The organism is Paraburkholderia sp. CNPSo 3281 (genome assembly GCF_024206515.1).
GTDB lineage: Bacteria > Pseudomonadota > Gammaproteobacteria > Burkholderiales > Burkholderiaceae > Paraburkholderia > Paraburkholderia nodosa.
In genome coordinates, this window is the sequence record NZ_JAMBPS010000049.1 from 1 (window position 1) to 56,702 (window position 56,702).

51 protein-coding genes, 1 rRNA gene and 3 pseudogenes (1 of these 55 running past the window's edge) are annotated in these 56,702 nt (G+C 64.7%); 27 read left to right on the forward strand and 28 right to left on the reverse strand.

Annotated elements, in window-relative coordinates:
- From M3I56_RS31715 to M3I56_RS31725, 3 genes are all read right to left on the reverse strand, one after another.
- Window positions 1-250, reverse strand: a 16S ribosomal RNA gene (locus tag M3I56_RS31715); the annotation flags it as partial.
- Between the two features lie 441 nt (window positions 251-691).
- On the reverse strand, window positions 692-2,971 hold the full coding sequence (locus M3I56_RS31720) for an EAL domain-containing protein (protein ID WP_254357298.1): 2,280 nt from the start codon (window positions 2,969-2,971) through the stop codon (window positions 692-694).
- Window positions 2,972-3,323: 352 nt separating this feature from the next.
- Entirely contained in the window at window positions 3,324-5,537 is a 2,214-nt protein-coding gene (locus M3I56_RS31725; RefSeq protein ID WP_254357299.1) for a glycoside hydrolase family 3 C-terminal domain-containing protein, read from the reverse strand.
- Window positions 5,538-6,047: 510 nt separating this feature from the next.
- Between M3I56_RS31725 and M3I56_RS31730 the strand changes: the two genes are divergently transcribed.
- On the forward strand, window positions 6,048-6,485 hold the full coding sequence (locus M3I56_RS31730) for a carboxypeptidase regulatory-like domain-containing protein (RefSeq protein WP_254357300.1): 438 nt from the start codon (window positions 6,048-6,050) through the stop codon (window positions 6,483-6,485).
- Between the two features lie 33 nt (window positions 6,486-6,518).
- Here the strand turns inward: M3I56_RS31730 and M3I56_RS31735 are convergent, their stop codons facing one another.
- The gene (locus M3I56_RS31735; RefSeq protein WP_254357301.1) at window positions 6,519-7,223 is read right to left on the reverse strand and encodes an SDR family NAD(P)-dependent oxidoreductase; all 705 of its coding nucleotides are present in this window, start codon (window positions 7,221-7,223) and stop codon (window positions 6,519-6,521) included.
- A gap of 127 nt (window positions 7,224-7,350) precedes the next feature.
- Here M3I56_RS31735 and M3I56_RS31740 point away from each other — a divergent pair, with 127 nt between their 5' ends.
- Entirely contained in the window at window positions 7,351-8,304 is a 954-nt protein-coding gene (locus M3I56_RS31740; protein ID WP_254357302.1) for a LysR family transcriptional regulator, read from the forward strand.
- An 11-nt stretch (window positions 8,305-8,315) separates the two neighbouring features.
- On the opposite strand, the gene M3I56_RS31745 is transcribed toward M3I56_RS31740, so the two are convergent.
- The gene (locus tag M3I56_RS31745) at window positions 8,316-9,233 is read right to left on the reverse strand and encodes a LysR family transcriptional regulator (RefSeq protein ID WP_254357303.1); all 918 of its coding nucleotides are present in this window, start codon (window positions 9,231-9,233) and stop codon (window positions 8,316-8,318) included.
- Between the two features lie 230 nt (window positions 9,234-9,463).
- On the opposite strand from M3I56_RS31745, the gene M3I56_RS31750 reads away from it, so the two are divergent.
- Entirely contained in the window at window positions 9,464-10,327 is an 864-nt protein-coding gene (locus M3I56_RS31750) for an NmrA family NAD(P)-binding protein (RefSeq protein ID WP_254357304.1), read from the forward strand.
- A gap of 116 nt (window positions 10,328-10,443) precedes the next feature.
- Window positions 10,444-11,157, forward strand: coding sequence for a GNAT family N-acetyltransferase (locus tag M3I56_RS31755; RefSeq protein WP_254357306.1), 714 nt, complete (start codon window positions 10,444-10,446; stop codon window positions 11,155-11,157).
- 13 nt (window positions 11,158-11,170) lie between these two features.
- On the opposite strand, the gene M3I56_RS31760 is transcribed toward M3I56_RS31755, so the two are convergent.
- Complete coding sequence (locus M3I56_RS31760) at window positions 11,171-12,136, reverse strand: GlxA family transcriptional regulator (RefSeq protein ID WP_254357308.1); 966 nt, start codon at window positions 12,134-12,136, stop codon at window positions 11,171-11,173.
- Between the two features lie 109 nt (window positions 12,137-12,245).
- Between M3I56_RS31760 and M3I56_RS31765 the strand changes: the two genes are divergently transcribed.
- The 8 genes from M3I56_RS31765 (at window position 12,246) to M3I56_RS31800 (ending at window position 19,811) form a co-directional block, all read left to right on the forward strand.
- Window positions 12,246-12,539, forward strand: a complete 294-nt coding sequence (locus M3I56_RS31765; protein WP_254357309.1) for a hypothetical protein — start codon at window positions 12,246-12,248, stop codon at window positions 12,537-12,539.
- 118 nt (window positions 12,540-12,657) lie between these two features.
- Window positions 12,658-13,095, forward strand: coding sequence for a BON domain-containing protein (locus M3I56_RS31770; protein ID WP_254357381.1), 438 nt, complete (start codon window positions 12,658-12,660; stop codon window positions 13,093-13,095).
- Window positions 13,096-13,218: 123 nt separating this feature from the next.
- Window positions 13,219-14,094, forward strand: coding sequence for a GNAT family N-acetyltransferase (locus M3I56_RS31775; protein WP_254357311.1), 876 nt, complete (start codon window positions 13,219-13,221; stop codon window positions 14,092-14,094).
- A 17-nt stretch (window positions 14,095-14,111) separates the two neighbouring features.
- Entirely contained in the window at window positions 14,112-15,038 is a 927-nt protein-coding gene (locus M3I56_RS31780; protein ID WP_254357313.1) for a glyoxylate/hydroxypyruvate reductase A, read from the forward strand.
- A 202-nt stretch (window positions 15,039-15,240) separates the two neighbouring features.
- Window positions 15,241-16,659, forward strand: coding sequence for an aspartate aminotransferase family protein (locus M3I56_RS31785; protein WP_254357315.1), 1,419 nt, complete (start codon window positions 15,241-15,243; stop codon window positions 16,657-16,659).
- 44 nt (window positions 16,660-16,703) lie between these two features.
- Window positions 16,704-17,204: an Lrp/AsnC family transcriptional regulator gene (locus M3I56_RS31790; RefSeq protein WP_028207995.1), complete on the forward strand. Its 501-nt coding sequence runs from the start codon at window positions 16,704-16,706 to the stop codon at window positions 17,202-17,204.
- Between the two features lie 166 nt (window positions 17,205-17,370).
- Window positions 17,371-18,843 carry an NAD-dependent succinate-semialdehyde dehydrogenase gene (locus M3I56_RS31795; RefSeq protein WP_254357317.1) on the forward strand — a complete coding sequence of 491 codons (1,473 nt, stop codon included), beginning with the start codon at window positions 17,371-17,373 and terminating at the stop codon, window positions 18,841-18,843.
- A complete protein-coding gene (locus M3I56_RS31800; RefSeq protein ID WP_254357319.1) occupies window positions 18,840-19,811 on the forward strand; it encodes a succinylglutamate desuccinylase/aspartoacylase family protein in 972 nt (323 codons plus the stop codon). The genes M3I56_RS31795 and M3I56_RS31800 overlap by 4 nt, the downstream gene beginning before the upstream one ends.
- A 50-nt stretch (window positions 19,812-19,861) precedes the next feature.
- Here the strand turns inward: M3I56_RS31800 and M3I56_RS31805 are convergent, their stop codons facing one another.
- From M3I56_RS31805 to M3I56_RS31855, 11 genes are all read right to left on the reverse strand, one after another.
- Window positions 19,862-20,224 carry a helix-turn-helix domain-containing protein gene (locus tag M3I56_RS31805; protein ID WP_254357320.1) on the reverse strand — a complete coding sequence of 121 codons (363 nt, stop codon included), beginning with the start codon at window positions 20,222-20,224 and terminating at the stop codon, window positions 19,862-19,864.
- A gap of 2 nt (window positions 20,225-20,226) precedes the next feature.
- Window positions 20,227-21,396, reverse strand: coding sequence for an FAD-binding oxidoreductase (locus M3I56_RS31810; protein WP_254357322.1), 1,170 nt, complete (start codon window positions 21,394-21,396; stop codon window positions 20,227-20,229).
- Complete coding sequence (locus M3I56_RS31815; protein WP_254357324.1) at window positions 21,393-22,868, reverse strand: NAD(P)/FAD-dependent oxidoreductase; 1,476 nt, start codon at window positions 22,866-22,868, stop codon at window positions 21,393-21,395. Before M3I56_RS31815 ends, M3I56_RS31810 begins: the two co-directional genes overlap by 4 nt.
- Window positions 22,847-23,167: a (2Fe-2S)-binding protein gene (locus M3I56_RS31820; protein WP_110388118.1), complete on the reverse strand. Its 321-nt coding sequence runs from the start codon at window positions 23,165-23,167 to the stop codon at window positions 22,847-22,849. Before M3I56_RS31820 ends, M3I56_RS31815 begins: the two co-directional genes overlap by 22 nt.
- Window positions 23,164-25,074, reverse strand: coding sequence for an ABC transporter ATP-binding protein (locus tag M3I56_RS31825; protein ID WP_254357326.1), 1,911 nt, complete (start codon window positions 25,072-25,074; stop codon window positions 23,164-23,166). Before M3I56_RS31825 ends, M3I56_RS31820 begins: the two co-directional genes overlap by 4 nt.
- The gene (locus tag M3I56_RS31830) at window positions 25,071-26,027 is read right to left on the reverse strand and encodes an ABC transporter permease (RefSeq protein WP_254357327.1); all 957 of its coding nucleotides are present in this window, start codon (window positions 26,025-26,027) and stop codon (window positions 25,071-25,073) included. Before M3I56_RS31830 ends, M3I56_RS31825 begins: the two co-directional genes overlap by 4 nt.
- Entirely contained in the window at window positions 26,024-26,980 is a 957-nt protein-coding gene (locus tag M3I56_RS31835; protein WP_254357329.1) for an ABC transporter permease, read from the reverse strand. The genes M3I56_RS31830 and M3I56_RS31835 overlap by 4 nt, the downstream gene beginning before the upstream one ends.
- Window positions 26,981-27,071: 91 nt before the next feature.
- The gene (locus tag M3I56_RS31840) at window positions 27,072-28,688 is read right to left on the reverse strand and encodes an ABC transporter substrate-binding protein (RefSeq protein ID WP_254357331.1); all 1,617 of its coding nucleotides are present in this window, start codon (window positions 28,686-28,688) and stop codon (window positions 27,072-27,074) included.
- Window positions 28,689-28,760: 72 nt separating this feature from the next.
- On the reverse strand, window positions 28,761-30,035 hold the full coding sequence (locus M3I56_RS31845; RefSeq protein ID WP_254357332.1) for an FAD-binding oxidoreductase: 1,275 nt from the start codon (window positions 30,033-30,035) through the stop codon (window positions 28,761-28,763).
- 25 nt (window positions 30,036-30,060) lie between these two features.
- The gene (locus tag M3I56_RS31850; RefSeq protein ID WP_254357334.1) at window positions 30,061-30,729 is read right to left on the reverse strand and encodes a haloacid dehalogenase type II; all 669 of its coding nucleotides are present in this window, start codon (window positions 30,727-30,729) and stop codon (window positions 30,061-30,063) included.
- Window positions 30,730-30,979: 250 nt separating this feature from the next.
- A complete protein-coding gene (locus M3I56_RS31855; RefSeq protein WP_254357336.1) occupies window positions 30,980-32,470 on the reverse strand; it encodes an aldehyde dehydrogenase in 1,491 nt (496 codons plus the stop codon).
- Window positions 32,471-32,709: 239 nt separating this feature from the next.
- Here M3I56_RS31855 and M3I56_RS31860 point away from each other — a divergent pair, with 239 nt between their 5' ends.
- Both M3I56_RS31860 and M3I56_RS31865 read left to right on the forward strand, forming a co-directional pair.
- A complete protein-coding gene (locus M3I56_RS31860; RefSeq protein WP_254357338.1) occupies window positions 32,710-33,582 on the forward strand; it encodes a GNAT family N-acetyltransferase in 873 nt (290 codons plus the stop codon).
- 87 nt (window positions 33,583-33,669) lie between these two features.
- On the forward strand, window positions 33,670-33,978 hold the full coding sequence (locus M3I56_RS31865; protein WP_028207982.1) for a hypothetical protein: 309 nt from the start codon (window positions 33,670-33,672) through the stop codon (window positions 33,976-33,978).
- A 501-nt stretch (window positions 33,979-34,479) separates the two neighbouring features.
- Here the strand turns inward: M3I56_RS31865 and M3I56_RS31870 are convergent.
- Window positions 34,480-34,755 (reverse strand): hypothetical protein, encoded by a 276-nt coding sequence (locus tag M3I56_RS31870; protein ID WP_028207981.1) that lies wholly within the window; start codon window positions 34,753-34,755, stop codon window positions 34,480-34,482.
- Between the two features lie 266 nt (window positions 34,756-35,021).
- Here M3I56_RS31870 and M3I56_RS31875 point away from each other — a divergent pair, with 266 nt between their 5' ends.
- Window positions 35,022-35,909: a substrate-binding domain-containing protein gene (locus tag M3I56_RS31875; protein ID WP_254357341.1), complete on the forward strand. Its 888-nt coding sequence runs from the start codon at window positions 35,022-35,024 to the stop codon at window positions 35,907-35,909.
- 66 nt (window positions 35,910-35,975) lie between these two features.
- On the opposite strand, the gene M3I56_RS31880 is transcribed toward M3I56_RS31875, so the two are convergent.
- Complete coding sequence (locus tag M3I56_RS31880) at window positions 35,976-36,434, reverse strand: VOC family protein (RefSeq protein ID WP_254357343.1); 459 nt, start codon at window positions 36,432-36,434, stop codon at window positions 35,976-35,978.
- 222 nt (window positions 36,435-36,656) lie between these two features.
- On the opposite strand from M3I56_RS31880, the gene M3I56_RS31885 reads away from it, so the two are divergent.
- A complete protein-coding gene (locus tag M3I56_RS31885) occupies window positions 36,657-37,823 on the forward strand; it encodes a radical SAM protein (protein WP_254357344.1) in 1,167 nt (388 codons plus the stop codon).
- 7 nt (window positions 37,824-37,830) lie between these two features.
- Here M3I56_RS31885 and M3I56_RS31890 read toward each other — a convergent pair whose 3' ends face one another.
- On the reverse strand, window positions 37,831-38,910 hold the full coding sequence (locus M3I56_RS31890; protein ID WP_254357346.1) for a zinc-binding dehydrogenase: 1,080 nt from the start codon (window positions 38,908-38,910) through the stop codon (window positions 37,831-37,833).
- A gap of 108 nt (window positions 38,911-39,018) precedes the next feature.
- On the opposite strand from M3I56_RS31890, the gene M3I56_RS31895 reads away from it, so the two are divergent.
- The gene (locus M3I56_RS31895; RefSeq protein ID WP_254357348.1) at window positions 39,019-39,804 is read left to right on the forward strand and encodes a helix-turn-helix transcriptional regulator; all 786 of its coding nucleotides are present in this window, start codon (window positions 39,019-39,021) and stop codon (window positions 39,802-39,804) included.
- A 29-nt stretch (window positions 39,805-39,833) separates the two neighbouring features.
- Here the strand turns inward: M3I56_RS31895 and M3I56_RS31900 are convergent, their stop codons facing one another.
- The 4 genes and pseudogenes from M3I56_RS31900 to M3I56_RS31915 form a co-directional block, all read right to left on the reverse strand.
- Window positions 39,834-41,342, reverse strand: coding sequence for a leucine-rich repeat-containing protein kinase family protein (locus M3I56_RS31900; RefSeq protein ID WP_254357350.1), 1,509 nt, complete (start codon window positions 41,340-41,342; stop codon window positions 39,834-39,836).
- Window positions 41,305-42,252 (reverse strand): annotated as a pseudogene (locus tag M3I56_RS31905) (efflux transporter outer membrane subunit); the annotation flags it as partial. The gene M3I56_RS31900 and the pseudogene M3I56_RS31905, both read right to left, overlap by 38 nt.
- A 1-nt stretch (window position 42,253) precedes the next feature.
- Window positions 42,254-43,498: pseudogene (locus M3I56_RS31910) on the reverse strand (efflux RND transporter permease subunit); the annotation flags it as partial.
- Between the two features lie 9 nt (window positions 43,499-43,507).
- Window positions 43,508-44,449: pseudogene (locus M3I56_RS31915) on the reverse strand (efflux RND transporter periplasmic adaptor subunit); the annotation flags it as partial.
- Window positions 44,450-44,575: 126 nt separating this feature from the next.
- Between M3I56_RS31915 and M3I56_RS41185 the strand changes: the two are divergent.
- Complete coding sequence (locus tag M3I56_RS41185) at window positions 44,576-44,899, forward strand: TetR/AcrR family transcriptional regulator C-terminal domain-containing protein (RefSeq protein ID WP_309249199.1); 324 nt, start codon at window positions 44,576-44,578, stop codon at window positions 44,897-44,899.
- Window positions 44,900-44,926: 27 nt separating this feature from the next.
- On the opposite strand, the gene M3I56_RS31925 is transcribed toward M3I56_RS41185, so the two are convergent.
- Entirely contained in the window at window positions 44,927-45,382 is a 456-nt protein-coding gene (locus tag M3I56_RS31925) for an MEKHLA domain-containing protein (RefSeq protein WP_254357356.1), read from the reverse strand.
- 528 nt (window positions 45,383-45,910) lie between these two features.
- Here M3I56_RS31925 and M3I56_RS31930 point away from each other — a divergent pair.
- The 4 genes from M3I56_RS31930 to M3I56_RS31945 all read left to right on the forward strand — a co-directional run bounded on the left by M3I56_RS31930 (window position 45,911) and on the right by M3I56_RS31945 (window position 48,985).
- Window positions 45,911-47,452 (forward strand): methyl-accepting chemotaxis protein, encoded by a 1,542-nt coding sequence (locus tag M3I56_RS31930; RefSeq protein ID WP_254357358.1) that lies wholly within the window; start codon window positions 45,911-45,913, stop codon window positions 47,450-47,452.
- Between the two features lie 133 nt (window positions 47,453-47,585).
- The gene (locus tag M3I56_RS31935; RefSeq protein WP_254357360.1) at window positions 47,586-48,080 is read left to right on the forward strand and encodes a molybdopterin-dependent oxidoreductase; all 495 of its coding nucleotides are present in this window, start codon (window positions 47,586-47,588) and stop codon (window positions 48,078-48,080) included.
- Window positions 48,081-48,371: 291 nt separating this feature from the next.
- A complete protein-coding gene (locus tag M3I56_RS31940; protein ID WP_254357362.1) occupies window positions 48,372-48,578 on the forward strand; it encodes a hypothetical protein in 207 nt (68 codons plus the stop codon).
- Between the two features lie 65 nt (window positions 48,579-48,643).
- Entirely contained in the window at window positions 48,644-48,985 is a 342-nt protein-coding gene (locus M3I56_RS31945; protein ID WP_254357364.1) for an RcnB family protein, read from the forward strand.
- A gap of 105 nt (window positions 48,986-49,090) precedes the next feature.
- Here the strand turns inward: M3I56_RS31945 and M3I56_RS31950 are convergent, their stop codons facing one another.
- A complete protein-coding gene (locus M3I56_RS31950; RefSeq protein ID WP_254357366.1) occupies window positions 49,091-49,459 on the reverse strand; it encodes an antibiotic biosynthesis monooxygenase in 369 nt (122 codons plus the stop codon).
- Between the two features lie 95 nt (window positions 49,460-49,554).
- Between M3I56_RS31950 and M3I56_RS31955 the strand changes: the two genes are divergently transcribed.
- The 4 genes from M3I56_RS31955 (at window position 49,555) to M3I56_RS31970 (ending at window position 53,811) form a co-directional block, all read left to right on the forward strand.
- Window positions 49,555-50,031 (forward strand): MarR family winged helix-turn-helix transcriptional regulator, encoded by a 477-nt coding sequence (locus M3I56_RS31955; RefSeq protein ID WP_254357367.1) that lies wholly within the window; start codon window positions 49,555-49,557, stop codon window positions 50,029-50,031.
- 73 nt (window positions 50,032-50,104) lie between these two features.
- Window positions 50,105-51,376, forward strand: a complete 1,272-nt coding sequence (gene cls, locus M3I56_RS31960; RefSeq protein ID WP_254357369.1) for a cardiolipin synthase — start codon at window positions 50,105-50,107, stop codon at window positions 51,374-51,376.
- A gap of 111 nt (window positions 51,377-51,487) precedes the next feature.
- Complete coding sequence (locus M3I56_RS31965; RefSeq protein ID WP_254357371.1) at window positions 51,488-52,474, forward strand: GNAT family N-acetyltransferase; 987 nt, start codon at window positions 51,488-51,490, stop codon at window positions 52,472-52,474.
- Between the two features lie 95 nt (window positions 52,475-52,569).
- A complete protein-coding gene (locus tag M3I56_RS31970) occupies window positions 52,570-53,811 on the forward strand; it encodes a cystathionine gamma-synthase family protein (RefSeq protein WP_254357373.1) in 1,242 nt (413 codons plus the stop codon).
- A gap of 62 nt (window positions 53,812-53,873) precedes the next feature.
- Here M3I56_RS31970 and M3I56_RS31975 read toward each other — a convergent pair whose 3' ends face one another.
- Both M3I56_RS31975 and M3I56_RS31980 read right to left on the reverse strand, forming a co-directional pair.
- On the reverse strand, window positions 53,874-54,776 hold the full coding sequence (locus M3I56_RS31975; RefSeq protein ID WP_110388101.1) for an NAD(P)-dependent oxidoreductase: 903 nt from the start codon (window positions 54,774-54,776) through the stop codon (window positions 53,874-53,876).
- Between the two features lie 138 nt (window positions 54,777-54,914).
- Window positions 54,915-55,844 carry a LysR substrate-binding domain-containing protein gene (locus M3I56_RS31980; protein ID WP_254357375.1) on the reverse strand — a complete coding sequence of 310 codons (930 nt, stop codon included), beginning with the start codon at window positions 55,842-55,844 and terminating at the stop codon, window positions 54,915-54,917.
- A gap of 138 nt (window positions 55,845-55,982) precedes the next feature.
- Between M3I56_RS31980 and M3I56_RS31985 the strand changes: the two genes are divergently transcribed.
- Window positions 55,983-56,702 carry the 5' portion of a mandelate racemase/muconate lactonizing enzyme family protein gene (locus M3I56_RS31985; RefSeq protein WP_028207962.1) on the forward strand. Its footprint extends 447 nt past the window's final position, so 720 of the gene's 1,167 nt are visible here — the first part of the coding sequence; it begins with the start codon at window positions 55,983-55,985; its stop codon lies beyond the right edge, outside the window.

Sequence of the window (56,702 nt, forward strand, 5' to 3'; positions counted from 1 at the left end):
ACCAACTAGCTAATCCGCCATCGGCCACCCCAATAGCGCGAGGTCTTGCGATCCCCCGCTTTCATCCATGGATCGTATGCGGTATTAATCCGGCTTTCGCCGGGCTATCCCCCACTACTGGACATGTTCCGATGTATTACTCACCCGTTCGCCACTCGCCGCCAGGATTGCTCCCGCGCTGCCGTTCGACTTGCATGTGTAAGGCATGCCGCCAGCGTTCAATCTGAGCCAGGATCAAACTCTTCAGTTTAAACCTGTTACTGTTTTCGGTTTCTCTCGAAACCGGTCGCTCACTCAAAGCTGACAGGTATCTGAATAAATTCAAAAACCTGACTTACTTTAGTGTGAGACTCTTGATACTTTTGCTGCTCCCGATATCGCTCCGAAGAACCACATCAGGCCGCCACCGCATCAAGCGCCCACACTTATCGGCTGTAAATTTTTAAAGAGCAATTCGTCTTAATCGCTTCGTTTTCGTTCGCAGCGATCAGCGAAGGAGGCGAATTATGCGGGTCATTCCAGATATCGTCAAGCGACTTTCGAATATTTATTTTGGGGGCTGCTACGCCGATTTTCGGCAGCCAGCGGTACCCACGCGTAACAGGTCGCCCCTTCTGTCACCAAATCGGGTACGGCAGCTGCGCCCGACCCAGAGCACAATCGAATTTGAGCGCAGTGATGTCGTTGCCGATCAAGCGCCGACAGTCTCGACGACGCCTTCGGGAAGGGGCTGGGGCAACCCGACACAAAACCCTTGTGCGTAGTCGATGCCAATGCCGCTGAGACGCCCGATGATCGCCTCGCTTTCCACAAATTCGGCGATGGTTGCCTTGCCCGCGGCGTGGGCCACCTGGTGAATGGACTGGACGATCGTGCGATCGAGGTCGCTGCTGGCAATCCCGCGCACAAAGCTGCCGTCGATCTTCAGATAGTCCACCGGCAGGCGCTTGAGGTAAGTGAACGAGGACATGCCGGAGCCGAAATCGTCGAGCGCGAATCGGCAGCCGAGCGCTCGCAGGCTCTCCATGAGGGCAATCGCTTTCGAGAGGTTGGTGATCACGGCCGTTTCCGTGATCTCGAAGCAGACGCTTTCGAAGCTGATTGCGCAGCGTTGCTGCTGCTGCACGATGTACGCGAGCAAGTCTTCGTCGCCGAGCGACGCGCCGGAGAGGTTGATCGACCAGACGTTTGCCGCAAGATGGCCCGCCGCGATGGCTTCGAAAGCACGGCCGATCACCCATCGGTCGACGAGCGGCATCAAGTTGAAGCGCTCGGCGGCGCCAATGAAGTACGCGGGAGGAATCACACCACCCGATTCGTCGACCATGCGCAGCAGCAACTCGACGTGCACTTCCTCGCCGGGACCGCCCTCCTTGAGCGACTTGATCTGTTGCGCGTAGAGGCAGAAACGGTCGTGCTCGAGCGCCGCCTTCACGCGGGCCACCCACTCCATCTGGGTATGCGTAGTCGACTGGAGCTGATCTTCGAGGCAGTACTGATGCACGCGGTTGCGGCCTTTTTCCTTGGCCATATAACAGGCGACGTCGGCCGCCTTCATGATGTCCCACGTCGAGATTTGCGTGGCGTCCACCTCCACCACGCCAATGCTCACACCAGTCGTCAGCAAACGCTGGTCCCATGGTAGCCGGATGACCGTCACGGCCTCCCGCAGATCCTCCGCGACCCGCATGGCGTCGCCGATGCAGCACTCCGGCAGCACGACGCCGAATTCGTCACCGCCCAGGCGTGCGAGGATATGGGCGGCGCGCAGTTGTTGTTTCAACGCAGTGCCCACGCTGCGGATCAATTCGTCGCCGGCAGCGTGGCCGCACGTATCGTTGACGACCTTGAACTGATCGAGGTCGAGGAACATCACCGCATGCGGGCGTGTCCCGGCCTTCTCGAGCAAGCCCGATAGCCGGCGCTCGAATTCGCGGCGGTTCAGCAAACCCGTCAGATGATCGTGCGTAGCCTGATATTCGAGTTCGGCGGCATGCTTGCGCTCCGTGCTCGCGTCTCGAAGCACCATCACCGTGCCCATCATTTCCTCTTCGTCGTCGCGGATCGTCGCCACAGAACAGGCCACGGGCAGGAGCGTGCCATCCGGGCGCGTCACCGAGAGTCTGCGCTGCGCGTCGTCGTCGGCCGCTGCTGCACGGTTGTGCAGACATTGCGCGGTGACGATATTGCCAGAGCGCTCGTCGTAGAGATCACACACGTCGAACAACGGCTTCTGGCAAATATCGCGCGAGGGACGCCCGAGCATGCGCTCGGCGGCGGCGTTGCAATAGGTCACGCTCGCCTGGTTGTCCATGCGGATCACGCCGTCGTCGATCGAAGCGAGCGTGGCCTCGGTGAGGCTCTTTTCCTTCGCGGCGGCCGCTTCTGCCCGCTTCAGCCCGGAGATATCGAAGAGGCAACCGACGATGCGCGTGGCCCGGCCGCTTTCATCGCGTATGGCCTTGCCGCGTCCCCGGCACCACAGGTATCGACCATCGGCCATTCGCAGCCGGTACTCGACGTCGTAGAGGCTGTCATGCTTCAGATGGTTGATGATGGTCTCGCGCAAACGGAGCAGATCCGCAGGATGCACGAGCGCGTTGAAAGCGCGGGTGTCCATGGGGAGGTCGCCGTCGCCATAGCCGAGTTGCTGGTACAGATAGCGGGAATAGTAGGCACGGTCGCTGACCAGGTCCCAGTCCCATAGTCCGGCATTGATGCCCTCGAATCCGAGGCTGAGGCGCTCCTCGCTCAAGCGCAAACGGGCGCCAAGGCGCCGGGAGAGGCGCAGCAGCAATAGCATGCCGGTGCAAGCGAGCGCCGCGACGGGCCACGCTATGACAGCACGGGAGCACTGGGCGAGCACGGCCGCCGCTACGGCACTGACCCACACAGGGACGAGCACCACAATGAGTCGGCCGCGGCGGTTGCCTTCGGTAATCCAGTTCACAGCGCGTGTGATCAGTCTCATGGCTGATTTAGTATTCTTCTTGGTTCAGCTTCCATGCGTCACGTGCGCGCGGCACTACGAGACAGAGTCACAGTAAAGCGTGACGGCGTGTATCTGGAAAACGCGCAAACGGAGGAAGGCCCACGGACGGGTGGGTAAGTCTACCCGCGTTCCCTATTCTGAATGAATGGGGATTACCCGCGGAAGTTATTTATGTTTGCGGGAATACGCATTCGCTTTCTTGCGCGCGCGAATGATAGACACGAAAAGCATTGCAAATTCAATATTCAACCGGCTCGCAAACGTTCGCGAGCCGGCCGTTTTCGAGAATAGAAAACAGAGGCCGCAACGCAGCCTCCTTACGCCCTCCTGCTTACCGGCTCTGCAGGCGGATATCGCGCGACGAGGCGCCCACATACACCGCGCCGCCGGACACGTAAGCCCAGTCGTTATGCGACGTGTCCCAAACGCTCTGTGCACGTTCGGTGATCGTCACGCGCACCGGTTGCGACTGCCCCGGCTTCAGGAACACCTTCTGGAAGCCAACCAGACGACGCGGCGGCTCGCCGGCATAACTCACGCCCAGATACACCTGTGCCGTTTCCGCACCGGCTACGCGGCCATCGTTGCGCACCGTAAACGACGCCGTGAGCGTATGTCCCGGGCCTTGCTTCACCGTCAGTCCCGAATAGCTGAAGTGCGTATACGAAAGGCCATAGCCGAACTCGTAAAGCGGCGTGATGTTGTTCGCGTCATACCAGCGATAGCCCATGTCCAACTTTTCGGAGTACACGGGATCGGTCGCGAAGGCGCCGTTCGTCCCCCACGTAGGCGTGTCCTGATCGTGTACCGGGAACGTGACAGGCAGCTTGCCCGAAGGGTTCACCTGACCGAACAGCACGTTCGCGATCGCCTTGCCGCCACCTTCGCCCGGGTACCATGCCTCGACGATTGCCGAGACCTGGTCCTTCCAGGGCATCAGTACCGGATTGCCGCTCTCGATGATCACGATCGTGCGCGAGTTGGCCTTCGCAACGGCTTCGACCAGTTGATCCTGATTCGAGGGGTTCGCGAGGCTCAGGCTTTGCAGATCGCCGAAGTCCTCACCCGCTGGCTGCGCCACGACAACGATCGCGACATCGGACTGGCTGGCGAGCGTCGCGGCCTGGGTGATCTCCTGCTGCGTATAGGCGCGGAACGGCTGCGTCTGGTCGGTGTTGCCCGCGAAGCTCACCTGCGCCGAAGGCGCGAGCTGCTGGATCGCCTGGGTGATAGGCGTATTGAGCTTGAGCCACGGGTTGGTCCACCAGCCGCAGCCTGTGGACGAAGCGAACGTGAGCCCGCCGCAGCCCGAGAAGTTGCCCGTGACCGGATCGCGCGTATTGCCCGAGCCGCCGCCAGTCAGCACGGCCGTATCGGCGTGAGCGCCGATCACCGCGATCTTGTGCAGGCTCGGCGCCGAAAGCGGCAACTGGCTGTTGTCGTTCTTCAGGAGAACGATGGATTGTTCCTCTGCGGCCTGCGTGAACACGTTGTACTTCGCGAAGTCGATCGTGGCACCGCCCTGCGCCGGATGGTCCAGCACGCCCGTGCTGATCATCACATAGAGCTTACGCCGCACCATGTCGTCCAGGCGGTCCTGCGAGACGGCCTTCGAGGCGATCGCCTGTTTGACCAGATCGGGCGTGAGATAGACCGTCGGGCCCACGTCCTCTTCCTCGTCGAGACCCGCGTTGATCGCCGGGGCCGTGCTATGCGCCGCGCCCCAGTCCGACTGCACCTGGCCCTGGAAGCCCCAGTCCTTCTTCAGCACGTCGGTCAGCACATGCGTGTTCTCGCACGCGTAGGTGCCGTTCAGGCGGTTGTAGCTGCACATCACGCTGCCCGGCCGCGCTTCCTTCGCCGCGATTTCGAACGGCAGCAGATAGAGTTCGCGCAGCGTGCGTTCGTCGATCTGGCTGTTGCCGCCCTGCCGCCCCGTTTCCTGTTCGTTGCCCACGTAGTGCTTGATCGTGGCGATCACCTGCTGGCTTTGCGTACCGATGGTGCGCGCCGCCAGCATTTCGCCCGCCAGCACGGGGTCTTCGCCGAGGTACTCGAAGAGACGCCCGCCGCGCGGTTCGCGCGCGAGGTTCGTGCCGCCGCCCAGACCCATGCCGAATCCTTGCTCGCGCAACTGGTCGGCTATGCGCGCGCCGAAGTCGCGCGCGAGGTACGGGTCCCAGCTTGCCGCGAGCGCGATCGTCGCCGGAAAGGTCGTGCTCTTCTGGCTCGTGCTGCCTGAGCCCGTTGCGGAATCAACCATATTCAGGTCGGGAATGCCCAGACGCGGCACGCCCTGAATATAGCCCGCGCCGCCGCCCGGCACGGCGCTCATCTGGTATTCGGAATGGATGAACTGGAGCTTCTCGTCCTGCGTCATGCGCTTGAGCAGCAGGTCGGCACGAACGTGCGCGCCGAGGTTCTGGGGGACGGCCATCAACGGCATCGGCAACGGATAAGGTACGTCGTTGCTGCTTTCGCCGGCATGGGCCGTAGCGGCCATCGCAACCAGCACGGCGGCGGTGGGCCAACGGGTGATCCTCATATGTCTCTCCGAGAGTTCGAGTACGTTATGGAGTACTGATCAGACCCGGTAAGCAGGGTCTGGCAGAGCGGCCGGCCGCGTCAGGCGCCGGCAAACTTCCTACGGGGGGAAACCGGTTGAGCCGCGATGCGCAAACGTTTGCTTTTGTACGTCCGCGTGGACCTCGCCGGTTGATGTAGCAAAACTCCAAATAATCATATAAAAACTATTGAGTAGCCTTACGAGCTTTTATCTCGGTGTTTTCCCGGCTGGCGGTAGCTGACACGCATGAAAGGCGTGAAATAGACAGGAACTCGTAAGCAATGAGTAATGAGATTGTTGCGAACGCAACGGAAATTCAGAATTCGATGTGATTTGCATGACGCTCGCGAAGGCGGTGCGGCGCCCCGTGAACGCAGCGTGCAGAGCGCGTCGCGGGCCGAAAGAAGCTAATCTGTTACGAGGCCTGCAGAACCGGCGGCGCTCGCGCCTGCGTGCGCGAAATCGACATCACTGTAAGGAGTGGCCACGATGGAAAGGCAACGCAAGGTTCCCCGAATCGCTTCGACCCTGCTCGCTGCAACGTGCGCATTCGCTCTGGCAAGCAGCGCACTCGCGCAAACGGGCATGCCACAAACGGAGCAGCAAGGTGACGTCTCGTTCGTGTCCGGCGGGGTCGGCCGCGACGAGTCCACGGCGCTGCGGCATGCGCGCAGCCAGTGGCCGCTCTCGCTGCTGTTTACCGGTCCCGGTTCGAGCTATGTTGCGGACGTGCAGGTACAGATAACGAACGCAGGCGGCACGTCCGTGCTCGACACGCGTTCGCACGGTCCGTACATGCTCGTGCGGCTGCCCACCGGGCGCTATACGATCACCGCCACCTATAACGAGGTAACGAGGACGCAGCGCGTGAACGTCGCCGGCAACGGCAGCGCGCGTGCGACGTTCTCGTTTCCGGGCAAGCACTGAGCACGAGTCGCGTCTCCAGCCTGTCGAGATGGCTCACCAGGGAACGACTCTCCCGAGGTAGTCGAGGTAATGCAGTCCGGTGCGGCCTTCATACGCTTCGATCGTGCTGACCAGGTTGGGGATGCTCTCCTCGGTGCCCAGGCGCGCTTGCGGGCCACCCATGTCCGTGCGTACCCATCCCGGCGCCATGAGCAACAAGGTTTTCGCCTCGTCTTGATGGCGCGCCGCATAGCTGCGCATGAACATGTTCAGCGCGGCCTTGCTGCCGCGGTAGACCTCATGGTTGCCATTTGTGTTGTTGCTCACGCTGCCTTGCCCGGACGACATGACGCCTATCGTCCCGGCCGGCCGCACGAGGTCCTGAAATGCCTCGACGACGCGCATCGGACTCAACGCGTTCGTCACCATCACGCGAACGAACTCATCGGTTGAAACATCTGCAATCGTTTCACGATGGTCATTTGTGACGCCGGCGTTCACAAAGAGCATGTCCACCCGGCGATCCTGAAGGCGATCGTGGAGTGCCGCGACCTGCTCCGGCACCGTAATATCGACCGTGTCGACTTCAAGCGCACCTTGCGAGGCCTGCGCCGCCTGCGCAAGCCGGCCCATCGAGCCCGCCCTGCCGGTGGCCATTACGCGCCAGCCGCGCTTGAGATATTCCTCGACCATGGCAAAGCCAAGTCCGCGCGATGCGCCGATGAGAAGAACCGTCTTTGCGTGCGGTGATTCCTGCATGGCTATTTCCCTGTATTCAGTGGAGATGGGAAATATAGTGGCGCCTCAGACATGGCGGAAGACGCATGCCTTGCAGCTATAAGTTGCACGGAACGCCATGCCAAAAAAACCCGTGCTAGCATCGGGCATGTCTGAACCCGACCTGAATCTCCTCATCGCGCTCGACGCATTGCTCGACGACGGCAGCGTGGTCGGCGCGGCGCGTCGACTGGGGTTGAGCGCCTCGGCAACGAGCCGGACCTTGACCCGCCTTCGCGAGGCGACCGGCGACCCGCTCCTCGTTCGCGCCGGCCGCGACATGGTGCTCACCCCGCATGCGCAGGCGCTGCGCGAGCGCACGCGAAACGCGGTTCACGAAGCACGCGCCGTCCTTGTGCCGTCGGCCGCCGAGCCCGATCTCGCCACCTTGCAGCGGACCTTCACGATTCGCGCCAACGATGGTTTCGTGGAAGCCTTCGGCGCGCCGCTCATCGCCGCGGCCACCGCGGTCGCGCCATTCGTGCGCTTGCGCTTCGCGCCCAAGGCGGAGAAGACGTCGACACATTTGCGCGAGGGTTCGGCCGACCTCGAAATCGGCGTGCTGGGCGAGATGGGTCCGGAAATTCGCGTACAGGCGCTCTTCAGGGACCGCTTCGTGGGCGTCGTCAGAACGGGCCATCCGCTAGCGCAGGAGCGCGGGCCGAGCGCCGAACGATATGTCGCTTTCGGGCACGTTGTTGCGTCGCGAAGCGGCCGCGGCAACGGACCGGTCGATGCTGCATTGGCCGCGCTGGGACTGGAAAGAACGATCGTCGCCGTGGTGCCCAGCTTCCCTGCCGCGCTAGCCGTGGCACGCGCCTCCGATCTGATCGCGCTCGTGCCCGGATCGTTTCTGTGCAATCACCGTGAACAACCGCAGGACCAACAGGACGAACTGCACGAATCGCCCCAGTCCGCTGGAATCCACGTTTTCGAGCTGCCGGTCACGACCGAAAAAATCACGGTGTCGCAGATGTGGCATCCGCGCATCGAGGCCGATCCCGTCCATCGCTGGCTGCGGCACCTCGTGCTCACGGTATGCCGGCAACGCGTACCGCTGTGATGTCGCCGCGATCAATGCGCCGCGGCCCAGGCGACGATGAAATCGATGAATGCGCGCGTCTTCGCGGGCGTGTAGTGCCGCGACGGATAGTAGACGTATAGCGGGAAGCGTTCGTCGGGCCAGTCGGGGAACAAATTCACCAGCCTGCCATCGGCAATCAGAGGCTCGGCGCCGAGAAGCAGCATTTGCGCAATGCCGGAACCGGCCAGGCACGCATTGAGCAAGGCGCCCGGATCGTTCACTGTGAGCCGCCCACGCGTCGACACCACGACATGCTTGCGCTTGCGATGAAACTGCCAGGGATAGGGCTTGCCTGTCTCGGGGTCGCGGAATTCGAGGCACCGGTGAGCGGGGCCTTCGAGATCTTCGGGGCGCAGCGGCCTGCCCCAGCGCGAGAGATAGCCTGGCGCCGCGACCGTCACGACGGCGGTATCGAGCAGCTTGCGGGCAACCAGCGTGGAGGATCGCGGCTTGCCGAATCGCATCGCAACATCGAATCCCTCCGCCACCAGGTCGCCAAGACTATCTCTCGCGATCAGTTCGATCTCGAGTTCGGGATGGGCGTCCATGAACGGGTCGAGATCCGTGCCGAGAACTGCCCGATAGCACACCGGGTCCAGATTCACCCGCAGCCTGCCGCGCACCGCCGACGCATTGCCCGATGCCGCGATGGCCGCTTCCTCGAGCCCCGCGAGATGCGGGACGACCTGCTCGTAGAAACGGCGCCCGCCTTCGGTGAGCGAAATCGAGCGCGTCGTGCGATTGAAGAGCCGGATATCGAGCCGCTTCTCCAGCCTCGCAATCGCGCGGCTCACGCCTGGCGGCGACATGCCGAGCACGTCTGCCGCGGCGGCAAACGTCCCCGCGTCGACGACGGCGGCAAACACGCTGATCGCGCCGGAAATGTTCTCGAGTGTCGTTGTTCTCAATGTCGTCGTTCCAATGGCAGCCGGCACGGCGGCCCTAAAGCAGCCTTTGGCGATGATGGATCGGCCATCCGATTCGTGCGCGCGAGTCACTGATCTAGTGCCCTTCGCGGCATTTAGCTTCGGCCGCCATGCGTCCAGAATGCGTCTCACCGAAACGGAACCGGGCAGCACCTTGCTGCCATCGTGTTCGGCTTTTCGACAATCTCGTCGTCGCATGCGGAGGGTTTCAAGTGTACGCAATTACAGGCATTACCGGAAAAGTGGGCGGCGCACTCGCCCGTGCGCTGCTTGCCTCGGGGCAACCGGTGCGGGCAGTCGTGCGCAACACTGCGCGCGCCGCGTCGTGGCAAGCACAAGGATGCGAGCTGGCGACGGCAAGCATGGAAGACGCCGCAGCGCTTACCGCTGCATTCAGCGGCGCGCAGGGCGTGTTCATCCTGCTGCCTCCGCAGTTCGATCCCTCGCCGGGCTTTCCGGAATCACGCGCGGTCATCGATGCCGTTTGCACCGCGATCCACAACGCACGGCCCGCGAAAGTCGTTTGTCTCTCGACCATCGGCGCGCAGGCGCAAGAGAGCAATCTGCTCACGCAACTCTCGCTGATGGAGCAGGCGCTAGCCGCGCTGCCTGTGCCGGTGACTTTCCTGCGGCCTGGCTGGTTCATGGAGAACGCTGCGTGGGACGTCGCGTGCGCGCGCGACAACGGCGTGATCGAGAGCTACCTGCAACCGCTCGACCACGCCGTCCCGATGGTCGCGACCGCGGACGTCGGCCGTCTCGCCGCCGACTTGCTCCAGCAGACAAGGAGCGGCACACGCGTGGTCGAGCTGGAGGGCCCGCGCCGCGTGAGCGCCAACGACATTGCTTCCGCGTTCGCCCGGGTGCTTGGCAGGCCTGTGCGCGCGGTGGCGGTGAACCGGCAGGAATGGGAGTCGCGCTTTCTGGCACAAGGCATGAAGCACCCCTTGCCGCGTACGCGCATGCTGGACGGATTCAACGAGGGCTGGATCTGTTTCTCCAAGCCCGCCGATGAAATCCTTCGCGGGCGCGTCGAACTGGACACCGTGCTCAAAGCGCTCGCAAGCGGTGCGTGACGAAAGGCATTGGCGGGAATAACGCCAAAGATGACGCGTTCGGCCATGGTCCGCCGAACGCACCTCGTCTAGACTATCGTCACAAACCGTCCCCATCTCTTACCGGAGCGCGAATCATGTTCGATGTGCTGGCAACGAAACCTGCGGGCAGCACAACCGCGCTGGACAACGTGCCAGGGCACGCGCTGACCGGCCGCCAGCGCCATCTTGCCGTTGGGAACGATCGCGCGGTGCGGTATGTGCCCGCCGTCGCCCCCTTTGCGGCGATGACGGACACCACGCCTGAATCGTTCGACGCCTTGCGAGGACTGATCGAAGAGCATGCACCCGTTGCCCTGACCACGCTGGATGCCGTGGAGCCACCCGCCGGCTTCGCGCTGATCCGGCACGCCACGCTGCTGCAAATGGTCTGGCAAGGCGAAGCGCCTGCGCCCACCGCGCTGGAGCACGTCCAGCTAACGGAGCATGACGTGCCGGAGATGCTCGCGCTGGCCGCGGCAACGCAGCCCGGCCCGTTTGGCCCGCGCACCATCGAATTCGGCGGCTACCTTGGCGTGCGCAGAGAGGGCAAACTCGTTGCCATGGCCGGCGAACGCATGAAGATCGAAGGGTATACCGAAATCAGCGCCGTATGCGTGGACCCGGCCTTCAGGGGGCAAGGGCTCGCGGCGGGCCTCATGCAACTGCAGATGGCGGCAATCAGCACGCGCGGCGAGACACCGTTCCTGCACGTGCTGACGTCGAATCACGGCGCCATTTCCATCTATCGCACCCTGGGCTTTGTCGAGCGCCGCGAGATGCATCTCACGGTGCTTGGCGTCGCGCCGTAGAAAAGCCGCCCGTTCACAACAAGTCGGCACGCAGTTCCCGCACCCCTCTTCCCAACCGCTGCCGCAACAGGCTGCGCAGCGTCGCGCCGTCGCCGTAACCGACTTCGGCGGCGATCCTTTCCAGGTCGAGCTTGCCGCTGCGCAGCAGCGACTGCGCGTGCTCGACCCGCAAATCCTGAAAGTACGCCAGCGGCGACTTGCCGAGCACCTCCTGGCAGCGGCGCTGCAATGAGCGCGAGCTCGTTGCCAGCGCCTTCGCGGCGTCCTGCAGCGAGAATCCCGACTTGAGATTTTTTCTCGCCCATTGTTCGAAGCGCTGAATGAGCGGATCGGCCTGCGCCAGATGATTCGGGATGATGTACGGCGCCTGCGAAGAGCGAATGTCGGCCAGCAGATAGCGCGATACGAGCGATGCCAGTTCGGGGCTCGCCGAGCGGATCAGCCAGAGCGCGAGATCGAGATGCCCCATGGCCGCGCCGGCCGTCACGCCAATATCCGAAGGCACGAGCATGCGCGATTCGTTCAACTGAACATGCGGATAGCGTTGCCGGAAGAACGGCGCGAGCGACCAGTTGGTCGTGGCTTCGCGATGATCGAGCAGCCCCGCCTCCGCGAGGATGAACGTCCCCACGCACGAAGCACCGACTCGCGCGCCCCCCGCTTGCCATTCGAGCAAACGCGCCATGCCCTCTCCGACGTCCCGGCGCTCGAACGACTGCATCAGCTCCTGCGCAGATAACGTCACCAACGCCGGCACGATCACCCAATCGGGCTTCGAGTCCGGCGCGACCGGCTGCACCGGCACCGCGAGGCCGTGAGCCGAGCGCACCCGCTTTCTCACCCCCACGAGCGTGACGTCGAAACGCGGAACGCCACCCATGGTCGCGGCCGAAAGCTTGTTTGCGGCAGAGAACGCGTCGAGCGTAACGGAGAGCCCGGTATCGAAGACGCCGTCGAGAGCCAGGACAGCAATGCGCATGGCGTAAATGCCTCTAAAGTTGTCGTTTGTGACAGTACAGCCGACGAGACCCCAACGATACACTCAATCGTGTTGCAAGTCGCAACAAACATAGATCAAGGAGGTTGTCATGAAGGTTCTCGCCATTGGATCGATCGTCAAGGAACTCACGCCCGCGCAGCGCGACGAGATCATGCCGCACGAAGTGCCGGCCACGCTCAAGCTCTACCTGGACGACAAAATTGAGCAGTACTGGTTTCGCCAGGACAAACCGGGCGTGGTGTTTCTCATGAGCTCGGGCTCGGTCGACGATGTGAAGGCTACGCTGGATACGCTACCGCTCGCCCAGGCCGGCATCCTCGCGTTCGATCTGCTGCCGGTGGGCCCGCTCGCGCCGCTCGGGCTGCTTCTTCAAGGAAAGTAGGCGCTACGCAGGAGGCGCCGTCCACGCATGCACCATGGGTTGTCGGCGACCTCCTGGCAGCCTTCTTCTCCTCGCCAGAGATTTCACCTACAACGTACTGATCCGCCGCTTGGTTTCGATGCTGTCTGGCGGCGGGCGCGGAACCTTGGGGAACCTGCAGAACCTGGCAAAGGGAAGAAGGATGAAAACTAACGGTAAACGCCAAATCGCCCGCGCGCTGGTGCTCGTGGCCATCGCGAGTTGCGCGGGCTATGCGCACGCACAAACGGCCGCGAGCGCGCCCGGCGACGCCTCCGCTCAAGAAGGCGCGCCCGCGCAGTCGGGCCGATCGGACAGTGCGTTGGTGCGTGACGTCCGCCGGGCCTTCACGCGCACAACAGGGCTGAATTTCGCCAACATTCACGTCACGGCGCGTGACGGCGTTGTCTCGTTGACGGGGTCGGTACCGCACAAATCGCAGATAGCGCGGGCCGGCGACGCGGCCGGGTCGGTGAACGGCGTCACGTCGGTGTCGAACCACTTGACCGTGCGTACGGCCCGCGGCAGCGGGCCTTGATCCGCGCCAGGCTCAGAAGCAAGCTCAGAAGCGGATTCGATCGGCCGCACAGCAGGATCGTCCTATTCCTGGCGCGCGCGTCCTGTCAAAGTGAGCCATCGACCTTCGATCAAGGAGCCCGCCGTGTCCGGCCAGCCTGCGTCCTCGAGCCTCGTCTGCGAGACTTTCTCCGAATCCGACATCGAGGGCGCCCACGCGCTTTCCCTGCAATTCCGTTGGCCGCATCGTAGCGACGACTGGCGTTTCGCCGCCGCGGCCGGGCAAGGCTTCGTGGTTCGCGAAGGCACCACCGTGGTGGGCACCGCACTATGCTGGCCGTGGGGCAAACATGGCGCGACGCTCGGGCTCGTGATCGTCTCGGCCGACCAGCAAGGCCGCGGCATCGGCCGGTTGCTGATGGAGCGCCTGCTCGAAGTGCTCGGAGCGCGCATGACCGTGCTGCACGCCACCGAGGCAGGCCAGCCGCTCTACGAAAAGCTCGGCTTCAGGAAGATTGGCCTGCTGCATCAGCACCAGGGCGACCGCTTTGCGGCGCCGATTGTCGAGCCGCCGCAGGGCGAGCGTTTGCGGCCGCTCGAACCGGGCGATACGCCGCGCCTCATCGAACTCGCGTCGCGCGCGAGCGGGCTCGACCGCAGCGCACTCGTGCCGCCGCTGCTCGATGTATCACAAGGCGTCGCGCTGGTGCGCGGCGACACGGTGCTCGGCTTCGCGCTGTTGCGCCCGTTCGGCCGCGGCCATGCGATCGGTCCGGTGGCCGTCGCCGCGGACGATGGATTGCACATGGAGCGCGCCAAAGCGCTGATCGCCAACCGCCTCGCCGCCAACGCGGGCGCCTTCACGCGCCTCGATACCCCCGACGAGCAGGGCCTCGGCCCCTGGCTCGAATCGCTCGGCCTCGGGCGCGTCGACACGGTCGTGAAGATGGCGCGCAACGGCGCGCCCGCGCCCGATCCGGGCGTGCTGCAATTCGCCATCGTCAATCAGGCGCTAGGCTGAGCGCGGGAATCGGCTTCATGACGCTCCTCTACAAGGCCGACCCCGAGCGCGGCAAGCAATGGGCGCAGCTTTTCGCGCACAAGGCTCCCGAGATCCCGTTCCGCCTCTGGCCCGATACCGGCGACCCCGCCGCCGTGCGTTATCTCGCGGCGTGGCAGCCGCCCGAGGACCCCGTGCGCACGCTGCCCAATCTCGAAGTGATCTTCTCCGTCGGCGCGGGCATCGACCAGTTCGATCTTTCCGGCGTGCCGGAGCATGTCGCCGTGGTGCGCATGATCGAGCCGGGCATCGTCGAGGGGATGGTCGAGTACGTGATGCAATCGGTCCTGACCATCCATCGCGATCTGTTCGACTACGCCCTGCAACAGCAGCAGCGCGTGTGGCGCGCCCTGCCCGTGCGCGCCGCCGCGTCGCGCCGCGTTGGCGTGCTGGGGCTCGGCATGCTGGGCAGCGCGGTGCTCGAACGCCTGGGCCTTTTCGGCTTTGCATGCGCGGGCTGGAGTCGCTCGCCGCGCGCCTTGCCCGGCGTGGAATGCTACGCGGGTGCCGAGGCGCTCGACGCCTTCCTCGCGCGCACCGATATCCTCATCTGTCTGCTGCCGCTCACCGAAGCCACGCGCGGCCTGCTCGACGCCACGCTCTTCGCGAAGCTGCCGCAGGGCGCGTCGTTCATCAACGTCGGACGCGGGCCGCAACTGGACCAGCGAGCGCTGCTCGACGCGCTCGACAGTGCTCACCTGCGCAATGCAATTCTCGACGTCGCGGACCCCGAGCCGCTGCCGCCGGAGCATCCGTTCTGGACGCATCCACGTGTGCGCCTCACGCCGCACATTGCCAGCGCCACGCGGCCCGAAACGGCCGTCGATGTCGTGCTCGAGAATATCCGCCGCCACCGCGACGGCGTGCCGATGCTCGGCCTCATCGACCGGACGCGCGGCTATTGAGGCTCGTGGCCGTGCCGAGGGCGCAGCACAATATGCTGCGCCCCGCGATCAAAACGCCACAAACACGCTATTTCGCGAATGATTTGGCGAAACGCGCACCGGTATCGGCCCGGTAGCATGGAACGGTGAATCAACGGCCAGCCAACGCCCAATCAACGGCCAGGCGCCGCACTCCTCTGACTCATCCGCCGGGAACCGAACCATGCCGAATCGCTCGCTCATTGAAGCCGACCGCAAACATCTGATCCATCCCGTCGTGAACTACCGCGCGCACGAAGCGCGCGGCGTGACCGTGCTCGAATCCGCCCAGGGCGTGTTCCTGCGCGACGCCGCCGGCCACGAACTGCTCGACGCGTTCTCCGGCCTCTGGTGCGTCAACACGGGCTACGGCCATCAAAGCGTCGTCGAAGCCGCCGCGCGTCAGATGGCGCGTCTGCCCTACGCCACGGGCTATTTCCACTTCGGCTCGGAGCCCGCCATCGAACTGGCCGCGCTGCTCGTGGAGCGCGCGCCCGCTTCGCTGCAGCACGTGTACTTCACGCTGGGCGGCTCGGATGCAGTCGATTCGGCGCTGCGCTTCATCACGCACTACTACAACGCCACGGACCGCCCCGCGAAAAAGCACATCGTCGCGCAGGAGCGCGGCTATCACGGCTCGTCGGCAGTCGGCGCGGGGCTGACTGCGTTGCCCGCGTTCCATCGCAACTTCGACTTGCCGCTCGCCACGCAGCATCACATTCCCTCGCCCTATGCGTATCGCAGCGAGCATGCGGACGACGCGGCGCTCATCGCCGCTTCGGTCGCCGCGCTCGAAGCGAAGGTCGCAGCACTCGGAGCCGAAAACGTCGCCGCGTTTTTCTGCGAACCGATCCAGGGTTCGGGCGGCGTGATCGTGCCACCCGTTGGCTGGCTGAAAGCCATGCGCGAAGCGTGCCGCAAGCTCGATATCCTGTTCGTCGCCGACGAGGTGATCACGGGCTTTGGCCGCACGGGTCCGCTCTTCGCCTGCCAGGCCGAAGACGTCGAGCCGGATCTGATGACCGTCGCCAAGGGCCTCACGGCAGGCTACGCGCCGATGGGCGCCGTGCTGATGTCGGATGCCATTTATCAAGGCATTGCCGATGGCGACGCCGCCGCTGTGATCGGCCACGGCCACACCTATTCGGCGCACCCGGTGAGCGCGGCTATCGGCATCGAAGTCATGCGCCTCTATCACGAAGGCGGCCTGCTCGCGAACGGCGTTGCGCACGCGCCGCGCTTCGCTCAGGGGCTCGACGCGCTGCTCGCCCACCCGCTCGTGGGCGACTCGCGTCACCGCGGGCTGCTCGGCGCGCTCGAACTCGTCGCCGACAAGGAGAGCAAGCCGCGCTTCGACGCAGCGCTCGGCCTGCCCGATCGCATTGCCGCCGCCGCGTACGGCAACGGCCTCGTATTCCGCGCGTTCGGCGACGGCATTCTCGGCTTCGCGCCCGCGCTTTCGTACACCGAAAGCGAGTTCGACCTGCTGTTCGAGCGCCTCGAAAAAACGCTCGACGACGTGCTTGCGCAGCCCGAAGTGCGCGCCGCATTGAAGGCCGGAAACGGCGCGAAGAATGGGGTCAGCGCCCGTGTCGCCGCGTGATAACATCACTCGACACTTCGACATGCAGGGCCGCCCCCATCGCGATGAGCAACGACTGCAAGCTGGACCGAATCGATCTGCGCATCCTCTCGCAACTGCAGAAGCGGGGGCGCATCACGAATGTCGAATTGGCCGACGCAGTCGGGCTGTCGCCAAGCCCCTGCCTGATCCGCGTAAAACGTCTGGAGAAGGCGGGGTTCATCGTCGGCTACGGCGCGCAGATCCAGCTGGAAAAACTGGGCGACGTGCAGATGGTGTTCACCGAGGTCACGCTCGCCGACCATCGCCGCGAGGACTTCATCAAGTTCGAGAAGGCAATACGCGAGGTGGACGAGGTGGTCGAGTGCCATCTCGCGAGCGGCGGCTACGACTATCTGCTGAAGTTCGTCGCGCGCAGCGTGAGCCATTATCAGAGCATTGTCGAGGGGCTGCTGGAGCGCGATATCGGCATCGAAAAGTACTTCAGCTACGTGATCATCAAGACGGCGTTCATCAAGACGCATTACCCGCTCGAAACGCTGTTCTCGCAGAACCTGCATTCCTGAGCATGGGCGACGCACGTGAGGCACGCGCCTCGCGCTCCTGCGTCCCGCCTCCGTATTCTCGCGCGCGCTGCGCGCCGAAACCTCGCGGCTTCGGCGCGCTCGTCGTGCGCGCTCGCTTCCCGGCATCGAACCATCTTCTTCCGCATGTGCGGAAAGGAATCGGCATATGACTACGCGTTATCCCTTGAGCGCGCTGATTCGCAGCGACAATTTCATCGACGGGCAATGGGTGAGCGCGGCCTCCGGTACGCGCTTCGCCGTGACCGATCCCGCGACCGGCCAAACGATCGCCGAGGTCGCCGATAGCGATGCGAACGACGCACGCGCCGCCACCGACGACGCCGCCCGCGCATTCCCCGCCTGGCGCGACACGCTGCCCGCAGAACGCGCCGCGGTGCTGCGCCGCTGGCATGCGCTGATCGTCGCGAACGCCGACGAACTGGGTCGGCTGATCTCGCTCGAACAAGGCAAACCCCTGCACGAGGGTCGCGGCGAAGCGATGTATGGCGCGACTTACGTCGCCTGGTTCGCCGACGAAGCCACGCGTATCTACGGCGATCTCATCCCGCAGCAGCAGCGCGGCAAGCGCATGAGCGCGGTGAAGGAGCCCGTTGGCGTGGTTGCGGCGATCACGCCCTGGAACTTCCCGCTCGCGATGATCGCGCGCAAGATCGCCCCTGCCCTCGCCGCGGGCTGCACGGTGGTCGGCAAGCCCGCCGAGGACACGCCGCTCACCGCGCTCGCACTCGTCATGCTCGCGCACGAGGCGGGTGTGCCGCCCGGCGTGCTCAATCTCATCTGCGCGTCGCGCGAGCGCGGCGTGACAGCCGTCGCCGACTGGCTCGCGGACGCCCGGGTGCGCAAGATCACCTTCACCGGCTCGACGCCCGTGGGCAAGCATCTCGCGAAGGAATCGGCGGGCACGTTGAAGAAGCTCTCGCTCGAACTAGGCGGCAACGCGCCGTTCATCGTGTTCGACGACGCGGATCTCGACGCCGCAGTTGTTGGCCTCATGGCCGCGAAGTTCCGCAACGGCGGCCAGACCTGCGTGTGCCCCAATCGCGTGTACGTGCAAGCGGGCGTGTTCGAGCGCTTCGCCGACAAGCTCGCCACGCGCGTGGCGGCTTTGAAAGTCGCGCCCGCGACCGACCCCGCCGCGCAGATCGGCCCGATGATCAACGCGCGTGCGGTCGAAAAGATCGCCCGCCACGTGGACGACGCGGTGAGCCGCGGCGCACGCGTGCTCACGGGCGGCAAGCGCCTGAGCGAGCTGGGCGCGAACTGGTACGCGCCCACCGTGCTCGCGAACGCGACGCCCGACATGCAGCTAAGCTGCGAAGAAACCTTCGGCCCCGTTGTGCCGCTGTTCCGCTTCGACGACGAAGCCGAGGCGATCCACGCCGCCAACGACACACCGTATGGCCTCGCCGCCTACTTTTACAGCCAGGATGTGCGCCGCATCGATCGCGTCGCGCGGCAGCTCGAAGCGGGTATCGTCGGCATCAACGAAGGCGCGCTCGCTAGCGAAGCGGCGCCGTTCGGCGGCGTCAAAGAATCGGGCTATGGCCGGGAAGGCTCGAAGTACGGGCTCGACGATTACCTCTCCATCAAATACCTCTGCCAGGGAGGGCTTGCATGAGCACCTATCCGATCGAAGTCGCGTTCCCCGACATCGCCGCGCACGAGCGCAGCGAAACGGGCATCCCCTATGTGCATACGTTCGACTCGGGCGCGCCCGGCCCGCATGTGATGATCAATGCGCTCACACACGGCAACGAGGTGTGCGGCGCAATCGTCGTCGATGCGCTGCTGCGCGGGCGGCTGCGGCCGCGACGCGGCAAGCTCACGCTCGCGTTCGCGAACGTGGAGGCCTACCGCCGCTTCGACCCCGCGCACCCCGACGCCGCGCGTTTCGTCGATCAGGACTTCAATCGCGTGTGGACCGCGCAGGCACTGGACGACCTCGCGCGCGAATCGAGCGAACTGCGCCGCGCCCGCGCGATGCGGCCCGTGATCGACGACGTCGATCTGCTGCTCGACCTCCATTCGATGCACGAGAAGTGCATGCCGCTCATCGTCGCGGGGCCGCTCGCCAAGGGCGTCGAACTCTCGGCGCGGCTTGGCGCGCCGGCCACCGTCATATGCGACGAGGGCCACCCGGAAGGCCGCCGCATGCGCGACTACGAAGGCTTCGGCGACCCGGCGAGCGCGAAGAACGCGCTCTTGATCGAGTGCGGACAGCACTGGGAAACGAGCGCCGTGACCGTGGCGCGCGATGTCACGGCGCGCTTTCTGCTGCTCGCGGGTGTCGTGGACGAAGCGGATCTGCCTACGGACTGGCTGCAACCGCTGCCGCCGGAAATGCGCGTCGTGCGCGTGACAGAACCCGTAGTGGCGAAGAGCATGGACTTCCGTTTCGCAGGCGAGTACACGGGCCTCGAAGTGTTCCCCAAGGCCGGCGCCGTGATCGGCTGGTCCAACGGCGAGCCCGTAGTCACGCCCTACGACGACTGTATTCTCGTGATGCCTTCGCTGCGCCAGTTGCGCCCCGGCGTGACAGTGGTGCGGCTCGGCAAGATCGAGCAGCGCATCGTTCAGAAGCGCTGAAGCGTGTTTTCTTCTTAGTTAGGCTAACGAACGAATAATACAGAAGGCGATCAAGCCACTTCGAGTGCCTTCGCTTGCTGCAGGAAGGCGCTGGGCGTCACGCCGCAAAAGCGCTTGAAATGGCGACCCAGATGGCTCTGATCGAAGAAGCCGACCTGCGTCGCGACCACCGCGCCCGGCACGCCCGCCAGCAGCAATAACTGCGCGCGGCGCACGCGCACCTCGCACAGGTACTTGTAGGGCGAGAGGCCGACCTGCTGACGAAACACGGTAGCGAATCGCGAGACGCTGAGCGCCGATACCTCGGCCAGTTCGGCGAGGCTCACGGACTTGTCGAAATTCGCGTCGATATACGCCAGCGCGTCGCGAAGCGGAGTGACTGGCGCGGCAACGGATGCATTCGCGTGATGCATGATCAAGCCTCGCTGGCCGTCGATGTGTGCGCGCTGACAGCGGGCGCCGCGCGCCCGAAGCGCGCAATCGAAAACGGCTCGAGCGGTATGCCCGTTGCGCCGGCATCGAGCAGTTCCGCAAGCGTTTCGCCCACGCCCGGCCCGATCTGGAAGCCCGAGCCGCTGAAGCCGAACGCATAGAAAAGGCCTTCCGTCGTCGAACTCGGGCCGATTACCGGCTCCGAATCCGGCAGGTAGCTTTCCACGCCGCTCCACACGCGGATCACATGCAGCGGCGCGAGCGCGGGAACGAGCCGGCGGAACTGCGCGATCTGCTGCACGGTGTTGCCAGGCAGCACGCCGGCGCGGCGCGTGCCGGCGTCGGCAGGCCCCGGAGCGCCGCCGCCCAGCACGAGGTTGCCGCGCGGAATCTGCCGGAAGTAGACGCTCTCTTCCTTGATCGACGTGTAGACGCCCATCGAATGCATGAAGCGGTAGGGCACGGGCTCGGTCACGGCCATTTGCGGACCGCGCGCGACGAGCGGCACCGGCTCGCCGAATTGCGCGGACAAGGCGCCCGCCCAGGCACCCGCACAGATGAGCAGTTGCTCGGCGCGCCACACGGCGCCTGTCGCGCTCTCCACGCGAAAGCCGCCCGCTTCCTTTTCCACGCGCACGATCTCGGTGTTCTCCACGAGAGTCGCGCCGAGCCTCGCGGCGGCGCGGCCGAAGGCCGGTGCGGCCAGACGCGGATTGGCATGGCCGTCGCGCGGCGAGATGGAGGCGGCCAGCACCTCGCGGCCCAGGAACGGAAAGCGCTTGAACAACGCGGCACCTTCGAGCACTTCGAGATCGAGCCCGTAGGCGCGCGCCTGCTCGGCGTAGCGATGAAAGTATTCGGCGTCGTGTGCGTGGTAGCACACGCGCGTGTGGCCCGAAGGCAGAAATTCGACATCCTCGCCGAGCAGCGACTGCGCGCGATACCAGATATCGAGCGCGCGATTGGACATGGCAAGCTGCGAGAGTGCGCGTCCCTGGCGGCGCACGCCGCCGAAGTTCACGCCGCTCGCCTGCTGGCCCGTGAGCCCACGTTCGATCAGGATCACTGAGCGCTTGCGACGGCTCAGGAAGAACGCCGTGGACGTCCCGATGATGCCGCCTCCAATCACGATCACATCGGCGCGATCCGTCATTCGCTGAACTCCTTTTTGCGGCATGCGCCGGGCTGCGTTTGCGCGGCAAGCGCCGCGCCGTCCTGCGCTTCGTCGACGCCATTCCCGGCGGCGCTCAGCGCCATCGTCAGCGGCTTGACCGGCGCCTGCCCGCGCAGCCGGCCCACGGCTTCCAGCGGCACATGCGCCTCGGCTGCGATGACTTCGGCCCCTGCGTGCGCGCAGAAGCGGCCCTGGCAGCGCCCCATCCCTACGCGTGAGAACGCCTTCGCGCGATTCGCTTCCGTGGCGCCCGTCTCGCGCACCACACGGCGCAATTCGCCAGCCGTGATGGCCTCGCAGCGGCACACGACGGTGTCGTCGGGCAGCGTCGCCGCGAAATGCGCGGGCCACGGAAAGGCATTACGCAAGCCTTGTGCGAAGCGTGTGAAACGTGCGAGTTCAACCCGCAGTCTTGCCGCTTCGGCGAGTGCTCCGTTCGATGAGCCCGCGCCCGCATCCTGCAATGCCGCCAAGGCGGCGAGCCGCCCCGCGCGCTCGGCCGCGTCGGCGCCGCGCACGCGTGCGCCGTCGCCGGCCAGATAAACGCCTGCCACGCTGCTGCGGCCGTCCTGATCGATTTCGGGCAGCCATTGCCGCGCGGCTTGATCGAAATGGAACGCGCAACCCGCGAGATCCGCGATTTGCGTTTCGGAGCGCAAGTGATAGCCCAGCGCGACGGCGTCGCACGCCACGCGCGCTTCGCGGCCGTTCGCGAGTTTCACGCGCACCGCCGTCACGCCGTGCTCGGGCGAGCCTTCGATCGCAAGCGGCGTCACGCCCCGATGCATCGGCACACCCGCGCGGCGCAGCGTGCGCAGGAGCGCCATGCCCTTGCGCAGCGTGGCGGGCACTTGCAGCAAATCGGGCAACGCGCGCATGCGCTGGCCGAGCGTGGATGTATCGAGCACCGCGCTCACCGTTGCGCCCGCTTTCACGTACTGCGCGGCGACGAGGTAAAGCAGCGGGCCGGTGCCTATCATGACGGTGCGCGCGCCGATGGCGCAGCCCTGTGACTTCAGCGCGACCTGCGCGCCGCCCAGGCTATAGGCGCCCGCCAGATGCCAGCCCGGCACGGGCATGAGCCGGTCGGTCGCGCCGCTGCAGACGATCAGCGCGTCGAAGGCCAGCTCGTGGTAGCGTGCGCCGCTCGCCAAATGCACGGACTTCGGCCCGACGTTCCAGACGAGCGTGTCGGGCAGGTAGTCGATCTGCGAGCGCAGCGCGTCGAAGTCTCGATGCAGCGACGCCGCGCGTTCGGCCTCGGTGCCATAGAGTGTTGCGTAGCTGCGCTTGAAGCCTTCGGGCTGACGCCGATAAATCTGCCCGCCGTCGCGCCGCCCTTCATCCACGACGACAGGACGCAGGCCCGCCGCGACCAGCGTCTGCGCCGCGCGCACGCCGGCCGGTCCCGCGCCGATCACGACGACCTTCAGCTCTGCGCGCGCGGCCATACGCCCTCCCCGGCAAGCACGTTACGCGTGACGATCGACATGCCCGGCGCCGCAGGCGTCGTGCAGGCGCGCAGCCGCTCGCCCTGCGCGGTCCACACCCAGCAGTCCTGGCACGCGCCCATCAGGCAGAAACCGGCGCGGCGGCCGTCGTCGAACTCGCAGTCGCGCAGCGCGTCCTGCGTAGCGAGCAGCGCGACCATCAGCGTGTCGCCCTCGGCGGCCTGCGCCACGCGGCCGTCGATCTCGATCTCGAAGGTCGGGCGGCCCGCTTCCGCCACTCTCACGAAGCGTGCACTCATGCGGCCGCCCTCTTGGTGGATTGGGTGGATTGGGTGGATTGGGTGGATTGGGTGGATTGGGTGGATTGCGTTGCCTGCGCGACTTGTGCCGCCTGTGCGGTCTGCAGGCGCTCCAGTTCCGCTGTCGTGTGGTGGCAAAGGATCTGCGCGCCGCTCGGCAAGCGCTTCATCGCGGGTGCCGACACATTGCACGCGCCATCGATCCGCACCGGGCAACGCGCCCGGAACGCACACAGGTCGCGCACCTCGGCCGACGCCCCGAGCGGCGGAAGTGCCGTGCCCGCCACGGCGCGCCGCGCGTCGAGCCAGCCCGGCTGCAGGGCCGGCACCGAATCGACGAGCAAACCCGTGTAGGGGTGATAAGGCGGGGCCTCCAGCACGTCGCGCTGGCCTGCCTCGACGCACTGGCCGCCGTACAGCACGACGACGTCGTCGCAAATCGCGCGCACCGTCGAAATATCGTGGCTGATGAACATGTACGAGACGCCCAGTTCGCGCCGCAGTTCGGCGAGCAGGTCGAGAATCGCCGCGCCAACGACGGTATCGAGCGCGGACGTCACCTCGTCGCACAGAATGAGCGCTGGCTCGGCCGCAAGCGCGCGGGCCAGGTTCACGCGCTGCTTCTGGCCGCCCGAGAGACCGCCCGGCTGACGCTTCGCAATCGATGCGGGCAGCTTCACGAGGTCCAGTAGTTCGAGCATGCGCTTTTGCGCCCGCGCGCCGCGCAGGCCGTGATAGAAGCACATGGGCCGCGCGAGGATATCGGCAATCGTGCGGCTCGGGTTGAGCGCCGTGTCGGCGTTCTGGAACACGATCTGGATGCGCCGGTACTGATCGGGCGTGCGCGCCGAAAGCGTCGCGGGCAGCGGCACGCCGTCGAGCAGCACCTCGCCGCGCGCGCGCTCGACCAGCCCGGCCACCACGCGCGCGAGCGTCGTCTTGCCCGAGCCCGATTCGCCGATCACGCCCAGCGCACTGCCGCGCGGGATGCGCAAGCTCACATCCTCCAGCACGCGCACGGCGGGCACCCCGTTCGCATCGACCCGGCCATAGCCCGCGATCAGGTTGCGCACTTCGAGCAGCGGCACCTCGGCGGCGGGCGGCACGGCGGGCGGACCAGGGTCGGGGTGGCGGCGCGCGGCCAGCAGCGCGCGCGTGTAGTCGTCGGCGGGGGCGTCGAGCACCTGGAGCGTCGTGCCGTTCTCGCGCACCGCGCCATTGTTCAGGACGACGATACGATCGGCCATCTGCGCAACGACCGCGAGATCGTGCGACACGTACACGGCCGTCGTGCCCAGCTCCCTCACGACCTTGCGGAAGGCCGCGAGCACTTCGATCTGCGTGGTCACGTCGAGCGCCGTGGTGGGCTCGTCGAACACGACCACGGCGGGATCGGTGATCAGCGCCATTGCCGCCATCAGCCGCTGCAGCTGGCCGCCGGACACCTGGTGCGGATAGCGCGCGCCGATCGTCTCGGGCGCAGGCAGCGCGAGCGCGCGAAACAGGCTCACCGCCTTCTCGCGCGCCGCCGCGGGCGACATCAGCTTGTGCAGCAGCGCAGGCTCGGTCACCTGATCCATGATCGTGCGCGCCGGGTTGAAGCCCGCCGAGGCGCTCTGCGCGACATAAGCCACGACGCGCGCACGCAGCGCGCGGCGCCCGCGTTCGTCGAGCGCGAGCACATCCTTATCGCCGATCTTTACGCTGCCGCCCGCAATGGCGCAGCCGTCGCGCGCATGGCCGAGCAGTGAGAGCGCGATAGTCGTCTTGCCCGACCCCGACTCGCCGATCAGCGCGAGCACTTCGCCCTTCTTCACCGTGAAGTCGACACCCTTGACGATCTCGACGACCGCATCGGGCGCCGCGCCCGCGACCACACGCAGGCCCGTCACTTCGATCATGTTCATTTTCCGCCTCCATGCGCGCGGCCGCCGTGACGGCGCAGGCTGTCGATCAGCAGGTTCACGCCCACGGTCAGCGTCGCGATGGCGACGGCCGGCATCAGCACGGCGGGCGCGCCTTCCGCGAGGCCGCCAATGTTCTCGCGCACCAGCGAGCCCCAGTCCGCGTCCGGCGGCTGCACGCCGAGGCCGAGGAACGAGAGGCCGGAGAGCAGCAGCACGATGAACACGAAGCGCAGGCCGAAGTCGGCGAGCATGGGGTGGATCATGTTCGGCAGCACTTCCACACGGGCGATATAGAACAGCCCTTCGCCGCGCGCTCTGGCGACCTGCACGTATTCGAGCGTCATCAGGTTCACGGCCAGCGAGCGCGAGATACGGAACGCGCCCGGAATATAGGCGAGCGCCGCGACGGTGATGAGCATCGGCACCGAGGAGCCGAACGCCGCGATCACGACGAGCGCGAGCACCTTGCTCGGAATGGAGATCAGCGCGTCGAAAAGTCGGCTCAGCACCTCGTCGATCCAGCGCGGCGCAACCGCCGCAAGCAGTCCGAAGAATGTACCGATACCGCTTGCGAGCAGCGTTGCGGCGAGCGCGAGACCCACGGTGTACTGTGTGCCGTAGAGCACGCGGCTCAGCATGTCGCGGCCGAGGAAATCGGTGCCGAGCAGATGCGCCGCGCTATACGAGCCGAAGATCTCCGTGGAGGTGATCGCGCCGCCCTTGTACGGCGCGACGAGCGGCCCAATGAAGGCCACGCCGAGCCAGAACACGACGATCGCAAGGCCGATCAGGCCGAGCAGCGAGAGGCGCCCGACGATGCGGCGCAGCGGCGAGCGCGGCGACGTGGGAACGTCGCTCTGTACGTCCTTGACGACGTCGGCGGCGGCCCTTTCCTCGCTCTCGCTAATCGCGTAGAGCACGGTCGCGGCATGGGATGTGGCGGGTCGGTTCATCGTTGACGCAGCCTCGGGTTGGATACGATTTGACACAGGTCCGCGATCAGCACGAGCACCAGATACGCGGCGCAAAACACCATCACGCAGCCCTGCACGAGCGGGAGATCGCGGTTCGTCACGGCGTCGACCATCAGGCTCGCGAGGCCCGGATAGTTGAAGATCGACTCCACGATCACCACGCCGCCAAAGAGATACGAGAGGCTCAGCGCGACGGCATTGGCGATCGGGCCAATCGTGTTCGGCAGCACGTGGCGCAACACGATGCGAACGGGCGACGCCCCCTTCAGGCGCGCCATTTCCACATAGGGCGCGCTCAGCTGGTCGAGCACGGCGGCGCGCGTCATGCGCGCCATCTGCGCGACGATCACGCAGCACAGCGTCATGACCGGCATCGCGTAGATGCGCAGCAGCGTGCCGAACGAGTCCACCTCCGAGAGGTACGAGAGCGCGGGCAGCCAGCGCAGCTTCACCGCGAAAATCAGCACGGCGATGGTGGCGACCAGAAATTCGGGCACGGCCACGGCGCAGAGCGTGAGCACGTTGAGCACGCGGTCGAGTAGCGAGCCGCGGAACACGGCGGAAAAGATGCCGATGGCCAACGCCAGCGGCACCGAAACGAGCGTGGTGAGCCCCGCGAGCACGAGCGAGTTCGGCAGGCGTGTGGCGATCAGTTCGCTGACCGGCTGGTTGTTCGACACCGATGTGCCGAAGTTGCCGGTCACCGCCTGCAGGAGCCAGTGGACATAGCGCGTGAGCGCGGGCTGGTCGAGGCCGAACTGGTGCCGCAGCGCGGCCACCTGCTCAGGCGTGGCCGCCTGGCCGAGGGCCTGCTGCGCGGCGTCGCCGGGCAAGAGGCCCGTGAGGCCGAACACGATTGCCGAGACGATCAGCAACGTGAGCAGCGCGAGACCGAGACGCGCGGCAATGAGACGTTGCGCGTGAGCTTTCATCGGATGTCGCCTCCCTGAGCATCATGAAACGGGGGATCGGTGGCCGGGCGCACATCCAGACGCACACCGGCCGCAAACATCACACCTCGAACTACGCCTCGAGCCAGACGTTCTCGGCGAACTTGAAGCCCATGAGTCCGGCAATCGGAATCGAACCGAGGCCCTTGAGCTTCGTCGTATGCGCGTCGAGCGAGCTCAGGAACAGCGGAATGCCGATGCCGCCGTCGCTATGCACGAGCACCTGCATGTCGCCGTAGATCTTCTTGCGCTTCGCGTCGTCGGGCTCGCCGCGCGCGGCAAGCAGCAGCTGGTCGAACTTCGGGTCCTTCCAGTTCGCTTCATTCCACGGCGCATCCGACTTGAAGAACTGCGTGAAGATCACGTCGGCGCTCGGGCGCGCGTTGATGTTGCCGAAGGTCAGCGGGTGCTTCATCCAGTGGTTCGACCAGTAGCCGTCGCCGGGCGTGCGCACCACCTGAAGGTTCAGGCCAGCCTGCGGCGCGACCTGCTGCAGCAGCATCGCCATTTCGACGGAGCCGTCCGCCGCCGGGGAGGCATAGATCTGCAGCGGCGTGCTGCCGAGCTTTGCCTTCTGGAAGTAGAACTTGGCCTTCTGCGGATCGAAGGTGCGCTCCGGCAGGCCGGCAAAATAATATTTGTTGGTCGGATCGATCGGCTGATCGTTGCCGATCGCGCCATAGCCGAGGAACACGGCGTTGCGGATCTGCTCGCGGTCGAACAGGTGCATCATGCCGCGGCGGAAGTCGGCGTTGCCCGTGACGCCGCCTTCATCGCGCATGATGAGGTCGGTGTACTGGCCCGTCTTCGTCTCCTTCACCGCGAAGCCCGGCGTGCCCTTGATGCGCGAGGTCGAGCGCGGGCTCACCTGGTTGATGAGTTGCACGTCGCCCGAGAGCAGCGCGTTCACGCGCGCCGATTCGTCGCCGATGCCGACCAGTTCGATCTCGTCCAGATGCGGCAGGCCCGGCTTCCAGTAGCGTTCGTTGCGCACGACGACCGTGCGCACGCCCGGCGAGAAGTCCTTGAGCTTGAACGGGCCGGTGCCCACGGCCGTCTTGAAGTCGTTCGTGCCGTCCTTGATGATCATGAAGTGCGAGTCAGCGAGAATCACCGGCAGGTCGGCGTTTGCCCCCGTGAGCGTGATCGTCACTTCGTTCGGGCCCGTGGCCTTCACGTCCTGGAACTGATCGGCGAGCGTCTTGACCTTCGAGCCGACGGCGGCGTCCTTGTGGCGCATGAGCGAGTACACCACGTCGGCGGGCGCGAGGGTCTTGCCGTCGTGGAACTGCACGCCGCTGCGCAGCTTCACGACCCACACCGTCGCGTCCTTCGTATCGAGCGACTGCGCGAGCGCCATTTGCGCGCCGAGGTGCGAGTCGTACTCGGTCAGCCCGTTGTACAGCATGTACGCGCGCACGTAGTCGGTGGACACCGACTCCTTCGCGGGATCGAGCGTGTCGGAAGCTGACGACGACTGCGTCGCCACGCGGATCTTGCCGCCCTGCTTCGGCTTTTCCTGCGCGAAGGCCGCGCCGCTCGCGGCGAGCAGGCCCGCGCCCGTCATCGACATCATGCCCCCCGCGACCATCGCGCGAAGGAGGTCGCGGCGCGAGGCGCCGCGCTTCGTCAATTCCTCGAGCCGCACGCCCGGGTGAGCGATGTCTTCAAGCGATTTGTCGATGCTCATGAAACTTCTCCGCGTCTGATGTGGGGGGCCGCAGCTCGACGTATCGAGGCTGTGTGTTGTGGAAAAGCAGGGTCAGTAAAAAGCGTCTTTGATCTGGTAGTACGCGCCGACGAGCGGCAAAAACCACGGTTTGCCCGTGTGCCCCGGAATGGCAGGCCATGCGAAATCGCGCCACGGATTCGCGGACGGGTTGCCGCTCATCACCTCGGCCATCACCTGACCCATGTGCGTCGACATCTGCGTGCCGTGACCGCTGTAGCCCATCGAGAACCACACGCCTTCGTGCTGGCCCGCGCGCGGCAAGCGGTCCGCGGTGATATCGACGAGCCCGCCCCAGCAGTAATCGATCTGCACGCTCGCGAGCGCCGGAAAGAGCTGCGCAAGATTGCGCTGCAGGATGCGGCCGCTCCTGGCATCGGACGGCTGCTCCGACGCCGTGAAGCGCGCCCGGCCGCCGAACAGCAGGCGCGAATCCGGCGTCACGCGGAAATAGTTGTGCATGAGGCGGCTCGTCGTGTACGAGCGGCGGTTGGGCAAGAGCCGCATGAGCTGCGCGGGCGGCAGCGGTTCGGTCACGACGATGAACGAGCCGACCGGCGCAAGACGCCGCCGGTACCACGCGAACGGCCCATGGCGCGAAGGACCCGTGGCGATCAATACCTGTTGCACGCGCAACGACCCGCGAGTCGACTCCACGCGATAGCCCCCGCTCTCTTTCGCGATGGACGTCACGGCGGCGTGCTCGTAGAGCTGTGCGCCGCGCCGGACAGCGGCATTCGCGAGCCCTACCGCAAAGCGGCCCATATGCATCTGGCCGCCGTGCTTCTGGAGCAGTCCGCCATGGAAGCTGTCCGATTCCACCTCGCTGCGAATTTGTTCGCGGCCGATGATCTCGATGTCCGGATCGACTTCGCGGCGAATCAGTTCGGCCGCGCGTTCGAGGTGTTCGAGGTGATGCGGCTTCGCCGCGAGCTTGAGCTTGCCCGAAGCGAGGTAGTCGCAGTCGATGCCTTCTTCGCGAATCAGCCGCTCGACCGTCTCGACGGCCGCCGCGTACGCGCGGTAGCAACCCTGCGCGCGCTCGACGCCCAGTTGCCCGCGCAGCGCCGCATAGTCCTGCGCCACGCCGGTATTGCATTGGCCGCCGTTGCGCCCCGATGCGCCGCCACCCATGCGGCCCGCGTCCAGCACCGCGACGCTCGCGCCGCGGCGCCCAAACGCGAGCGCCGCGGAAAGCCCCGTGAAGCCGCCGCCCACTACGGCGACGTCCACGCGGCCCTCCACCGGCCCCTCGCTTGCGAGCAGGCCGCCGGGGGCGGTATCGAGCCAGTAGGAGTCGAGCTTCATCGGGCGGCCTCGGCTATCGCCGTTCTCACAGACCCAGTTGCGAAGCGAGTTCGCCGATCGTCTCGACTTCGTAGTACTCGTAATACGGCGTGCCCGGCTCGTGGCCGCGCTTGACGAAGGCCTTGTGCTTGATGCCCAGGTCGTGCGCCGTCATGATGTCGTAGCGCAGGCTCGACGAAACATGCAGCACGTCGCCGGGGTTGCAGTTGAGCTGATCGAACATGTACTCGAAGCCCTGCATGCGCGGCTTGTACGACTGCGCCTGCTGCGCCGTGAACACGCGGTGGAACGGCGCGCCGAGTTTGTCGACGTTGCTCTGGATCTGGTCGTCCGAAGCGTTCGAGAGAATCACGAGCTTGTACTTCTTCGCCAGGCGCGAGAGACCTTCCGGCACGTCCGGGTGCGGGCCCCACGTCGGCACGGCGGTATAGAACTTTTCGGCTTCGGACTCGATGAACTCGACGTTCATGCGCTTGCAGGCGCGACGCACCGAATTGACGACCACGTCGCGGTACGGCTTCCATGCGCCGAGCACCTCGTCGAGGCGATAGCCCGCGAAGAACGTGACGAACTTCTCGAGATTGGCGCCCTTGAGGCGGTCGCCGTACAGCTCGCGCGCCATGTCGGCCATGCGGAACTTCGTGAGCGTGCCGTAGCAGTCGAACGTGATGTACTTCGGCTCGAAATCGATCATGATGGCAGTCCTTTCGTGTGACGAACCCGATCCGGGCTCAGTGGCGAGAACAGGTGGAAGTGCGTCCCTGTAGAAAATTTAAACAGCGCAATATTTGGGGTTGGCGTCGAATCGCGGGGCCTTCACGGTATAAACCACGCGTTTGCAGGGGCCGCCACAGCAGATTCTGCGGTGGCGCCATCGAGTGTGTGATAGCCGCATGACCGTGCGTTTTCCTGGGTGATTTGTCAGCATTACCGTTAGCATTCCGTTAGGTCCGCGTATCGATCAGCACGCTCTTGAAACGCAGGTGCGCTTCATAGCCCTGGCGCCCGAGGTCCTTGCCCATGCCCGAACGTTTGTAACCGCCCGTGGGGATCATGAAGTCGTTGCTGCGTCCGTAGCGGTTGACCCACACGGTGCCCGCCTCCAGCGCGCGCACGAGCCGTAGCGCCCGGCCGATATCCGCGGTGTGCACGCCGGCGGCGAGGCCGTATTCGGGATGCGAGGCGAGCGCGAGCGCTTCTTCCTCGGTGTCGAAGGTCTGCACTGTAAGCACCGGGCCGAAGATCTCGGCGCGCACCGCCTCGGTTTGCGGCGTCACGCCGGTGAGGATGGTGGGCAGGTAAAACGCGCCGGGCACGGGCGCGTCCGCGCGGTGGCCGCCGCAGTACAGCGTGGCGCCTTCGGCCACGCTGCGCTCGACGATGCCTTCGATGCGCGCGGCCTGGGTTTCCGAAATGATGGGCGGCAGCGTCGTGCCCGAAGCCCACGTCGCGCCGGCGCGCAGCGCAGCGAACGCCTGCTCGATGCGCGACACGAGTTCGTCCGCAACGGCGCGCGCGACCAGCAGGCGCGAACCGGCCACGCACACCTGCCCCGCGTTGACGGCAATCGCGCCGGCGATGCGGCGCGCGACCTCGTCGATTTTCGGCGCATCCGCGAACACGAGTTGCGGGCTCTTGCCGCCCAGTTCCAGCGTGACCGGTTTGGTGCCGCTTTGCGCGCACGCCGCCATGATCGCGGCGCCCGCGCGCGTCGATCCCGTGAATGTGACTTTCGCGACGTCCGGGTGGCGCACGAGTGCGTCGCCGGTCGTCGCGCCGTCGCCTTGCACCACGTTGAAGATGCCCGCCGGAATGCCCGCCTCGATCGCGAGTTCGGCCAGACGCAGCACGGAGAACGGCGTCATTTCAGAAGGCTTGAGCACCACGGCATTGCCCGCCGCGAGCGCCGGACCGATCTTCCACGATGCCATCACGAGCGGAAAATTCCACGGCGCGATCGCGCCGACCACGCCATAAGGCTCGGCGATCGTCATGCCCAGATGGTCGTGATCGGTGGCCACGACTTCGCCACCGATCTTGTCGGCGAACTCGGCATAGAAACGGATGCCTTCCGCCGTGAACGGCACGTCCCACGCGCACACGTCGCGCACGGGGCGCGTCGAGCCGAGCGCTTCGAGCGGCGCGAGCGCGGCGGTGTCGGCGGCGATCAGGTCGGCGAAGCGGCGCAGGATGCGGGCGCGCTCGCGCGGCGCCATGCGTGGCCAGCCGCTCGTGCGAAACGCGCGCTTCGCGTTGTCGACGGCGCGGTCCACCAGTTGTGCATCGCCAAGCGGCGCCGAGGCATAGACGATGCCGTCCGATGGCCGCGCGACCCCGATGCGCGCCGCGCCCTCGCCGACCCACTCTCCGCCGATGAAATGGCCGGCTTTCTCAGCCACGGCGGTAGCCACTGCGGCGGGATCGAACTGGTCCATGACTGGGTTCCCTCGACTTGGTCTCGATGGGAAATATCGTAGGCCCACTGCCACCGCATATTTCGCCGACAAAAAAGCGCAATCAGCAGAATCGACGCGTTATTGACCGTCCAACCCCGCGTTTTGCATTGCACCACGGGCGCAGGCCGGACGCGCGCTCAAACAGGAAGATCGTCCTAGTCAGCCACGGCGGCCGATGCGATAGTCACGGGACGCGTATATAGAATCTGGAGGCCGGCGTGTCCGACCCAAACCTGAACAGCGTCATTACCTACCGCGCATTTACCGCCGACGATCTGCCCGCCGCGCATGCGTTGTCGACGGCGGTGCGCTGGCGGCACCGCCCCGAAGACTGGCGTTTCGCCGCCCGCATCGGCGAAGGCATCGTGGCCGTGGACGAAACGGGCTCGCTCGTCGGCACGGCTTTCTCGTGGTTGTTCGGTCCCAACGCGGCGACGCTCGGCATGCTGATCGTCAAGCCCAGTCATCAGCGCCGCGGCATTGGCCGGGCCATGATCGAGCACTGGATGCAGGCGCTCGCCTCGCGCACGCTGCTGCTGCACGCAAGCGACACGGGCTGGCCGCTCGTCGAGCGGCTCGGCTTTACGCGCATCGGCCGCATTCACCAGCACCAGGGCGCGGCGTTTCAGCCGCCGCTCGTCTCGCTGCCCGCGGGCGAGCGGCTGCGCCCGATCGGCGCCAGCGACCGGCCCCGCCTCATCGAGCTGGCGACGCGCGCAAGCGGGCTCGACCGCTCGGACATGCTGCCGAAGCTGCTCGATCAGGCGAGCGGCATCGCGCTCGACCGCGACGGCGACCTGATCGGCTTCGCCCTCTTTCGCCGCTTTGGCGACGGGCACGTGATCGGCCCCGTGATCGCCCCCGATTCGCCGGATGCCTGCCGCGCCAAGGCGCTGATCAGCCATTGGCTCGCCTCCAACGCGGGCATATTCGTGCGCATCGATACGCCCGTCGATCTGGGCCTCTCCGACTGGCTCGAAGGCGTGGGGTTGCCGCTCGTCGATCACATCGAGAAGACGGAGCGCGGCGCGCCTTTGCGCGTCGATACCCAGTTCAAGCAGTTTGCAATCACGAGCCAGGCGGTGTGGTGAGCGCGGTCGAGTGGAAGGCATCCGCCGCGCTACCACCCGGGCAGCGAACGGATTACCATTAGGATTCTCGCCTCGAGGGTGACGGTTATGGCTACCTATGGTATCGACGGTGTCCGCATCAGTTCCTCAACGGACCGCGTAACACACGTGCGCTGGGCGCTGATCGACCCCCAGACGCACGACTGGCTCTCGACACCCACCATCTCCGAGGTGGCGGCCGTCACCAGCGACATCCGCTCGGGCGCCGTGGTTTATTCGGTTTTTACGCTGGGCGGCATGAGATTCCTTGGCCCGAAGATCAAGCCGGTGCCGCATCCCAACGGAATCGACGGAATCGATCTGGAAGTGCCGGACGGTAACGTCGAAAAATCCATCGACGATCTACCGCGCGTCTAGCGACGCGTCGATCGTTCTGCCGACTACCGGAAAGAAAAAGCGGCAAAGAAAAACGCGATGCGCGCGGATGGGCGCACATCGTCCGCTTGTCGCCAACGCTGACTCGCCGAATCCAATAATTCGGAATACCGAGTATTTGACCCGGCAATCGGCGAGCAAACGTTGCTGTCAGTTGTAGCCCGGCGTCGCCGACGTAGCAACGTCGGCGCGGTCGCTTGGGTTGCCAGCCAGCACGACGGTGGGCTCATGCAATAACGAGCGATACGGATGCAGATACGGTTCCCTACACACCGACTCAGCAAGTTTGGCGGTGCCCTAGCCGCAACTGCGGCGCCCCATGCCTCGCCATCACACGGATCCATGCGGCCGCACGCCTTGTCCCCAAATCGCCGCACTGATTCGGCTTGCATCGACTGTCGAACGCCTCCGATAGATATTACATCACAATGTGATGCTTTTACTCTCTATCACCGCCGGAGGAAACCCGTCTGCCGTGCGTGACTATTGCGAAGTCGTGAGCTTCAGGTTCGGACGCAAGTCGTGTGTAACCGCTTCACGTTGCCCCTTGCGCAGGTCCGACACCTGTTCGATGCCAGCCTTCAGCACTTCTTCGCAAAACCCGATTCGCGTGCGGTAATACTCGGCCTGCAATTGCGCATCCAGAACCCGCTGTTCGGCCTGGAAGAGTGCCATGCGCAATTCACCCAGCGCGCGTTGAGCCTGCTTCTCCGGCGTTGCGGCATTGTGGGCAATCAAGTTTGAAAGCCAATGCAACATGGATAAGCCCCCCTGTCTTCGATTTCACGATCGCACGCGTCAAGTTTGATAACCGCCCGAACTGTCGCTGGGAAAAGACTATCAGAGGCGAAGAAAACCAGTGTGTGCACAAACGAACGTGTTGTATAAACGATGCAAAAGGTCGTACCCACGACGCGCTTTCATCGCGCGTCTTCATCGCATGCTTTCGTTGCGCGCTTTCGTTGCAAATAGGGAGCGATACATGTCCGTGGTGCCGGATCAGCCGATCGAGATGGGGCGCAACCGTGACTATCCACAAGCTGAGGGTTCGCACACTCGCATTCGGCATAGCGTTCGCGTTACTGGGCCCAGGCGTGTGTCTGGCAGACCAGGTGAAAGTCATGATGTCGGGCTGGTTTGCCCCAGCGTATCGTGACCTGGGCCCGCAATTCGAGGACGAGAGCGGCTATACACTGGCCACGGTCTGGGGCGCAGCGACGGGCACCGCCCTGAATGCGATTCCCGTGCGGTTTGCGCGTGGCGAGTGGGCCGACGTGCTGATCGTGGTCGGCTATGCGCTCGACGACCAGATTCGCGCCGGCAACGTCGTGCCTGGCAGCAAGGTGGACTTCGCACGCTCGCCAATCGGTATGGTGGTACGCGAGGGTGCGCCGAAACCGGACATCAGCACTGTCGACGCCTTGCGCCGCACGCTGCTTGCATCGAAGTCGATTGTCTATCCGGAAAGCCCCAGTGGCGTCTATATCGCCAACGAACTGTTTTCGCGTCTCGGCATTGACGGGCGTGTGAAAAGCAAGAGCCGCATGGTTTCCGCCGAGCGGGTCGCCACTATCGTCGCGAACGGCGACGCCGAGATTGGCTTGCAGCAGGTCGTGGAACTGTTGCCGGTGAAGGGGATATCGGTGGTCGGCAGTCTGCCCGCGGAAGTACAACGTTACACGGTGTACTCCGGGGGCATTGCGACTACAGCGAGAAATCCGGTCGGCGCAGAAGCGCTAATGCGCTTTCTGTCCTCGCCGGAGGCGGCAGCCGCGATCACGCACAGCGGGCTCGAACCGATCACGGCGCCGCAACCTCCTGCGCTGCCGCTACCGCCGCAGCAGCCACAATCACAGCCGCAACTGGCACCGCAACCGCCGCCGCAACCGCAGCTGGCGCCACAAGAGCCGTAACTGCAACCTCAACCGAATTGAGCGAAGCAGCGATGCTGCCGATCGGCCGTCACCAGGAGCTGGACATCAACCCACCGCCATCCCTTTTTCGGCCAGCTCCTTCTTCGCGTTTTCGTTCTTGGTCAGATGCGTCAGGCCCATGCCGCGCAGAACGTTCGGCGCCTTCGTGTACTGGATATTGTCATAGCCCACGATCTCGATGCGATTGCCCCAGGGGTCGCGAAAATCCAGAAACGGACCGTCGAGCGGCTTCACGCCCGCGGCCTCGAGTGCGGCACGTGCCGCCTCCTTGTCGTCGACAACGAGGCCGACATGCCGGCCGTCGTCGGCGGGCTGTTTGCGTCCCGCCTGCAACGCGATGAATTGATCGCCAAGATCGATGAAGGCCATCGTCCTGCTCTTGCCGCGCAACTGAAAGTCGAAGATGCGGCCGTAGAAAGCTAGTGCTTCCTCGATATCGCCGACTTCCAGTGCGACGTGATTGAAGCCGATGGCGCGCGGCTTGGTAGTTGCGGTGTCAACCATTTCCCTCTCCTTCTGCAATCCGTGCATAGCGTTGATGAACTCGCCCGGAACTGGCCAGTGGCACACCTTCAAGTATCGGGATTGAAGGCGTCCGACACTAGCCGGTCAAACAGGATATTGTTTGAGCCATGATTGAACAAATATCGTTCCCGATCCGGCGCATGTACCGCGCGTCACCTATGATGGTTCGTGCGGAACGAGTTGGCAAACCTCGAGGGCACCATGGACAGGACAGAGCGGACCATCAAGTGGCGCAGTCTGCCAAATGTAAGCAACGGCGCGAGCGAGCCCCACAATCCACTGCCTGCGGTCTGTGACGTTTCGGTGACGAACGTTTGCAACGCTGCATGCGATTTCTGCGGCTTTTCGCGTGAGAAGAAAATGGCGGGCCCGCGCCGCTATCTCGATCCTGAAGCGTTTGCGCGTGCGATGCCGATGCTGCGCAGACGCAAGATTCGCTACATGACGCTGCAGGGCGGCGAGCCTCTGGTGCACCCGCAAATCGAATCGCTCGTCGGCTCGGCCACGAAAGCCGGCATCCAGTGCGGCGTGATCACGAACGGCTGGTTCCTGCCCCGCCACATCAAGCGACTCGCTGACGCCGGCCTCAAGCGTCTCCTGATCTCGATCGATAGCGCGGACATGAGCGAACACGAGCGCAATCGCGGCCTGCCCGGCCTCGAGGCACGCATCCGCGAGGGCATCGCCCAGGCGCACGCGTTCGGCATCCCGGTCTGCGCAACGGTTACGGTAAGCCATCTGGTGCGTTACGCCGCGCTTCCCGAAACGCTCAACCGGCTCGGCTTCGATTCCGTGGTGTTTTCCTATCCAAGGCGCGAGGCATTCGGTTCCACATCGCTCGTGTATGACGAAAATTCGAAGCTCGTCGACCTCAGCCGTGACGAGCTACTCGAAGCATTGAGTGCCATCGGGTCCCTCAAAAAGCGCTTTCGCGTGATGGACCCTGGCGCTGCACTGGATGAGGTCGCGCGGTTCGTGCGCGGCGAACAGCAACTCATTCCGTGTATCGCCGGCAGCAAGTATTTTTATATCGACTGGAACCTCGATGTCTGGCGTTGCGAACCATGGCACGAGCCCATGGGCTCCGTGTTCGACCTCGACCGCCTGCCCGATCAACGCGAACCGTGCAACGCCTGCATGATGGGGTGCTACCGGCATGCCAGCGTCCTGATGCACGGCGCCAAGGCCGTCACTGACTCGGTCTATGCGCTGGGCAGGGGCGAGCTTCGCAGTGCCGTCAGCTTGTTGTTCCAGCGCGGCGTGGCGTATTCGCTGTGGGCACTCGCCACCGAAGAATTGCCTCGGACGGCGCTTAGCGCACTGGCAGGACGGAGCGGCGCACGCCGTTCCTCGCCGCAGAGCGCATAAATCGAGGCTATGGGCGAATCACCGTCATGCTGAACGGGCCGCCGTTCGCCGCTGCATGAGCGACGGCCTCGTTCGCATCGTCGAGCGAGAAGGTCGTCACATCGAAATGGCCCAGATCGAGCAGTGCGCCGCGAATCAAACCCGTCATTAGCGTCACGGCGTGCCTCGGGTACATCCACTTGCCCCGTACCGTGATGTCATTGCGCATGATCCACGGATAAGGCAATTCGAGCCCGGCGCCGCCGAGCATGCCGACCCCGCCCATCAGGACCACGCGCCCGTATGGGCGGACCGCCATCACCGCGGCACGCACCGTCGTCGCCGGAACCGATGGCGGCATCAGGTCCATCACGCAGTCGATCGGCCCAGGCGCCGCCTGTTGCATGCGTTCGCGGTCCGTGGCTTCGTCGCCGGAAAGCGCCACGGTTCGCACGCGCTCGCCGAATTTGCGCGCCAGCTTCTCGAGCGCCTGCACGTTGCGCCCAGGTGCAACGACGCACCGCGCACCCATGGCGAGCGCGACCGCGACGCACGCGCTGCCGAAGTTGCCGGTCGCGCCGCTCACGAGCAGGATCTCGCCCGCCCGCAGATCGGACGCGAGCAGCCCGCCATAAGGCACGAGCAGCGTATTGAGCGCGCACCATCGCGCGGCGTCGGCCGGATCGATGTCGCCGATACGCACCGCGTTTTCGGTCGGCACCCTTACCCGTTCCGCAAACGGACCATCATGGAAATAGCGCTGCAATGTCTCGCCGCCCTCGCCCCGCGCGCTCCAGCCTTGCAGCACGATATCGGGCATGAGTGCGTCGTCGCGAGCGCGCACCGTCGGATCGCAGAACACCCAGTCGCCCGGTTGCAGTTTCGTCGCATCCGGGCCGATGGTCCGAACCCGGCCGATCGCGCCGCAGCCGGGCACGATCGGCAGCGCGATGGGATAGCGGCGTTCTCCGCTGAACACTTCCTGCGCGTACGACAACACCGGCGCCGCAACGACGTCCACGATGACCTCGCCGGTGCCGGCGGATGGATCCGGTATCTGTTCGATCGCGAGCGGCGTGTTGAGCGTTTTCAGAATGGCAGCTTTCATGGCGCTTCCAGAAGGGGGAACGAGCCGATTCTGGCAGGCTTAGAATGGGCAACAAGGCCCGCTGCGATCCCAGGATCGCGCAGTCCCTCCCTGTACGAAGCGAACGCGATGACAGCCACGACTCGAACCCAATTCGGCGATTTTCTGCGCTCCCGGCGCAAAAAGCTCAGACCCGGCGACGTCGGCCTGGGCGGCGGCCAGCGCCGCCGTACGCCCGGCCTGCGCCGTGAAGAAGTCGCGGAACTCGCGGGCATCGGTGTCGACTGGTATGTGCGGCTCGAGCAGGGGCGCGCGGTCAGCCCTTCGGATGCGACGCTCGATGCGCTTTCTCAGGCATTGCGGCTCGATAAGGCGGAAGCCGCCCATTTGCGCACGCTCGCGCAGCGCGGCGAGCCGCGCGTCTTCGCCCGCGAGAGCGTGCCGCCGACCCTTGCGCGGATCGTCGCCAGTCTCGCTCTGCCGGCCTATGTGACCGGCCGGCGCTGGGACATCCTCGTGTGCAACGAGGCCGCCGCCGATCTGCTTGGCTTCGATCGCCTCGCTGCGGAAGACCGCAACATCATGATCTACATGTTCATCGAACCCGAGGCACGGCGGCTCTTTGGCGCGAGCTGGCCCGATGAAGCCCGCCGCATGATCGCGCTGTTTCGCACGAGCCACGATCTCTATGCGGGCGACCCTGCGTTCGTCGAACTGGTCGAGCGGCTGCGTTCAGGCAGCGAGGAGTTCGCGCGGTGGTGGAGTGCGCACGACGTGCGCGGCGGCGCGTCGGGCCAGAAGGTTTTTGCGCACGCGAAGCGAGGTATGCAGCGCTACGAGTACGCGACGTTTCAGGCGAACGACGATCCGGCGCTGAAACTCGCGATCTACACGCCGGTCGGCACGGATATCTGAGCCTGCAACGAGGCACCAACCACTTGCGCTCAATCGCTCAACGCAGCTAGGCGCTCGACAATCTCATCGAATGAAGGCCGCGTCTCGACTTGCTCGCGCAAACAGTCTGCGATCAGCGCATCGAACCCGGCGGCGCGATCATGGGCCTCTCCGGTCAGACGTTGCGCGAGTTCTTCCAGCAGGCAGCCAAACGCGCGCACCTCGATGCGCTCGAGCGCCTGCGCCTGTGCGCGATCGTCGATATCGTGAAAGGACGCCGCGCCGAAGTCGCCGAGCAATACGTGCCCTGAGCCGTCGTGCAGGATGTTGTGCGCATAGAGATCGCCGTGCATGATCCCGCGCCCATGCAGGTGGCGCGCCGCCGACGCGATCCCGCGCGCGATCTGCAGTGCAACCGGCCGGTCGAAGCGTACATCGGCCGCATAGACGTCACGCGTACACGAATCGAGGCTCGGAGGCCCGGCGAGATTGACGAACGCCGGATGGATCAGCTCCATCACGAGGCCGTGCTCGCCCAGCGGATGACCCGTTGCCTTGCCGAGCACCGGGATGAGGTTCGGGTGCGGCCCGGCTTGCAGGCACGCGGCCATTTCGAGCTCCGGCAAACCGTCGCTCGTCACCGCGCCCTTGAACAGCTTGACGGCGACCGCCTCCACCGGATGCCCGTCGCGCAGGAGACGCGTCGCGCGATGCGTCACGCCCGATGCGCCCTCGCCAAGCGTTTGTCCGAGCGCGAGCGTATGCCAGTCGATATCGGGCACCGGCGCATCGGCCAGCGCAACCTGCTCGCGCACGACGTTCAGAGGATTGCCCGCGTAGGCGAGCCACGCGAGCCGGGGCAGGCGCAACAGCCAGTCGGGCAACGCGTCGAGCCGGTTCGCCGAAATCCGCAGCAGTTCGAGCCGGTTGCAGGCGGCCATCGTCTCGGGCAACGAGCGCAGCCGGTTGCCGGCGAGCATCAGCTTCTGCAGATTCGGACGCTCGCCGATTTCCGCCGGCAGCGCGTCGACGTCGTTATCGGTCAGGATCAGCCAGCGCAATTGCGGCGGCAGCGCGCGCCCCGAAACGCGGCGAATGCGGTTCGCCTTGAAGCCGACCATGCTCAGCGATTCGCAGTCGCCGAGGACGGGCGGCAACTCGGTGAACGGGTTGTTCGAGGCGAACAGAATGCGCAGACGGCGCAGCTTCGGCAGGTCGTCCGGCAACGACGTGAGCGCATTGCCCGAGAGGTCGAGCGCCTCCAGGCTGTCGGCGAGGTCGAAGATCTCGCGCGGAAATTCGCTCAACCCGCAGGCGAGCTTGAGCTGTCGTGCGCCGGCGAGTTGCCCGTCACGCAGTTGTTCGAGGGTAGCGGTCTTCACGCGTGAATTGAATCGAGTAATGGCAAGGAAGTCGCAAGCGCCGCGGCACAACGCAGCGCCGGCCATTGCAATTCTAGCGGGTCGCTCGCCTGGATCGCATCCTGGATCGCATCCTGGACTGCATTTTGGACTGCATGCGTCAGGAACGCGCCTGCTCGCTCGCGGCAGCTTGCTCATGCACGCTCGTTGCGGACCAGCCGCCGCCCAGCACCTTGTATAGCGTGACCTGATTCGAGAGCTTCGCGAGCTCGTCGGTGACGAGTTGCTCCTGAGCGGTATAGAGCGTGCGCTGCGCGGTCAGCACGGTCAGGAAGCTGTCGGTACCGGTCTTGTAGCGTGCCTGCGCGAGATCGTAGTAATCCTGCGCCGATTTCACGTAGTCGCGGTCCGCCTCGACCTGATCGACATAGGTCGCGCGCCCCGCCAGTGCGTTCGACACTTGCTTGAATGCCGTCTGGATCGCCTTTTCGTAATCGGCCACGTCGATAACCTTCTCGATCTTCGCAACATCGAGCGACGCCTTGTTGCTGCCGTAATCGAAGACCGGCATCGTGATCGATGGCGCGAACGTCCACGCGCCCGTGCTCGCCTTGAATAGCTGCGAGAGGCTCGTGCTGGCCGTGCCGGCGCTCGCTGTCAGCCCGATCTTGGGAAAGAACGCCGCGCGTGCGGCGCCGATGTTCGCGTTCGCCGCCTTGAGCGTATGCTCCGCCTCGATGATATCGGGCCGCCGCGCGAGCAAATCGGACGGGATGCCCGCATCGACGTCGGCGAACATGGCGTCGCTCTCCAGCAGCGTGGGCTCAGTGGCGAAGTCATCGGGCAACGGACAGCCAATCTCCGCGATCAGATTGTTGCGGTCCTGCGCGACCGCGCGCGTATACGACGCCACGCTCGCGCGTGCGCTCGCCAGCGAGGTCTGCGCCTCGCGCACGTCCTGAAGCGACGCGCTGCCGATCTTCATCATGCTCACCGTGAGGTCGTACGTGCTCTGGTCGGCCGCGGCGGTGTCGGTCGAGACCTTCAGCAAGGTCTCGTCGGAGAGCAATTGCAGATAGTCGGTCGCCACATCGGCCACGAGCGAAAGCTATGCGCTCGACGTACTCGACGACGACGATCCCGTCGTCCACCAGCAGGCCGATCGCGAACATCGAAAGCACGTTGATCGAGAAGCCGATCGCCGACATCACGCCCAGCGTGCCCAGCAGCGCAACCGGCACGACGATCGTCGGAATCAGCGTCGCACGCAGGTTCTGCAGGAACAGATACATCACGAGGAACACGAGGATCACCGCTTCGAAGAGCGTCTTCATGACCTCCTCGATCGAGATCTTCACGAACGGCGTGGAGTCGTACGGATAGGCAATCGCCACGTCCTTGGGCAATTGCGGCTGCAGCTCTACGAGCTTCGCGCGCACGGCCTTCGCGACCGCCATGGCGTTCGCACCGGTCGATAGCTTGACGGCCAGCGCGGCCGCCGGCTTGCCATCGAGCCGCGAGGACGTATCGTATGAATCGCCGCCCATCTCGACGCGCGCGACGTCTTTGAACCGAACCTTCGAGCCGTCGCTATTCACGCGCAGGAGAATGTCGCCGAACGGGTCGGCCGTGGTCATCAGGCTCGACGCCGAGATCGTCGCGTTGATCGCCTGGGAACCCGTAGCAGGCGCGCCACCGAGTTCGCCGACGGAAAGCTGCACGTTCTGGTTGGTGACCGCAGTCGTCACGTCGGACGCGGTGACGCCAAAGCTGCGCAGCTTCACGGGATCGAGCCAGATCCGCATGGCATGCTGCGCGCCAAACAGCGTGACGTCGCCCACGCCGTTGATCTGCGTAAGCGGGTCCTCGATCTGCGTCGCGATGACGTTGCCGAGGTCGATCGAATTGAGCGTGCCGCCCGGCGACGACAGCGCGACGATCATCAGAAAGTCGCTCGATGCCTTCGCCACCTTCACGCCCTGTTCCTGCACCGTCTCCGGCAGCGAGGCGGTGGCCTGGGTCACCTTGTTCTGGACCTGCACCTGCGCGATGTCCGGATTGGTGCCGGGCTTGAACGTCAGGTTGATGGTCGCCTGCCCCGCTCCGCTGCTCGTCGACGACATGTACAGCAGGTTATCGATGCCGGAAAGCTTCTGCTCGATCACCTGGGTGACGGTCTTCGCGACCGTGTCGGCGGAGGCGCCCGGATAGGTCGCCGTGACCTGCACCGAAGGCGGCGCGATGGTCGGATATTGCTCGATCGGCAGCGTAGTGGTCGCCGCGCCGCCGATCAACATGACGACGCTCGCAACGACCCAAGCGAGGATTGGGCGCTGGATGAAGAAACCTGCCATGCACCCTCCTTACGATGCCACAGCAGACGAGGCTGCAACCACGGTGGCCGAATCCGCGGCCATGTGAACCGCCACGCCGGCCTGCACCTTCTGCAGCCCGCTCACGATCACGCGACCGCCGGCCTTCAGTCCGCTCGTGACGATCCACTGGTCTGCATAGGCACTGTCCGCGTGCACCGCAACCTGCTTCGCGTGTCCGGTCGCATCGACGACCCATACGCTCGCGCCGCCGTCCGAAGCGCGCGTGACCGCGAGCTGCGGAACGAGCAGCGCGCTCGTGCTCTCGCCCTCGTCGAGTTGCGCACGCACGAACATGGCGGGCAGCAGTTCACCCTCCGGGTTCGGGAAGACCATGCGCAGCGTGACCGAACCCGTTGTGGCGTCGACGGTGATGCCCGAAAACTGCAGCACGCCCGCGTGGGCGTACGGCGTGCCGGCCTCCATCACGAGCTGCACCGCCGCGCCCGTGCCCGAGCGCTTGAGCCGGCCCGAGGCAAACGCCTTGCGCAAGCGCAGCCAGTCGGCGCTCGAGCGCGTGACGTCGAGGTACATCGCGTCGTATGCCTGAATGGTGGCGAGTGCGGTGGTCTGCTCCGAGGTCACGAGCGCGCCTTCGGTCACCGACGAAGCGCCGATGCGGCCTGAAATGGGCGCCGTGATCCGCGTGTAGCCGAGATTGATGCGCGCCGACTCGAGCGACGCGCGATCGGCGATCACGTCGGCCTCGTCCTCGCGAACGGCCGCGATCGCGTCGTCGTTGTCCTGCGCGCTGACCGCGTTGATCTTCACGAGCTGCGCGTAGCGGTCGGCTTTCGTCTTTGCAGAAGCGAGCGTTGCCTCCGCCTTGGCGAGTGTGCCGCGCGCCTGATCGTACGTCGCCTGGTAGGTGGCCGGATCGATCTGGTAGAGCACCTGCCCCGCCTTCACGTCCGAACCCTCGACGAAGAACCGAACGGAAATCCGCCATGCGTTCAGTCAGCTGACGCTCGATATACCGCCAGGCGAGTCGCTCGTCGCGTTTGGGATCCACTACCTGACGGCAGTGCTGCAGCCCTCTTTTCTCGCGACACGCCGCCTGTGCTATCAGGAGGTCGACCGGTCGAACGTGGGCCGGCCTTGTACGAATCGGGTCCGAAACGGGGATTGATGCATGTGCGCGACTTTCTGGCCAGCGCGATCGAGGCGGGCACGATTCGGCCCTGTGACGCAGGCGTCGCCGCGCACCATCTGCTGGCGCTTCTCGAAGCCGAGTTGGTCGAAATCGCGACGCTTGGCTATGAGGTCAAAGCCTCGCCCGCGAAATTGCTGGGGGTCGTGAACCGGGCAATCGACGTATTTCTCGCAGGCTATGCCGTGGCAGCGCCGCAGGCGAACCGCAAGGGTCCGCCGAAGGCAAAATAATGACGGGCTTCGTGAACCCAAGCCGCATCAGCAAGGCGCGACATGCGGAATCATCGCCGCCTGCCCGCGCAGCACGCCGACTTCGTCGATCAGTTGCCATACGGTCGCGCGCTCGATCCAGAAGCGCTGCCCTGACTTCGTGATGCGGATGCCGCGATAGTCTTTCACGAAGCCTTCGCGCGTCACCGAATCGAGAAATGCCTGCCGCTCGCTACGCTCGGGCGCCTGCGCGGAAAGACGCGAAGGCAGCGCCGTGATTTCGTCCCAGTCGTAGCCGAAGATCGCTTGTGCGCGACGATTGCCATACATGAACACGGGGTCCGCCTGCGTGCCGTGCGCAAGCAATCCGAACGGCGCGTGCTCGTAGAGCCAGGCCGCGCCCTCGGTGTCGCTCATGCCTTCGGGCACGAGCGCAACGCCCACCAGGCGGCGATAGCTGTTTGCGAGAAGACGAAAAAATTCGGTTTCCGTGTTCGGCGACATTCAGACTGGCTCCTTCGATTCGAGGGGTTGCTTGCGCGTTGCGCAATTCTATCAATCGCGAGTGAAAGCGCGCGCCCAGCCCAGCGGCACATACCGCCGACGCAAACGCGATAAAAACGGATACGTGGGCGCGTCAGGCAAGCTGGAATACGACCGCAACGCCGAGCTGGGTGTCGCTGCATCCGTCGCTTCACCGTCCCTCGCCTCAACCGCATCTCGCCGTTGGACAGCTAGTTATTTCGCAAACCTTATTATTTCATCCGACCTGATTTTGTCACGAATATGCCTGATCTATCGCGTGTTGTGCCCTCCACATCTCCGCTTCCCATGACGCGACGGTTTCAACTTTCGAAGGGCTACGCAATTGCCGATCTGTAGTTCGCGGCGCCGCCCGCGCGCAAGGTGCTTGCAACGGCTTACGTATGAGGAAAGGCGGCGAAATGCGCTAAAGCTCAAGAAGGGCAGGCTCGAGCCGTAATAAGGAGGTCGGCGCGTCATGCGCCTTGCATTTACAGCCATTCGACCCCCATGAAACTCAGCCGCAAGATTCCGCTCGCTTTCGCAGCCTCCCTCACCCTCATGTCGGCGGGTGCGTTCTACGGCATCCACACGCTCAATCAGGCCATCGATACCTACCGCACCACCGTGCAGGACGCCGCCGCGAACGAGCGCATGGTGTCGGCCACGCTCGTCGAGTTCAAGCTGCAGGTGCAGGAGTGGAAAGACACACTCCTGCGCGGCAAGGACCCGCAAAAACTCGATCGTTACTGGAGCGCGTTTCAGAAGCGCGAGCGCACCGTGAACGATCTCGCCGCCGCGCTCGAAACGAAACTGCCCGAAGGCGAAGCGCGCACGCTCGTCGCGCAGTTCGCCGACGCGCACGAGGCGATGGGCCAGGGGTATCGCAAGGGCTTCGAGGCATTCAAGGCGGCGGGCGCCGATCCCGTTGCGGGCGATACCGTGGTCGCCGGCGTCGATCGCGCGCCGGCCCAACTGCTCGACCGCGCCGCGCAGACCATTGCCGCCGCCAACGCGCAAGTGGCCGCACAGGCCGCGGTGCAGGCCGCGCACGCCACCCTCGTGAGCGCCGTGCTGATGGTGGTCGCGTTCCTGCTTGCGCTGGCGGGCGGCGTGCTGTTCAGCCGCACGGTAACGAGCCCGCTGGGCCGCGCCGTGGAGTTTGCGCGCGAGGTCGCCGACGGCGACCTGTCGACCGATCTGCATACGCATGGCGACGACGAAACCGCGGAACTGCTCACGGCGCTCGCGAAAATGCAGACGAGCCTCGCGCGCGTGGTGAGCGAGGTCCGCGCCAACGCCGAAGGCGTGGCAACGGCGAGCGCGCAGATCGCCTCGGGCAACCAGAATCTGTCCTCGCGCACCGAAGAGCAGGCGGCGTCGCTCGAAGAAACGGCCGCGAGCATGGAAGAGCTGACGTCGATCGTACGCATGAACGCGCAGAATGCGGAGCACGTCAGCTCGCTTGCGGGTACGGCGGCGCAGACTGCGGCGCGCGGCGGCACGGTGATGCGCGGCGTGGTCGGCACGATGCAGTCCATTGCGGACAGTTCGAGCAAGGTCGGCGAGATCATCGGATTGATCGACGGCATCGCGTTCCAGACCAATATTCTTGCGCTCAACGCCGCCGTCGAAGCGGCGCGGGCGGGCGAGCAAGGCCGCGGTTTCGCCGTTGTCGCGGGCGAAGTCCGCACGCTCGCGCAGCGCAGCGCGAGCGCGGCGCGCGAGATCAAGGCGCTCATCGAGCAGTCGAAAGAACACGTCGAAAGCGGATCGTCCCAGGTGGCCGACGCCGGCCACATCATCGACGAGATCGTCGAAGCCGTGCAGCGGGTTTCCGGCACCGTGCAAGACATTTCGACGGCGTCGCGCGAACAGTCGACGGGCATCGAGCAGGTGAACATCGCCGTCACGCAAATGGACGAGGTCACGCAGCAGAACGCGGCGCTCGTGGAGGAGGCATCGGCGGCGACGTATGCGCTGGCCGAGCAGGCGCACGCGCTTCGCGAGACCGTGGCCGCGTTCAGGCTCAGGGATGGCGCCATCGCCTGATTTCGCGCGCATGCCGCGTGCGCCCTGGAGAACATAACCGCCGCGGCATGTCCGGCATCTTGCTCGCGAGGCTGACTCCGGCCGATCGCGAGCGTAATATACGCGGGACTATAGCGAGTACGGAGACTCACGCATGGAAATCGCGACCGCCCCTGCCCCGATCGACCACACCGCTGGGCAAAGAGTCTCGCTCCAGCTCACGGGCAGCCTCGTGCGTCCACTGTTCCTCTCGCTCGAGGCGCTCCGGCAATATCCGGCCGCGACGGGCCCGGCGTTCGACCTGCGCTGCTACACGACGCAGCGCTTCATCCGGGCGGTCGCGCCCTATCGCGGCGTACGCCTGACGGACCTGCTCGCGCATGCCGAACTGCGCAACGACGTGGACGGCGACTTCAAGCGCATGATCTTCCTCGCCGTCGGCCATGACGGCTACTTCGTGACGTTCTCGTGGCATGAACTTTTCAACACGCCCGTTGGCGAGCAGGTAATCGTCGCGTACGAATGCGGCGACAAAGCACTCGGCGCAGAGCACGGCGCCCCGGTGCTGTTTTCGGGTGCCGATCTCGTACCCGCGCCGCGCCACGTCAAGCATCTCGCGCGCGTCGAGGCTCGCGTCCTCGCGCTCTGAGCCTGTTCCCCGGCTGGTCTGTGCAACGCAGGCTGGCCGTCACTGACTGACACGCCCGGCCGCGGCTCGCCTTGCGGCTCGGGCGGCCACCGTCGCCGTGTTCGCGCTCTAATTTTGTGAGGCGATACGCCGCACAAAAACTTCGCTCCCATTGCTTGAAAGCAAATCTTACGAAATGTAAACTTGGTGCAAGCTTTGGATTCGGAAGCCTCTTCCCGGGGTGTCCCTCGAACCTCGAGTCAATCCATCGGTAATTTAGTCATCCTTTATTTCATTGCCAGGGAGAAAACCATGAACACGTACATCAACCGACTCAACGCCTCGTTCGCGATTGCCGGCCTCCTCATGATGGCACCGTTCATGGCCATGGCCCGCTTGCCAATGCCGAGCACCGCCCCGCATGGCGAATCCCTCGTCAAGAAGCGTACGTCGAACCGCGTCGCCGATGAGGAGCGTCGCGCCAGCGAATCCGGTGGAAGTGAATCCGTTAGTGAGTGATCAATATTCCTAAGGAAATTTCATCTCACTTCCTCTTTTCTTGAACGCTATTTGGAGCATTCACCATGAAAGCGAAAGTCACGACATTCTTCATTATTGCCGCCCTGCTCGCAACGACAGGCACCGCGTTCGCATCGCAGCCTGAACACCGCCCTGGCAACCCGCCGCCCACGTCGATCGAAAGAGCCAACCGTCCGGTCGGTGCGATTCCGCATCGCGACTGGCATCGTGGCGACCGCCTGCCGGCTGAATATCGTGACCGGATTTTTGTGGTCGAAAACTGGAATCAGCATGGCCTGAAAGCGCCCCCGCGCGGCTACCATTGGGTCGGCGTAGCCGGCGACTACGTGCTCGTTGCCAGCACGACCGGCGTGATCTCAACGGTTCTGGCCGCCGGTACCCATTGATCATCGCGTTGTTTTTCCACGATTTGCCCGCTCTTCGCCGCCACGCGGCCGAGGGCCGGCAACCGGCAGCGATCTGAAATCGAGCCGCAACGACGGCAAAAAAGCCTAGCTCTCGCAAATACCGGGCACGGCAACTTTCTGGAAGATATGCGGCGACGCGATCACCGAGGAAGGATAAGCGGCCAGACTCGACCGGAACGCCGGCGCAGAGAACGCCGCCCGAAAATGCGCCGTGGATTCCCAGACAGCGTAATTCATATAAGCCGGCTGCTCTCCAAGCGCGCGATGGAGTTGCGTTGAAATAAAACCGGGTTGCTGCTTCATGAACGCAGCGTCGTTCTGCCAGGCCTCGAGAAACTTCGCCTCATCGGCCAGATCCAGTGTGAAAACGTTCACGAGCACAACGGGCTCGGCGTCAACGGCAAGTTGACGTTCGATCGGGAAGGAAGGATCAAGCGGTCGCAATTGCAGCATGGTGCACTCCAGATTCTAAAAGCATGATGTCAAACGGTCATGGCCAATTTATAGTAAATTGACATGATGATGTCAATTTAGAAATAGGGTGACATATGCGCGAACCTGCCAGAACCCCGGCCGGCGAATTCCTGTCGAGCATCATGCTCGATCTCTTCCGGCTCAATAGCGGACTGCTCACCTCGGGCGACCGCCTGGTCGAGGGCCTCGGGCTCACGAGCGCACGTTGGCAAATGCTTGGCGCCATCAGTGCCGCGGAGCGGCCGCAGCCAGTGGCCTGGATCGCCCGGGATCTGGGGGCCAACCGGCAAAACGTGCAACGAATCGTGAACGACCTCGCCAACGACGGTCTGGTCCGCTTCGAGGCCAATCCCCACCACCGCCGCGCGCAGCTTGTCGTTTTGACCGACGAGGGCCGGCAAGCCTTCGAAGCGGCCATGCGTCTTCAGGCCCCCTGGGTCAACCGCCTCTCCGAGGGCGTGACCGTCAACGAAATCAAGACCTTGCACCGCGTCATCATGAAATTGCAGGCGAATCTGGACCCCATGGCCGGAGCCGACGAACCCGATTGATCGCCCAGCGCTGCTTGCGCATGCAATGTGCTACAGCAGGGCATCGTTCCCATCCGCGAGGCGAGGCCTACGCATGTCCACCATTGCCCTCATTGTCGTGACGGTCGCGGTGACGCTCGTCGTCATCCTGGTGATTGCGAACCTCACGAGCGGCGAAAAGAAGATCGAGCACAAGATCAACCGGCTTTACGCGAGCGACAGTCCGCAGTTCATCCGCTCGATGGGGCTGCTGCTCGGGCCGCCTGTCGTGGGAGGCAACCGCTTCGACGCGCTCCTGAACGGCGACGAAATCTTTCCGTCGATGCTGGCGGGCATCCGCTCGGCCCAGCACACCATCACCTTTGAGACCTTCATCTACTGGTCCGGCGCGATTGGCGAGGAAATCGCGCGTGCGCTGTCCGACAAGGCGCGCGCGGGTATCGCCGTGCACGTGCTGCTCGACTGGGTTGGCTCGTCGAAGATGGACAAGCGTTATCAACGGATGCTGCGCGAGGCGGGCGCCCAGCTCGTGCTGTATCACAAGCCCCACTGGACCGGCCTCGGCCGCATGAACGACCGCACCCACCGCAAGTTGCTCGTGATCGATGGACGCGTCGGTTTTACGGGGGGCGTGGGTATCGCGGACGAATGGACCGGGCACGCGCAGGACGAGAAGCATTGGCGCGACACGCACTTTCGCATCGAAGGCCCGGCGGTCGGACAAATGCAGGCGGTCTTCATGGACAACTGGGTCAAGTCGACGGGCAATGTGCTGCACGGCCCGCAGTACTTTCCCGCGATCGACGCCGCGGGCAACGGCCTCGCGCACGTGTTCAGCAGCTCGCCCTCGGGCGGCAGCGACGACATGGAGCTGATGTACCTCATGGCGATCACCGCCGCGGCGCGCTCCATCCATTTGTCGACGGCGTACTTCGTGCCGGACAAGCTGACGATCAACGCGATCGTCGAGGCAGTGAAGCGCGGCGTGAAGGTGCGCATCATCACGCCGGGCAAGCGCATCGACACCCACACGGTGCGCGAGGCGTCACGCGCGTGCTGGGGCGACCTGCTCGCGGCCGGCGGGGAGATGTACGAGTATCAGCCGACGATGTTCCACTGCAAGGTGATCGTCGTCGACGAATATCTGGTGTCGGTCGGCTCGACCAACTTCGACAGCCGCTCGTTCAAGCTCAACGACGAGGCCAATCTCAACATCTACGACCGTGATTTCGCGCGCCAGCAGACGGCCATTTTCGACGCCGACGTCGCCCTCGCCAAACGCATCACGCTTGAAGACTGGCGCCGCCGGTCGTTCAGGGAAAAGCTGCTCGAACACGCGGCCGCCCTGCTCGATTCGCAGCTGTGACGCCTCCCGCGAGCGCGGCGATGCCAATCGACAACGAAGCGCAGATCGCCGACAATCGGTGCCCGACATCGGGCAGTCGACAAAGCAATCAGAAAAAAGGGACCACAATCCATGCTGCACATCGAGGATCTGGTCGCTCCGCCAGAGGGGTTTCTGCGCGACGAGCCGGAGGGGGCGGAGTTTTACCAGGCCTTTCAGACGGCCCGGCTGGATGATTTCAGCTTCGGTTATTTCGCCGTGTACCGGGACAGCGCGCTCGTTACCGTGGCGCCCTACTTCGTGATGGATTTCCGGCTCAACACGCTGCTTCCCAGCGGCTGGCTGAAGCGCAGCTTGAGCTGGGTCCGCTTCAAGCTGGCCTGCATCGGGCATCCGACCGTCGATGCCGGCCGCATCCAGGGCGAAGTCTCGCAGGAGACGCTCGCGGCCATCAGCACGGCGCTTGCGAAGAAAGGGAGCCTGCTCGCATACAAGGGTTTCGCCGAAGACTTGCCGCTGCGCGGCTTCGTGGCCGCAAAAGGCCTGCCGGTGCCCGTGCTGTCGATCGGCCCGGACTACTACCAGGCCATGAAGAGCGACCGCAGGAACCTGCTCAAGCGCAAACTGAAGAAAGCCGCCCCGTTGCGCTATGAAGAATGCGCGGGTCTGCCCGATCACCTCGTCGCCAGCGTGTATGCGCTCTATCTGAACACCTGGCAAAAGGCCGAGTTGAAGTTCGAGAAGCTCACGCCGGAGTATTTCGCCAATACCCGCAGCCTTAGCCATTATCTGCTGTACTTTCTCGACGACGAGTTGATTGGCTTCACCCAGTTGATCGGCAAGGGACGGCACCTCGTCAACCGCTATATCGGGCTCGACTACGACAAGAGTCAGCAATACGGTTTGTATTTCGCCATGTTCATTCGCACGGTCGAATTCGGCATTCGGGAAGGCTTCGAGGAAATCGAGCTGGGCGCGACGTCCTACGAGTTCAAACGCATTCTGGGCGCCCGCCAGATTCCCACCTGGAATCACTATCGGCACAACAACGCGTTCGTCAACTGGCTGCTCGGCAAGCTGCGCAGCGTGCTGGAACCGTCGGAGTCCGAACTGCGTTAGCGCGCGCCGGATGGGCCCGGTGCGCGTGGGTGCCGGCGACACGCGTTACAGGCGATAATGTGCCAAATGCAATCGACTTGAGAAACGGAGTAAGAATGAGCAAGCAAGGCTTCACCACTGGCATCGTTCACGGCGACAGGATCGCGGGCACCGAGCACGGCGGCGTGCGCCAGCCGATTCATACGTCCGTGCAATATGGTTTCGAGCGCGTCGAGGACCTGATCGGCGTGTTTCAGGGCACGAAGAAAGGCGGTTTCAACTACGCGCGGCAAGGCACCCCGACGACCGCCGCGCTCGAGCGCAAGATCACGAGCCTGGAAGGCGGCAGCGGCACGGTCTGCTTCAGCACCGGCATGGCCGCGATCACGGCAACCTTCCTCACGCTCCTGCGCGCGGGCGATCATCTCGTGTCGAGCCGCTATGTGTTCGGCAATACCAACAGCCTGTTCGGCACATTGCGCACGCTCGGCGTGGAAGTCACGACCGTCGATGCCTGCGACGCCGCAAACGTGAAGAACGCCATCCAGCCGAATACGCGCATGGTGTTCGTCGAAACCATCGCAAATCCGGGCACGCAGATTCCCGACCTGCAAGGCATCGGCGAGCTGTGCCGCGAGCGCGGCATTGTCTACGTCGTCGACAACACGATTACCTCGCCCGCCTTGTTCCAGCCGAAGGCGGTCGGCGCGAGCCTCGTCATCAACTCGTTGACGAAGACCATCGCGGGCCATGGCGCCGCGCTCGGTGGCGCGGTGACCGATACGGGCCTGTTCGACTGGAGCGCGTACCCGAATATCGCCGACGACTACCGGCGTTCGGCGGCGAAAGATCAGGGGCTCCTGCAGATCCGCAAGAAGGGCCTGCGGGACATGGGGGCATCGTTGTCGTCCGAGCAGGCGCACGCCATCGCGATGGGCGCGGAAACGCTCGCCCTGCGCGTGAAGCAAAGCAGCGACAATGCGCTCGCACTCGCGCAGTTCCTCGAAGGCCATGCCGCCATTGGCAAGGTGTTCTATCCGGGCTTGAAGAGCCATCCGCAATACGAGGTCGCACAGGCGCTCTTCAAGGGCGCGTCGTGGCTGCTCTCGTTCGAACTGCTCAACGTGGAGCGCATGATCGACGTCGTCAACGCCCTCGAACTGCCGATCAAGGCGACCGGCCTCGGCGACACGCGCACGCTCATCATTCCCGTCGCGCCGACGATCTTTTTCGAAGCCGGGGCGCAAACGCGCAAGGCGATGGGCATCTCCGACGGCATGCTGCGGCTATCGGCGGGCATCGAGGATATCGACGACCTGATTGCGGACTTCTCGCAGGCGCTCAAGCTGGCGGCCTGACGCCGGAAGCATCGATGTCGTGAACGGGGCCAGCGCACGCTGGCCCTCCGCGTTTACAGCGCTTACGGATTGAAGCGTTTCGCCTCGTCGCGCCAGTAGTGCTGCTGTTGCCAGCCCAATAGCCGTTTGAGCTTCTCGTTGCTGAGCAGCGTCTCGAACTCGCCGAGGGCCTTCTTGACCGGCACGCCCGGATAGTAGCGATCCAGCAGCGTCTGGGTCGGCAAGTCGGACGACACGTCATCCGCTGCGACGTTCATGATCTCGAAGCCGAGCCCGTCTGTTTCGATGGCCAGCCTGCACGCGTTGGCGAGGTCTCGCCCGTCGATATAGCTCCACGCAATGCGCTTGCGCAGCGCCGGGTCCTTGAGCCACGTGGAGAACTTCGCGTAGTCCTCGGGATCGAGCACGTTGCCAATGCGAAAACAGTAGATGTCCGACCCGGTGCGCGCCTGGAATGCCTTCGCGGTCACTTCGTTGACCACTTTCGAGGTCGCGTAGCTGTCCATCGGATCCACCGGATAGTTCTCGTCGAGCGGAAAGTACGCGGGATCGCGATGCCGGTGGGCAAACACCACGCCGTAAGTCGTCTCGCTCGATGCCACGATCACCTTGCGGACCCCCAGCTTCGCAGCGGCGTCGAGGATGTTGTAGGTCCCCATCACGTTGATGCGGTAGACCTCGTTATCGGTCGTCAACATGATGCGGGGAATCGCCGCGAAGTGAACGATCGCGTCGATCGGTTTCGGCTCCAGGTCGTCGGCGAATTCCACCGGCGCCGTGGTCGATGCGATCGCATTGAAAACCTGGCCCGCGTCGGTGATGTCCGTGATCAGCGTGCGCGCGGTGCGCTTCGGCATAGGCACACGGTCCAGATTCAACACTTCGTAGCCGTGCGCTACCAGGTTCTCGACCACCCATTTGCCGGCAAGGCCGCTGCCGCCGGTCACTATCACTCGCTTTGTCATCTGTCTCTCTCCTGTTCGTGGCGTCATTCCAGCCTGTGCAAACGCGCACGTTACCGCAAACATTGGCCGGCTGTAATCACCACCGCTTCCTTTCCAGCCGGATGGATTGTCTACGGTGGGGGAGACAAAAAAGGGGCTTCACGCGCCCGATTGCGCGGGCGCAGCGACCGCAGTCTGCCGATTGAACCGCTCCGCCAGAAAATCGATGAACGCACGCGCACGCGCCGATTGATTGCGCCTGTTCGGGTAATACACGAACAAATCGGCAAGCGGCTGCACGAACTCAGGCAGCACGACGCGCAGCCGCCCGCTCTCCAGATACTTCGCGAGGTCCCACTCCGAGCGCAGCAGAATGCCGTGCCCGTCGAGCGCCCAGCCAAGCACGATATCGCCGTCGTTGCTCGACAGCATGCCGTGCACCTTCACCGAATGCGCCTCGCCACCGCGCGCGAGGCGCCATATGCCGTAGGCGTTGTCGTTCTGTCGATGCACGATGCACTGATGATTGGCGAGATCGCCGAGCGTTGCGGGCGTGCCCTGCGTCTCCAGATAGCGCGGCGACGCGCACAGCAAGCGGCGGTTCGTCATGATGCGCCGCGCAATGAGCCGCTTGTCGGGCAGCTCGCCAAAACGGATCGCCAGATCCACGCCGCTTTCGACGAGGTCGATCGGCCGGTCGGTGACATCGAGCTGCACTTCGACATGCGGATTGCGCCTCGCAAACTCCGAAACGAGCGGCGCGATCGTCGTGCGCCCAAAGCCGAGCGTCGCGTTCACACGCAGCAAGCCGCGCGTCACGGAGCGGCTCGACGACACCACATCCTCCATTTCCTTCACTTCGGCAAGAATTCGCGTCGCGTAGTGCAAAAAGGTCTCGCCTTCGGCGGTCAGGCTCACGCTGCGGGTGGTCCGGTTGACGAGCCGCACGCCCAGGCGCGCCTCGAGCTGCGCGAGCCGCTTGGTCGCCGCCGGCGGCGTGATGTCCATGTCCCGCGCAACGCTTGAAAGGTTTCCGTAACGTCCGAGCAGGACGAAAAACGCCAGGTAGGAGGTCAGGTCATTCTTCACCGTAAGTTAATAAAGATGTGAAAACAAGTGAATCATAGTACCGATCCGGGCGCATAACCTAGCGTCTCCCACAGCCAGCTCATCGCGAACGACCGCGAGAACGCCCGCGCATGCTGGCCGTGCCACCAGGAGACATCCGTGAGAATCGTTGAAATCCGCGAAAAAACCGTGCCGATCAGTTCCTCGATCCGCAACGCCTATATCGACTTCAGCAAGATGACGCTCAGCCTCGTCGCCGTGGTCACCGACGTGATCCGCGACGGCAAGCCCGTCATCGGCTATGGCTTCAACTCGAATGGCCGCTATGGCCAGGGCACGCTGATGCGCGAGCGCTTCATCCCGCGCATTCTCGAAGCCGATCCCGCCTCGCTCGTGAACGACGCCGGCGACAACCTCGACCCGCACAAGATCTGGGCGACGATGTTCACCAACGAGAAGCCGGGCGGCCACGGCGAGCGCTCGGTTGCGATCGGCACGATCGACATGGCGGTGTGGGACGTCGTGGCGAAGATCGAAGGCAAGCCGCTGTTCCAGTTGCTCGCCGAGCGCTACGGCAACGGCCAGCCCGACCGCAAGATCTTCGTGTATGCGGCAGGCGGCTACTACTACCCAGGCCAGGACCACAACAAGCTCAAGGACGAAATGCGCAGCTATATCGACCGCGGCTACACGGTCGTGAAGAAGAAGATTGGCGGCGCGTCGCTCGACGAGGACCTGCGCCGCATCGATTCGATCCTGAGCGTGCTGGGCGACGGCCAGAAGCTTGCCGTCGACGCCAACGGCCGTTTCGATCTGGACACCGCGATCCAGTACGCGAAAGCGCTCTCGCAATACGACCTGTTCTGGTACGAGGAGCCG

Coding starts and splice junctions, on each gene's coding strand:
- M3I56_RS31900 (WP_254357350.1), bottom strand. CDS start 41,342: ATGAGCAAGCTGCCGCGAGCGAGCAGGCGCGTTCCTGACGCATGCAGT.
- M3I56_RS31855 (WP_254357336.1), bottom strand. CDS start 32,470: ATGGACCAGTTCGATCCCGCCGCAGTGGCTACCGCCGTGGCTGAGAAA.
- M3I56_RS31930 (WP_254357358.1), top strand. CDS start 45,911: ATGAAACTCAGCCGCAAGATTCCGCTCGCTTTCGCAGCCTCCCTCACC.
- M3I56_RS31880 (WP_254357343.1), bottom strand. CDS start 36,434: ATGGTTGACACCGCAACTACCAAGCCGCGCGCCATCGGCTTCAATCAC.
- M3I56_RS31885 (WP_254357344.1), top strand. CDS start 36,657: ATGGACAGGACAGAGCGGACCATCAAGTGGCGCAGTCTGCCAAATGTA.
- M3I56_RS31725 (WP_254357299.1), bottom strand. CDS start 5,537: ATGAGGATCACCCGTTGGCCCACCGCCGCCGTGCTGGTTGCGATGGCC.
- M3I56_RS31790 (WP_028207995.1), top strand. CDS start 16,704: ATGAGCAACGACTGCAAGCTGGACCGAATCGATCTGCGCATCCTCTCG.
- M3I56_RS31925 (WP_254357356.1), bottom strand. CDS start 45,382: ATGTCGCCGAACACGGAAACCGAATTTTTTCGTCTTCTCGCAAACAGC.
- M3I56_RS31890 (WP_254357346.1), bottom strand. CDS start 38,910: ATGAAAGCTGCCATTCTGAAAACGCTCAACACGCCGCTCGCGATCGAA.
- M3I56_RS31970 (WP_254357373.1), top strand. CDS start 52,570: ATGAGCAAGCAAGGCTTCACCACTGGCATCGTTCACGGCGACAGGATC.
- M3I56_RS31765 (WP_254357309.1), top strand. CDS start 12,246: ATGAAGGTTCTCGCCATTGGATCGATCGTCAAGGAACTCACGCCCGCG.
- M3I56_RS31740 (WP_254357302.1), top strand. CDS start 7,351: ATGTCTGAACCCGACCTGAATCTCCTCATCGCGCTCGACGCATTGCTC.
- M3I56_RS31950 (WP_254357366.1), bottom strand. CDS start 49,459: ATGCTGCAATTGCGACCGCTTGATCCTTCCTTCCCGATCGAACGTCAA.
- M3I56_RS31895 (WP_254357348.1), top strand. CDS start 39,019: ATGACAGCCACGACTCGAACCCAATTCGGCGATTTTCTGCGCTCCCGG.
- M3I56_RS31850 (WP_254357334.1), bottom strand. CDS start 30,729: ATGATCGATTTCGAGCCGAAGTACATCACGTTCGACTGCTACGGCACG.
- cls (WP_254357369.1), top strand. CDS start 50,105: ATGTCCACCATTGCCCTCATTGTCGTGACGGTCGCGGTGACGCTCGTC.
- M3I56_RS31830 (WP_254357327.1), bottom strand. CDS start 26,027: ATGAACCGACCCGCCACATCCCATGCCGCGACCGTGCTCTACGCGATT.
- M3I56_RS31965 (WP_254357371.1), top strand. CDS start 51,488: ATGCTGCACATCGAGGATCTGGTCGCTCCGCCAGAGGGGTTTCTGCGC.
- M3I56_RS31730 (WP_254357300.1), top strand. CDS start 6,048: ATGGAAAGGCAACGCAAGGTTCCCCGAATCGCTTCGACCCTGCTCGCT.
- M3I56_RS31975 (WP_110388101.1), bottom strand. CDS start 54,776: ATGACAAAGCGAGTGATAGTGACCGGCGGCAGCGGCCTTGCCGGCAAA.
- M3I56_RS31840 (WP_254357331.1), bottom strand. CDS start 28,688: ATGAGCATCGACAAATCGCTTGAAGACATCGCTCACCCGGGCGTGCGG.
- M3I56_RS31800 (WP_254357319.1), top strand. CDS start 18,840: ATGAGCACCTATCCGATCGAAGTCGCGTTCCCCGACATCGCCGCGCAC.
- M3I56_RS31755 (WP_254357306.1), top strand. CDS start 10,444: ATGTTCGATGTGCTGGCAACGAAACCTGCGGGCAGCACAACCGCGCTG.
- M3I56_RS31955 (WP_254357367.1), top strand. CDS start 49,555: ATGCGCGAACCTGCCAGAACCCCGGCCGGCGAATTCCTGTCGAGCATC.
- M3I56_RS31770 (WP_254357381.1), top strand. CDS start 12,658: ATGCTGTCTGGCGGCGGGCGCGGAACCTTGGGGAACCTGCAGAACCTG.
- M3I56_RS31845 (WP_254357332.1), bottom strand. CDS start 30,035: ATGAAGCTCGACTCCTACTGGCTCGATACCGCCCCCGGCGGCCTGCTC.
- M3I56_RS31820 (WP_110388118.1), bottom strand. CDS start 23,167: ATGAGTGCACGCTTCGTGAGAGTGGCGGAAGCGGGCCGCCCGACCTTC.
- M3I56_RS31795 (WP_254357317.1), top strand. CDS start 17,371: ATGACTACGCGTTATCCCTTGAGCGCGCTGATTCGCAGCGACAATTTC.
- M3I56_RS31760 (WP_254357308.1), bottom strand. CDS start 12,136: ATGCGCATTGCTGTCCTGGCTCTCGACGGCGTCTTCGATACCGGGCTC.
- M3I56_RS31835 (WP_254357329.1), bottom strand. CDS start 26,980: ATGAAAGCTCACGCGCAACGTCTCATTGCCGCGCGTCTCGGTCTCGCG.
- M3I56_RS31825 (WP_254357326.1), bottom strand. CDS start 25,074: ATGAACATGATCGAAGTGACGGGCCTGCGTGTGGTCGCGGGCGCGGCG.
- M3I56_RS31940 (WP_254357362.1), top strand. CDS start 48,372: ATGAACACGTACATCAACCGACTCAACGCCTCGTTCGCGATTGCCGGC.
- M3I56_RS31815 (WP_254357324.1), bottom strand. CDS start 22,868: ATGGCCGCGCGCGCAGAGCTGAAGGTCGTCGTGATCGGCGCGGGACCG.
- M3I56_RS31870 (WP_028207981.1), bottom strand. CDS start 34,755: ATGTTGCATTGGCTTTCAAACTTGATTGCCCACAATGCCGCAACGCCG.
- M3I56_RS31805 (WP_254357320.1), bottom strand. CDS start 20,224: ATGCATCACGCGAATGCATCCGTTGCCGCGCCAGTCACTCCGCTTCGC.
- M3I56_RS31935 (WP_254357360.1), top strand. CDS start 47,586: ATGGAAATCGCGACCGCCCCTGCCCCGATCGACCACACCGCTGGGCAA.
- M3I56_RS31735 (WP_254357301.1), bottom strand. CDS start 7,223: ATGCAGGAATCACCGCACGCAAAGACGGTTCTTCTCATCGGCGCATCG.
- M3I56_RS31720 (WP_254357298.1), bottom strand. CDS start 2,971: ATGAGACTGATCACACGCGCTGTGAACTGGATTACCGAAGGCAACCGC.
- M3I56_RS31785 (WP_254357315.1), top strand. CDS start 15,241: ATGCCGAATCGCTCGCTCATTGAAGCCGACCGCAAACATCTGATCCAT.
- M3I56_RS31780 (WP_254357313.1), top strand. CDS start 14,112: ATGACGCTCCTCTACAAGGCCGACCCCGAGCGCGGCAAGCAATGGGCG.
- M3I56_RS31810 (WP_254357322.1), bottom strand. CDS start 21,396: ATGACGGATCGCGCCGATGTGATCGTGATTGGAGGCGGCATCATCGGG.
- M3I56_RS31945 (WP_254357364.1), top strand. CDS start 48,644: ATGAAAGCGAAAGTCACGACATTCTTCATTATTGCCGCCCTGCTCGCA.
- M3I56_RS31865 (WP_028207982.1), top strand. CDS start 33,670: ATGGCTACCTATGGTATCGACGGTGTCCGCATCAGTTCCTCAACGGAC.